Origin of the sequence: Campylobacter sp. P0085, from assembly GCF_002139495.1 — a bacterium.
Lineage (GTDB): Bacteria > Campylobacterota > Campylobacteria > Campylobacterales > Campylobacteraceae > Campylobacter > Campylobacter devanensis.
This window is the reverse complement of record NZ_MJKB01000004.1, coordinates 1-57,671: the sequence shown is the minus strand read 5'-3', so window position 1 is coordinate 57,671 and position 57,671 is coordinate 1. Positions and strand designations below refer to the sequence as shown.

Here is a 57,671-nt window from a genome sequence, read left to right as displayed (position 1 = left end):
TTCTAAATTTAGCTCATTTTGTGTAGCACTTGGGAATGCAGCATCACATGGAACGCTCCAAATTCCATTTGTACCAGCTTTATACTCGCTAACAGGAGTGAATTTCGCACTAGGTTTAGCCGCTGCGTATTCGCTAAGGCCTTTTCTCTCAACCTCTTTAATGCGTTTTAATAGCTCTACATCGATACCTTCGCTATCATAGATAAATCCTGTTGAATCACTAACTGTTATAGGAAGTGCGCCAAGTTGATATAGTTTTTGAGCTGTATATATAGCCACATTGCCAGCACCGCTTATTGAACATTTTTTGCCTTCTAGGCTGCTATTTTGTTTTTTAAGCATCTCTTGAGCGAAATATACTGAGCCATAACCAGTAGCTTCTACCCTTACTAAGCTACCACCCCAGTCTAGTCCTTTACCAGTCAAAGCACCATCAAAGCGATTTGTTAGTTTTTTATATTGACCAAACATATAGCCAATTTCACGACCACCAACGCCGATATCGCCAGCTGGGACATCTTTTACATCGCCGATTAATTTGTATAATTCATTCATGAAAGCTTGACAAAATCTCATAATCTCGCCATCGCTTTTGCCTTTTGGATCGAAATTTGCGCCGCCTTTACCGCCGCCCATATTAAGACCTGTGAGTGAGTTTTTAAAGATTTGCTCAAAGCCTAAAAATTTGATGATATCAAGGCATACTGATGGATGAAATCTCAAACCACCTTTATATGGTCCAAGAGCAGAGTTAAATTCTACACGATATCCGAAGTGTGAGCAAGGTTCGTTTTTGTCATTCATATAGGTTACTCTAAACATAGTAGTTCTTTCAGGCATTACAATACGATCTATGATTTTGTGATCTAGATACTTTTTCTCTTTTTCTAAAAGTGGTTCTAAAGTATGTAAAACCTCTGTAGCGGCTTGTAAAAATGTTGTTTGACCTGGACTTGACTTTTTGATATTTTCAAGTGTTTGGTTGATATACTCATGTACTGACATTGTAACTCCTATTGTGAAAATGTTTGTAGTTGGATTATATTTAATTTTTCTTAAATTTAATCTGAATATAGAAAAATTTGGGATAATTTTTGGTTATATTGTTACAAATTTACCCACTTTATGGGTAAAAATTATGCTTTTTTGCTAGAGAGATAAATTTTTTTAAAGCTCTTTTTTCTTTGGTATTTACATTATAACTAATGTGCTCTAAATACCATAAAATCAGGCTTGGTGATATATTTCTACTTTTTGAATATTCATTGAGTATGTATTTTGGTATCTTTATTTTTTGCTTTAAGAATTGATTAATAATTTTTTTATACAAATTTTGATTTTTATTACAGCAAAATAGTCCAAAAACAAAAGGTAACCCCGTTTTTTGATACCAAATTTCACCCATATCATAAAATTTATCCCCACCATCTTTTATATATTGTCTTAATGCTTCATCTCCTATTATTATCTCTCCATTAAGCGACAAAATTTTACCAAGCATATTTGAACTCTTAGATGCGGGGTCTAGTTTTTTGGGGCTATTTTTACGCACTAAGACTGATTTTACCGCACCTTTGGCACATATTCCTAAATTTAGTTTTGTGTATTTTGGATTTCTGCTCTCTATGCTTGAGATGATGGCGGCATCGATTCGCCTTTTGCTTAGATCCTCGCATAATTTTGCTGGGGTGCCTTTTTTGAATTCAATAGATTTTTTAGTTTGATTGCTTAGTGGGTAGCGCTTTAAAAATACATGAAATGGAAGCAAATTTAGATAATCAATCTTGCCAAATAGCATATTTAAACCCTTTATAGTGTGTTATCTTTAGCGTCTTTAAAGGCTGAGATTTGTAGCCTTTATGGCTTAAAATTTGGATTAAATATATGGATTATACCCCAAATTTGCTTAATTTTTGAGCCTTAGCGCAAGAGATTGTATCTAAAATAAATCAAAATATATTAAGCTATTTTTCTTATCGCCGATTTATGGATTATATTTCAAATAAAAAGAGATTTTATGAAAAAGTTTGCTTTAGCAACTATTTTTTAGTTTCTGCTCTTTTTTCAGCAGGTAATTTTATCTTTTATTTTAATAATGACAAACTTAGAGTTGCCGATATTAGGGCATATTGATTAACTTTGGGCGATTAATTCGCCTAAAGCTCAACGCAAGAAAGGTTTAAAATGAATATTAGCTTGCTATCATCACATACATTTCAAATTCAAATTAATCAAAAATTGCCAAAAATAGAGCTAAATTTCGCTCAAACAGAGCAAATAAAACAAGATGAAAACACTGATAGATTTGGTAGAAAAATAGAGTATTATGATTATTATGCAGGATCTTACGGAGACATAAATATAGTCCAAAAATATGGAACAACAACACAAACCAAAGAAGAAGCTTTGGATGAATTTATCGCTAGACAAACAAAGAGTATTTTAGGTGGTGCTTTTTATAATTCAACATTTGGTGCGTCAGATATAAAAGGTATATCAGAAAGTGGATATTTTTTTTAATAATGATTATTATCGATATGGCAAAATCCCGCAAGAGTACTACCTAAACTCCTACGCAAACTCAAATTTAATTGATACTAAATTTGGTAAAGCGGAGTTATTTTTAGATTTAGCTGGAGATAATGATAGATTAGGAGTTGGAAGCTTTAGCTCAAATTCGCAGCTTTTTAGATTTGATAGTGATGGAAATGGATTTGTAGATAAAAATGACACCTACTTTGATAAATTAAAAATAAGAGCTTATGATAAAGATGGAAATGAGATTATCAAAAAACTTAGCGAAGTAGTTGATAGTATAAATTTAAAAGATTTCATAGATAGCAAGAGCAATGCCTTGAAAAAACTTGAAGCTCAAAAAGATAATTATGGAACAATAGAAGCTTATGAAAACTCATTACAATCGCTAAAAGATTATAATCCATACTCTATTTTTAAGCCTGAAGTAAGATATGAAAGTATGAATGAGAATGATATAAAAGAGCTCTCAAAACTAGCCGATGAAGATGGCTGGATAGATATAAATTCAAATTTGGGAGCTTTTAATGGATTGCTTGGGATTGCTTATGCTAAGCAAGGAGTTGATGGGAGTTATAGATTAGAAGAGTTATCGAGTTATCCGCATACTACAAATTTTGGCTTTAATAATGTATTTGATACAACAACCAAAGAGTACTATTGGCGAGATAGCGATAAAAACTCTTATCAAAATCAACAATACACGAGATTTATGAATTTATATAATGATTATATGAGCGAGCTTAAAAATAGAGATGATTATATAAATGAATTTGATGATGAAACAAAGGCAAAGTATCAAAATGTAAAATCTAGCGTTATGCTGTCTATAGAGCGCGAATTCACCTCTGCGACCGGACTTAACTTCACCTTAGAAAATCTACAAAAAGTTAAAGATAGCTTTGAAAAAGATAGAGCAAATACCGCAAATATGCTTAAAGACACAGACACATTAACAGCTATAAGAATTAATAAAAATGGCACATTTACCCTTAAATTTAACAGCGGAAGGGAGATAATCGTAAATGAGCTTTATAAAGATAGCGGTAAGGCTTTTGATATAGAGCTAAATTTAAATGCTAAATTCGCCACTCAAATAGAGCTAAATCAAGATATAGATTTGGTGGTGAGCGCAGCTAAAATCCAAGATAAAATCACAGGGCAAATCGAGATAAAATCCCTAAAAGATCTAGGCGTGGAGATAATCAAAAAGTTATCAAATAACAAATTCGCACTCCAAACAAACGATGGTAAAACCATAATCATAGATCAAATTTACACTAGATTTATGCCAAATAATCAAAATGATATAAATTTAATAGATGATAAGGATAAATTTTACCCAAAACCGCTTAGAATTTGGGTTTAAAATAGCTTTAGTATCTGTTTATTATAAAAAAGTATTATTATAAAGATAAAAAATCTAAAAGGAAAAATAGTGAAAAAGTATATTTTTGCTCTTGCTTTGGCTCTACCTTTGTTTGCTCAAGAGAGATTAATCCATATTTATAAGTCGCCATCATGTGGTTGTTGTGGGCTTTGGGAAAGTTATATGGAGAAAAATGGTTATAAGATCAGCTCTCATGCTAGTGAGGATTTTATAAAAATTAAAGAAAAATTAAATATCAAAGATGAGTATCAAAGTTGTCACACAGGAGTTATCGACGGTTACGCTATTGAGGGGCATGTGCCTAGTAGCGTTGTGGATTGGTTATTAGAAAATAAGCCTAATGGCGTGATAGGAATTTCAGCCCCTGGTATGCCTATGGGAAGCCCTGGAATGGAGCAAGGAATAGAGGAGATATATCCTGTAATTTTGATGAAAAATGATGGCTCAAGCGAGATTTTTGGATATTATAAGGGGGATAAAAAGATTTAATTTGTTGTGAAATTTAAATTTAGTATTAAATAAATTTGAATTAAGAAAAAATTTATATAAAATATTGATGAAATTTGATTTTGATAGTGATAACTGCATGATTATAAGCAGTTATCACTAAATTTATAAGTTAAAATAAATTTTTTAGCCTTTGTATATAAGCACTCTCATCAAACTCTTTTACCAGTGCCACTCCATCTTCTACAGCGGCTTTTGCCACGGCTGGCGCAACTGTGAATAAAACCCTAGGGTCAAATGGTTTTGGGATTATATAATCTTTACCAAATTTAATCTCATCTACTCCATAAGCTTTGCAAACCTCGCTAGGAACGCTCTCTTTAGCTAATTTTGCTAGAGCTTGTGCGGCGGCAATTTTCATATTTTCGGTGATCTTTGTCGCTCTTACATCTAATGCACCACGGAATATAAAAGGGAATCCTAAGACATTATTTACCTGATTTGGATAGTCGCTTCTGCCTGTACCGATGATGATATCATCTCTAATCTCATGAGCGATCTCTGGTCTGATCTCTGGCTCTGGATTGGCTAGAGCGAAGATTATAGGATTATTTGCCATGCTTTTTACCATATCAGGCGTTAGAAGTTTGGCTTTAGAAAGGCCTAAAAACATATCAGCACCCCTTAAAGCATCGCCCAAAGTTCTATCATCTGTATCTATGGCAAATTCCATTTTTTGCTCGGTTAAATCATCTCTTTTGGAGTGGATAACACCCTTGCTATCACACATTATGATATTTTTAACACCAACGCTTTGATACATTTTCGCACATGCTATTCCGGCTGCTCCGCTACCGCTTACTACAACTTTAATTTTGCTAATATCCTTGCCATTTATCTCTAAAGCGTTTAATAATCCCGCCGTTGTGATGATGGCTGTGCCGTGCTGGTCATCGTGCATTACAGGGATATTTACACTTTCTTGAAGTTTTTTCTCTATGTAAAAGCATTTTGGTGCGGCGATATCTTCTAAGTTTATACCACCAAAAGTTGGGGCTAGAGCTTTACAAATTTCAACTATCTTATCTGGATCTTTCTCATCAAGTTCGATATCAAAGGCATCTACATTGGCAAATTTTTTAAATAAAACAGATTTGCCCTCCATAACAGGTTTTCCAGCGATAGCACCGATATCACCAAGGCCTAAAACCGCCGTGCTATCTGTGATTACGGCTACTAGATTGCCTTTGTTTGTGTATTTGTAGGCTAATTCGTTGTTTGTCTCTATCTCTATACAAGGTTCAGCAACTCCTGGACTATATGCTAGACTTAAATCTTCAGCACTCACACAAGGTTTTTTGACATTAATTTCTATCTTGCCATCTATGTGATAATCAAGAGCTTTTTGTTTTAAACTCATATTCTTTCCTTAAATTTAACTTTAAATTTTAAAATAATATAGAATTATAACTTAAATTTATTTCATTATAGGTAAATATTTAAATAATAGATAAAATTTATTATTTATGTGTTACTTTTTGTAAATTAAATGGTAAATTTAAGCTATACTTAATAAAATAAAAGCCAGAGCCTTAAGCTCTAGCTAAGTTTTATAAAGATTTTAGGAAGTTTTGGATTCTTGATTTTAACTCATCAAGACCGATAAATTCTATAACTTCAAAGATACTAGGACTTACCGCACTACCTGTGATTGCTATTCTAATTGGTTGGGCTAGATCTTTTAGCTTTTTGCCTTTTTGAGTTAGAAATTTATTTGTCATCTCCTCAACTGCCTTAGCATCCATATTGGCATTACCAAGAGAGTTGGCAAATTCGCTTAAAAGTAGCTTATTATCATCATTTATAAATTTTTTCACAGCATTTTGGTCATAATTTGTTGGTTGATTGATGATAGCAAGAGCCGAAGCTTTTAGTTCTAAGAGAGTTTTTGAACGCTCTCTTAATAGATCTAGTAGCATTTGACCTTTATTTATTGCCCTAAAATCTAATCCAAAATATAGCATATCATCAGCTAATCTTTCAAATGGTAAAGTTTTTATGTAGTGAGCATTTAGCCATTCTAGTTTTGATGGATTATATGTAGAGGCTGATTTGCTTAAATTATATGGATCAAATAGCTCTAACATTTGATGCATACTAAATATCTCATCATCTCCATGGCTCCAGCCAAGACGCACTAAGAAATTTAGCAATGCCTCAGGTAGATAGCCCATATTTTTATACTCCATTACATCTGTTGCGCCGTGTCTTTTGCTTAGTTTTGCTCCATCGCTTCCATTGATCATAGCTACATGAAAAAACTCTGGAATTTTAAATCCAAGTGCTTCATATAGTATAATCTGTTTTGGTGTGTTGCTTAGGTGATCATCGCCTCTAATGATATGTGTAACTCCCATCAATGCATCATCTATCACAACACAAAAATTATATGTAGGCGACCCATCACTTCTAGCGATGATAAAATCATCTAAGATATCCTCGCAGTTAAATTTAATATACCCTTTTACTCCATCGGTAAATTCAATTACTCCATCAAGTGGAGCTTTTATACGAATTACAGGCTCAATGCCTTGTGGTGGTGTGCCATTAAAATCTCTATATCTACCATCATATTTTGGCCTTAACTTCTTAGCTTCAGCCTCGGCTCTCATCTGCGCTAGCTCTTCTTGAGTAGTGTAGCATTTATAGGCTTTGCCATCTTTTAGTAGTTGATCAATATATTTTTTATAAATATCAAATCTTTTTGATTGATACTCTATTTCACCATCATAATCCAACCCACACCAATTAAAGGCTTCTCTAATAGCAATTGTAGCCTCTTGCGAGTTTCTTTTAAGATCGGTATCTTCTATTCGAAGTAGAAATTTACCGCCATTTTTGCGAGCATAAAGATAGCTATATAGTGCAGTTCTAAGCCCACCAATGTGTAAAAATCCAGTTGGAGATGGAGCAAATCTTGTAGTTAGCATTATAATTATCCTATTATTTATTTAAATTTGGATATAATTTTAGCTCAAATTTGCTTTAATAAAGGTTTTATATGATAAAAAATTTAATTTTTACAGCACTATTTTTGGCTATTTGTGCCGATGCTAGATTTGTAGGTGGTTTAGTTGCGACTGTAGATAATGAACCTATTACGACTTATGAGCTAAACACTACGATGACTAAGATGAATCTAAACAAAGAGGCTGCACTAAATCTACTAATAAAAGATAAACTTGAGCTTGCTCAAATAAAAAAGCTAAATATAACTGCAAGTCAATTAGAAATAGAACAAAAGATCGCCCAGTTAGCCAGTGCAAATAAAATGAGCGTTGAAACATTTAAATCAGTTATAAAATCTCGTGGTACAAGTGAAACACAAATGCGTGAAAATATGGAAATATCGATTAAAAAAGAGAAGCTTTATGCTGGAATTTTAAATACTCCAAACCAAAATATCACTCCACAAAATGCTAAAAGATTTTATGAAAATAATTCTGGAATGTTTTTGCAATTTGATAAGGTTAGCCTAATTCGTTATACTTCAAATGATCCACAGGCTTTAAATTTGCAAGCTAAAGATTATAAAGCAAAAATAAACGGAGTGCAAAAAGAGAATTTAAGTCTAAGTTCATCTGAGATTGCTCCTGGGTTAGTTTATATCTTTAATACTACCCCAAATAGTGAATTTACACCGATTTTAGAAGGACCAATGGGGTTAGAAAGATTTTATATAGTAGCTAAAAGTGGCTCAGTTTTACCGCCATTTGAAGTAGTAGAACAAGCTGTAGTAAATGCAATGGTAGAACAAGAAAGAGAGATTGCTATAATGGATTATTTTAATAAATTAAAGGTAAAAGCAAATATAAAATATATAAAATAATCTAAATTTGACTCTTTATTACATTTATTTTAGAGCTATTTTGAAGCTTTGCATCATCTTTGAAAATAGCTCTGACCTTATCCATGCCGATATAAAACTCCTTCATCAAGCTAAGCCATAAATATCTACCAAATTGAGTTGATTCTATATGGTTGTTTTGAATTTTTATCGCACCAACAAGCCTTAAGAGATTGAGTTCTAAATTTAGAGTTTTATATAGATTTATATTGTTTGTTTGATTAAATTTATCAATATCTATAAATCCACTAAAAATTTCGGTCAAAAATAGATATTTTACCCGCTCTTTTGAGCTAAATTTGCAATTTGCAATTACTGAACTTTGTTGGTTTTGAATTTTTTCATTATATTTATTTAGATTAAACGCATTGATAAAAAGCTCCCCACCAAGAAAACTAAATCCACCACTTCCAATTCCTAAATACTCATGTTTTGAGCTTACATATTCATCATTTAGGCTAGATTTTTCTTTAGCGTATGACCAGGCGTTATTTTTATGATAATCTTTGAAATTCTCCTCTATAATAGAGTAAAACTCATACTCGTTATCTTTGTAACTATTGCCTAAAGTAGAAGCAATTTTGTCTTTGGTTAAATTTGATTTCATCAACGGATAAAATGTAATTTGCTGCGCTTCAATACTTTTGGCTAGATTTATATCATTTAGTAGCATATCTTTGGTTTGATTTGGAAAGTTAAAGATTAGGTCTATACTTGTAACCGGTAAGATATTAATTGCATTTTTTAGTTTATTTACTAAATCAACACTTGAGCCAAATTTCTCATATCTGCCAACACGCTTTAAAATATCATCATTAAAGCTTTGCACACCAATACTTAACCGACTAATTAATCCTTTAAAGCGTTTAAGATTTGCAGGTTTTATATGGCTTGGGTCGCTCTCGCATGATATCTCATCTATATTAAAAAGCTTTTTGGCTAGCTCTAAGGTTTTTATCAGCTCATCTTCATTTATAAGAGTTGTGCCACCGCCAACATACATTGAGTTAAATTTATATCCTAATTCATGGATTTGCTCCATTTCTTGGCGAAGATTTTTAAAATACTCTTTAGCAAGGTTTTCATCATAGGCATATTTATGAAATGAACAATATGGACAAAATGTATGACAAAATGGTATATGCGCATATAGCATATAATTTATATTTGGATCTGGAAGTTTGGTTTTACTATTTTGTAATATATCTAAATTTAGTTGAGTTTTTAAAGATCTATTTAACGAATATTTTGCATATTTGAGCGCTAAATTTTGGACTATGGAGAGAGATTTCATCTGCTATAACTCTTTAAAATTGATTTAAATCGCAAATTATAGCAGATATTTTAAATTAAATATTAAATTTAACTTTATTTTAATTTTATAAGCTCAGATATTACCTCTACTAGCTCTTCTTGGCTATTTATGTGTTCAATATTGATAAGGTATTTACCATTTACTATAAATCCAGGAGTACCGCTAATTTTAGCTACCTCTAAAGCTTGGTTAGTTAATTTAGCATACTCTTTACCCTCATTTGAATCTGCGTAATCTAAGATAGATTGTATGCTAGCATTTTTCACCCCATTTGCTTTTAAAATGCTTACAGCTCTTTGGTAGAATTCTTCGCCATTTTTATATATTTTTTTATTTACAAAAGCATCTTCAAAAAAGCCTTTTAATACTTGATGAAAATTCGATTTTGCACTTAGGCTATTTATTCTATTTTTCTCATCTATGCTCTTAGCATAGCCTAAAACCTCGCTCATCACAAAACCAAATTCGCCCATTTGACGCACTTGCCACTCATCATATTTAAGATCCGGCAGGATTTCAGATATAAACTTTAGTGTCCCAGCCCTAAAGTGATTATAGCAGTGAATACATCCATAGCTAAAGATCTCTATAACGCTATTTTGAGTATCTTTAAACTGCGCATGAGAAGGTAGTTTGATATACTCTTTACCTTCAGTGATAGCATTTGCCCCTACTGCTAGTAAAAGTAAAAATGCTGTGATAAATTTTTTAAATTTCATTTTAACCTCTTTATTTTAGATTTTTAAAGCTTAGTGGTAGTTCTAAATTTAAACCTTTTACTAGCTTTATTGTATTTTGAAGCTCATCAATTGACTTGCTTACTACTCTTACTTCATCACCTCTAATTGATGCATTTACCTTGATTTTAGCCTCTTTTATCGCTTTTGTAATTTTTTTAGCATTATCGCTATCAAGGGTATCATTTAGTTTTAGTATGCATTTTGTATTACCGCCACTTGCGTTTTCTCTGCTTTTTTCGCTAAGTGCAACTGGTGGTATTTCTCGTTTGATTAATTTGCTTATTACTATATCTTTTAGCGCATCTATTTTAGAGTCGCTAGAGCTTAAAAGAGTAATGGTTTTATCTTTTTCATTTAGCTCAATTTCAGCCTTTAACCCTTTAAAATCAAACCTATTTGCAACCTCTTTTTTAGCTACTTCTAGAGCGTTTTTGACCTCCATCATATCGACACTTGCACTTATATCAAAGCTATGTTCATCAGCCATTTTTACCCCTTTATGAAATCTTCTATATTTTTAGCACTTAGCTCGATTAATTTTCTTCTAGCTTCTACACTTGCCCACGCAATATGTGGAGTAATCATTAATCTATCTTTATTTTTTACTTTTAATAAAGGATGATCGGCTCTAATTGGCTCTTTTTCAAGCACATCAGTAACAAAATAAATTTCACGCTCATCTATAATTTGGGCGATTTTTTCCTCATCTATTATACCGCCACGACCGCTATTTACAAGCATTGCGCCATCTTTTAGCTGGTTTAGGGCATTAGCATCAAATAGATTTTTTGTATTTTCATTTAATGGAGCGTGAATGCTTATTATATCGCACTGTAAAGCCTCTTTAAAGCTTACTCTTTTAAATTTGCTATTTGAGTTGTTTCCACTTGTTGAATAGTAGCAAACATCGCAACCAAAAGCTTGAGCGATTTTAGCTATTTCAAGACCGATTGTGCCAAGACCAACTACGCAAAATCTTTTACCGCTAAGTTCGAAAATTGGTCTATCTAAATTTACAAATATTGGACTTTTTGCCCAACCATCGCTATTTTTGCCATAGTTTTCATAGTAGCTTGTACTATTTCTAATGGCTAAGATATTGGCAAAAGTTTGTTGAGCTACGCTATTTGTAGAGTAGCCAGCTACATTTTTAACTGGAATATTAGCCTCTTTTGCAGCTTCTAAATCGATATTATTTACCCCTGTTGCGGTTACGCAGATTAATTTTAAATTTGTTTGAGCAATAACATCTTTTGTAATTAATACTTTATTTGTTAATACTATATCTGCATTTTGAAGTCTTTGAACTGTTTGATTAGCCTCAGTCATATTATAGCTAACAAACTCACCAAATTTGCCAAATACAGCATCTAAATCTACATCATTACCTAATGTATCAGCATCTAGACATACTATTTTCATATTTTTCCTTTTATAAGTAATGGCTTTAATATTAACATTTTTTTATTAATTTTGAGCGCTAAATTTGCAAATATTTACAAATTTTGCCGATCTATTTGGTAGAATATATAAAAATAAAAGGTAAAATCATGGCAATAGGTCCAGTAGCAAGTATGGTATATGTAAATCAAAATGCTCCAGTTGCAGCATCAGTACAAAGCGATTTTCAATCTAAGTTAGATATGCAAATAGCAATGAATGCTGCAGCGTCAGCTGAAAAGAAAAAAGAGATCGAAGAAACTCGCCCAACTGAGGAGAGCTACAGAATTGATCCAGAAAATGAGCATGAAAAACAGACGCAAAAAGAGGATTTAAATGGGCAAAATCACAAGCCAAAGCACAATGATAAAGAAAGCGATGAATTTGAGCTTGATGAGAGTAATGATGGCGAATTTGATGAAATGGATGGGATTGAGTTTAAAAGATTAGATATAGTGGTGTAATATGAGATATATATTTTTAGCGCTTTTTTGTATAGCATTACAAGCTGGAGATATTAGCAAAATAGATATTGTAGTAGCTAAGCGTGGAATGCTTGGGGCATATATTTATGGAGCTGGCACAAGTAATGTTATAGTAAGTTTTGATGGAGAGAGGATAGAGAGCTGTCGCATTGATGGAGTTAGCAGTTTACTAGATAGAGTAGTAAGGCAGTGGGCTTTGCAATGTAAGCTACCAAATAGGGCTGGAAAGGTTGAGATAAAATATTTTGATACATATAATAAGCGTCAAACAGTAGCCAAATTCATCAACTAAATTTGGTTAAATTTTAGCTAAATTTGGGTAAAATCACAGCTTTTAAGGATTGTTTATGAAAAAGAGAATTTTTGTTGGGGTCGCTTTGTTTGCGGCGTTTTTGGCAGTTGTGGTGCTAGATATTTTTTGGCTAAATTTTGCTATTTTTGGCGTACTTTTGGCTATTGCTGTGCTAGAGAGTCTAAAGCTTTATGGACTTAAGGAAAAGTCGCTTGCAGTGATTGCAGTGGCATTTTTTACACTACTACCTTTTATTGGTGGAATTCAAGATATTTTTAAGATAATACTTCTAAATTTGATTGTAGTAGCTAGTGTTTTAGCATATACTAAAAATGAGAATTTAAAGATAATTTTGCCATTTATATATCCAACTGCACCAATGTTTATACTCTTTGCAATTTATCAAAGTTATGGAATTGCGGCACTATTTTGGCTTATTTTTAGCGTGGTGGCTAGTGATAGTGGGGCCTATTTTATAGGAAAATTTTTTGGCAAAAGAAATTTTAGTGCTTCAAGCCCAAATAAGACTCTTGAAGGTGTTGTAGGCGGATTTGTGATTGGGTCTGTATTTGGTGTGGCTGCTGGGTTATTTTTGATGGATATAGACTTTTTAATTGTTATTTTATGTTCAGTTAGTGTGGTAATTTTTGGGATATTTGGAGATCTATTTGAGAGTTATTTAAAGCGTTTAGCAGGCGTTAAAGATAGTGGTGTAATACTAGGTGAACAGGGTGGATTATTAGATAGAATGGATGGATATCTATTTGGCGTCTTGGCGATGTATATGGTGCTTGTATGATAATTCTTGGTAGCAGTGGAAGTATCGGTCTAAATGCATTAAATTTAGCCAAAGAGTATAACTTAAAAGTCGATGCTTTAGCATGTAAAAGTAGCCTTAAAGTATTAAATGCACAAATAGAGGAATTTTCTCCAAAATTAGTATATATAGATGATGATAGCTTAAAACCTTTGGTAAATCACAAATTTGTTTTTAGCAAAAAAGATGGAATAGAGAAATTTTTAATAGCATGTGATGAGCAAAGTCATGGCTTAAAACTTATAAATGCTTTTGTAGGATTTGATGGATTAGTGCCTAGTGTGATGGCTTTAAAGTTGGGATTTGATCTAGCGTTGGCAAATAAAGAGAGTCTTGTAGCTGGTGGGCAATTCTTAGATTGTTCAAAGATTGCGCCAATTGATAGTGAGCATTTTGGACTGAAATTTTTGCTAAAAGATCGCCCAAAGCTACATAGATTGATTATTACAGCAAGTGGTGGTGCCTTTTATGGGCGTGATATTTCTAGTTTAAAAGATGCTAGTGTAGAAGATGCATTAAAACATCCTAATTGGAATATGGGGGCAAAGATTACTATTGATAGCGCTACAATGGTAAATAAGCTATTTGAGATTATTGAAGCGTTTTGGCTATATGGATGCCAAAATATAGAAGCATATATAGAAAGAAAGTCTTTAATTCACGCACTTATCGAATTTAAAGATGGCTCTACAACTGCGCATATATCAAAGCCAGATATGAGATTAGCTATTGCTCATGCCATAGGTCTTAATAATCAAAGAATTATTGAAAATTTAGATATTGCAAAATTACAAAATATAACTCTTGAGCCAATTGATTTAGAGCGATATAGGGCTTTTAGTTTAAAAGATAATCTCTTGCAAAATCCACAAATTGGTGCAATTATAAATGCTGCAAATGATGAAATAGTAGCAGGATTTTTAAGTAAGAAGGTTAAATTTAACTCCATTAGTAGTGCGATTTTTGATGCTTTGGATAGATTTTCTTGTTTTAAACTAGATAGCTTAGAGTCTGTAATCGAGATAAATCAAAAAGTAAGAGAGTATATAAAACATAGATATATTAGTTAAATTTTATCAATTTTTAACAAAAAATTATTAAAATATGAGAAATTAAAGGAATTATATTGCGTAAAATTATTGCATTTTTAACTATTTTTATATTTGCTAGTTATGCTTATGGCGAGTTTTCTTTAATAAAACTTGGTATTGATAATAACAATACTGTACTTGTAACTGGCGGAATTCAAGGCGATGAACCAGGTGGATTTATGTCTGCTAATTTATTAGCTCGTGGATATGAGATTACATCAGGATCGCTATATGTAGTGCCAAATTTAAATATGCCAAGCATTATTAAAAAATCTCGTGGCATAAATGGAGATATGAATCGCAAATTTGATACACTTTCAGATAAAGACCCTGAAAAAGATATAGTAGAACAGATTAAATCTTTGGTTTTACAACCTAATATTACTATGCTTATAAATTTGCACGATGGAAGTGGTTTTTATCGTCCAAAATATATAAATAAAATGATGAATCCAAATCGCTGGGGAAATATTGCTATTATTGACCAAGCAACTCTGCCAAATGTTATATATGGCGATTTAGAAGTTACTGCAAATAAGGTAGTAAAAGAGTTAAATAAGCACCTTTTAGATCCAAAGCATACATACCATTTACGCAACACGCATACAGCCAAAGGTGATAAAGAGATGTTAAAGAGCCTTTCATATTTTGCGATAAAAAATGGTAAGGCAGCATATGCAAATGAAGCGAGTAAAACCTTGCCGGTGCATGAGAGAGTTTATTATCACTTAATTGCAGTAGAAGAGTATTTAAAGCTAGCTGGGATCGAATTTAAGCGTAAATTTGAGCTAACACCGCAAGGCGTTAAAAAGGCGCTTGATGAGGATTTATCTGTTTTAGTGTGCGGAAAGTTTATGTTTTATTCGCCAAAATCTCGCTTAGGTTATATTCCGCTTTCAAATGATGGTGAGCTAGAGTTTGATTGTGATAATGCTTTAGTTGCTCTTACTAAAAATAAAGATGAATATAATATCCATTATGGCAATAAGATTGTAACAAGATTTACGCCGCAGTTTTTTGAGTATTCAAATTTGATTAATGAAATTGAAATTCGCATAGATGAAGGAGAGCCTAAATTTGTAATTTTAGGACAAAAAATTAGTGCTAAAAATAGCTTTGAGATAATCAAAAGAGATGGGGTGAGAACCAATATAATAGGCTATGGCACAACCCCAGTAGATGAAAGCGGTATAAAAATTAGTAAAGATATGATAAAATCACGCTTTTCTATGGATAAAGATGAGTCAATTTATAGGGTTGAATTTTATGAAGAGACAGACTCAAAAGATAAATTTATTGGTATGATTTTGGTGGAGTTTGTAAAGTGATTTTAGGGATTGAGAGTAGTTGTGATGATAGTTCAGTAGCACTTTTGGGTTTAGATTTAGAGCTAAAATATCATAAAAAAATTAGCCAAGAATTAGAACATAGCAAATATGGCGGTGTTGTGCCTGAGCTAGCTGCAAGACTTCATACTGCAGCATTACCAAATTTGATTAAAGAGATTCAGCCATATTTTAAGGATATTAAAGCAATTGCAGTAACAAATCAACCCGGTCTTAGTGTAAGTCTTGTTGGTGGAGTAAGTGTAGCAAAAGCACTTGCTATTGGATTGAATTTGCCATTAATTGAGGTAAACCACCTAGTAGGACATATTTTTTCGCTATTTTTAGAAGAATCTGAACAGCTGCCTCTTGGTGTTTTATTAGTTAGTGGTGGCCATACTATGATTTTATATGTTGATGAAAATGGAGATATTACCACACTAGCTTCGACTGGCGATGATAGCTTTGGCGAGAGTTTTGATAAGGTTGCTAAAATGATGGGGCTAGGTTATCCTGGTGGAGTGGCAATTGAGAATTTAGCTAAACAATCAAATAGTCATAGATATAAATTTACTATTCCATTAAAGGGTGATAAAAGATTAGAATATAGCTTTTCAGGGCTTAAAAATCAAGTTAGATTAGAAATAGAAAAGAGTGTAGCAAATAACAGCCAAGATATTGATTTTGCCGATATCGCAGCTGGATTTGAAAGGGCTGCATGTGAACATATTATAGATAAGCTTAATAGGATTTGTATAGAATATAAATTTAAAAATCTAGGCGTAGTAGGCGGAGCAAGCGCAAATATATATCTACGCAGTATGCTTCTTAAGTTGTGTGATAAATTTGATATAAATTTACTAGTAGCACCAATGGAATTTTGTAGTGATAATGCTGCTATGATAGCAAGAGCTGGATTGGCAAAATTTAAAAAAAATAAATTTACCCAATCAAAAGAGCTAAAAATTAGCCCTCGTTCAAGCTTAAGCTCAATTTACTTGTGATATAATAAGCATATGAGATGTGTAATTTTTTTCCTGTTTTTTTGTGTTAGTTTGCATGCTTTTACATTAAGTATAAATGCTGGTAAGTATCATGGCGATTCATACTATATAATCCATCTTCAAGATGATAAGGAGATAATTTGCGAAGAACGCAATAATGAAGAGAATAAAGTATATAGTTGTAAGGTTTTTGCTAAATTTGAAAAGAATTTAAAAAATCAAGATTTACCATTTGCTAGAATTAGTTTCCATCCTGTAAGCGATGGATTTACAGTGGTTATTCAGCCCAAAATGTCCTCTAGAATCTTTAATGCAAGTAATAAACTATTTGATTCGCATAATGCTAAAGCTGATAAAGATAGCCATTCAAAACATTTTACTATTAATATAAATAAACACCTTAATGAATTAGATACTAGCTATATTAATGGGATAAATTTTCCTATAAAATATCCAAATTTAATACATCCAAGTGTAGGTGCTTTAGATTTAAATAAAGAACCAATTACATATAACGAAAATGGCGATATGGGTATATATCTCTCGATTAAAAAGAGCTATGAGCGTAAAGGTTATAGAGAGGTTATTTTTGAGAGTCAAAAAGCGATGAATATGCACCCAGATAGTATATTCTTAGGAGAGTTTTTGCTATATCAAATTCGTGCTATGGATAAGCTAGTAATCCAAGAAGCAGAGTACCAATCTACTCAAAAAATTAATCAAACTATTATAGATTCAGCCAAATTATGGATGAGATTTAATGGTTCTGATAGAAATTATCCTGAGGTTTTATACATCAATATGATGGCACATTTAAATAGCGATTTGCGTGAAGATGCAGAGTATATACTAGATATGTTAATGACTGAATATAGTGAAGATCAATGGACCAAGCGAGCAATTATGGGTTATGCTGATTATTTAGTAGCCCAAGGCAAACTAGGCGATGGAATGAGATTTTATGAAGATGTTTTATATAGCTCAAATGATCCAGATATTGCTAGTGAAGCCTCGCTAAAGCTAGTTAAAATTTATCTTTCGCAGCAAAGATTTACTGAAGCAGCGCATTATATCGATAGAGTTGTTACGGCAAATTCAAAATATATTTTAGATAATAAAGATTATAGTATAGAGGTTGCTGATGAATTACGTGCTAATGGCCTATTTGATACAGCCTCCAAGCTTTATAGAGTGATATTTGAAGATTCAACCTTACATGATGGACATTATGAAATTAGCCTTCGTCGCTTAGGTACTACACTAGTTCGTGGAAGCGACCCTGTGAGCGCTCATGAATATTTAAAAAGATATAAAAAAGAGTATCCTGATAATGAATTTACTAGCGAAATAGATAAGGCTATAGATGCTCTATTTTTTGATTTGCCAAATACAAGCAGCGAAGAAAAACACGCTCACTATGCTGATTTGCTAGAGCGTTATCCTGGACAAGAGTTAGCTAAAATGGCTCTTAAGGCTGAAGTTGATTTAAGCTTTAAAGAGAAAAAATATGGCGATATTTTAAAATTGCGTGGTCTTATAGCTGATTTAAATGAGAGTAAGGTTGCTGATGTAATGAATGCTGCAGCATTAAATTTAGCCAATAACCGCAATCAAAACTCAGATTGTATAGATCTTATAGCTTTAATAGATGAATATGGGTTAGAAGATAAAATTTCTGATAAACTAAAATTATTTAACTGCTATGATAGAATGAGGCGCTATACTCAAGCATATAATTTAGCCGAACAACATCTTAATGAGCCAAATTTAAATAATCGTGTTGTTTGGTTAAATAATTTTACTAAAATAAATTATAAAATTACTCGTTATACTAATGCTATCGATACTAGCTTTAAGGCTGTTGAGCTAGCTAGCAAAGTGCCATATAGTGATCCAAGTGAGGCGATTATATATAGATTTTATTCACTTTTAAAGCTTAATAGATTTGATGAGGCTACATCTGCGCTTAAAACCTTAGATGGGAAAAGAGGTATTGATTTGATGTTGATTGAGGCTTATGATACTGCTATGCATTATGCTAATCAACAAGGAAATCAAATCGCAGTAGATTATGCTATAAAAGTGTTAAATTTACAAAAAAAGCTAAATATTAATACATTTAGCCCAGAAGCAAATTTTATATATATAGATAGTTTAGTTGCAAGGTCAAAACTTCAAGAGGCAAAAAATGAGCTTGAGGAGATTTTTGCGCTAAATTTAAAACCGCATAACCGTGCTAGGGCCTTGCATAAAATAGCTCAAATTGAAATCTCGCAAAATAATTTAAAAGAAGCAGCTAAATATATAAATGAATGCTTAGAGATTGCAGGTGATAGCCAGTGGCGTGGGCTTTGCACTGAGCAAAAGTTATTAGTTGATGGAATTTAGCGATTTGATTTGAGTTAAAACCACACTTAAATCTAGATTTTTTCCATCAAGTTTTATACTATCAAAGCCTTTATTAAATGTTCTTTGACGTTTAGCTAGCTGAGTGGTATGAATAATTATTAGATTTTCTAGTTCATTTAGATTAATCTTGCCATTTAAATACTCTTTACACTCTTTTAGACCAATGGAATTAAGCGGTTTTAAAGAGTTATTATAGTGTTTAAATAGATACTCAGCCTCATCTATTAGGCCATTTTGTAGCATATTTTTGGTGCGGATTTTTATGCGTTCTATTAGTTCTATTTTATCCCAAACTAATTCAAAAATTGGTAAGTTTTTAATCACCGGTTGGCTTGTGTTATCTCGTAGCCATTGCGATGGAATGGCGCTAGTTTGGGTGTAAATTTGATACCATTTGTGTAGGCGAAATTTATCATTTTTGCTAAATTTAGAGCAAAATTCGCTATCAATTTTTACTGCTAAATTCCAAATTTCATCATCACTTATATCTATTTTGATTGACTTTGTTTTAGGCGCTAGGCCACTTAGCATAGCTTTTAGATAAAACCCACTTCCACCAGTAATTATTAATGGAATATCTAGATTTTTTGCATATGCTAAAGCTTGCTTATATTCAGCGATAAAATCCCCTACGCAAAACTCATCATTAGGACTAGCTATATCAATTCCAAAATGCTTAACAAGAGCTAACTCATCGCTACTTGGCTTAGCACTAGCGATATTAATTTCTTTATATAGGCATAATGAATCAAGACTTAAAATCACTCCATCAAGCTCTCTTGCAACCTTAATAGCTAAGTCGCTTTTTCCACTTGCAGTAGTGCCAATAATTGCAAATTCATAAAACATTTTACACTCTTTATTTTTGTATATTTTATCTAAACCATCACCTTAAATTGCTTAAAATAGCTATTTATCAATCAAAATTTAGATAAATTTTGCTAAAATAATAACTTAAAGGAAAAATATGGCGAAATTTATACAAATTTTAAAAGATATTAATGAATTAATTGTATTTAAACATTCTGTTTTTGCCTTGCCATTTATCTTTGTAGCAATGATTGTAGCTTCAAAAAGTGCAAATGGTTCGGTTTGGTTTGGTTTTGAATTGTTGATTTTGGGGTTATTTTGTGCAGTTAGTGCCAGAAATTTTGCTATGGGAGCAAATCGTTATCTAGATAGAGATATTGACAAAGATAATCCACGTTGCGCTTCTCGTCCAAGTGTAGATGGTAGAATTGGCAGTAAAAATTTATTAATCTTTATTTGGTTAAACGCATTAATTTTTGTAGTTGTAGCATATTTTATAAATTCACTTGCATTTTGGTTAAGCTTTCCGATTTTAGCAATTCTAGGAGCATATTCGTACTTTAAAAGATTTTCTAGCCTTGCACATGTAGTTCTTGGGATATGTCTTGGGCTCTCACCAATTGCTGGGGCTATTGCAGTGCTTGCTGATATACCTTTGTGGGTAATTTTGTTATCTTGTGGGGTTGTCTTTTGGGTGGCCGGATTTGATATTTTATACTCTTTGCAAGATATGGATTATGATAAAAAAATGGGATTATTTAGTATTCCTAGTATTTATGGGGCGCAGGCTTCGATGTTTATTTGTGCTCTTTTTCATTTTCTTACAATACTTTTTTGGCTACTTTTTGCTATTAGTGCAAAGCTTGGAATAATAGGATTTATAGGTGTAGCAGTTAGTGGAATTATTTTATATCTTGAACATAGAATTGTTAGACGAGATTTTAGTAAGATTGATAGAGCATTTTTTACTTTAAATGGCTATTTAGGGATTATATTTTTTATCTTTGTATTGGTGAGTTTATGGTAGATTTTAGATTGATTAGTAGTAGGGTTGAGATTGAGTTTGAACCCGATATGGATGGGGCGCACGAGAGTGAGTTTAATCAAAGTAGGAGCAATATCGATGAGTGGCTAAGCATCGAGATGGCTAGGGGTGAAGGTGAGAATAGCGATCCGCTAACTATAAAGCTTTTAGTTGAACTATATAAAAAAGTAGAAGAGTTATCAAATATCATTAAAAATCAGCACACTCCACCAAAGCCACTTAAATTTTGCCTTGATACTAGTAAAATCGGATATGAGGGATTTGAATTTGATAAAGATTGTTTAGAAATTGGGACTAGTTATTTTGCTAGAGTAAATTTGCCATTATTTATCAAGCGTGAAGTTATGGTATATTTTAAAGCAATTACGCCAAAGTGTGCTAAGATTTTAAAAATTTCAAGAGGTAATGAGCGTGAGTGGAACGCTTTTGTAGCTGAGAGCGAGAGATTAGAGATAAGGAAGGTTAAAAATAGTGAGCAATGAGTTATTACTTTATGTAGCATTTGCGCTATTATTGGGTGTGTTTGGAGCGATATTTTGGCTAAGAGATAAGCAAGTAAATCTAAAATTTGCTAAATTTGAATTAGCAATAGAGGGTCTAATAAAAGAGAATTATCAGCTCAAAAAACAACTAACAGAATTAGCACAAACTCCGCCACCAGTGCTACAAAATCCAGTTGATATGAGTCAGATAGAGCATCAAATTGATATTAAAATTAGCGAAGGATTAAGTCATAAAATCGCTCCAATAATAGAAAATGTTCGCATAATAGAACAATCTGTAAATGAGATAAAAGATGATCAATTAGATAGATTATACAACCTTGAAGAACGAACTAAAAGTATAAGCAAAATTACACCGCCAAGTTTTGAAGTAAGCAATGAGAGCAAGGTAGTTGAGATGTATAGGGCTGGAAAAAGTCCTGAGATGATTGCTAAAGATCTTCAACTAGGCGTAGGACAAGTTACGATGATTTTGAAATTTAAAAAAGAGATGTAATGCTAGTTGATAAATTTGGTCGAGTGATTGATTATTTAAGAATTTCTGTAACTGAGCTATGTAATTTTAAATGCAGATATTGTATGCCAGAAGATAATCAATTTAATAACATTGGTAGGGATAATATCTTAAGCTACGAAGAGATGTTTGAATTTGTTAAAATTTGCCTTGATAATGGAGTAAAAAAGGTTAGACTCACAGGTGGTGAGCCGCTAGTAAGAAAAGATATTCAAAAATTTGTTAAAATGATAAATGATTATAAGCCAGGTCTTGATTTAGCGATGACGACAAATGGATATTATTTAAAGCAAAAAGCTAAAGAGTTAAGGGAGGCTGGATTAAAAAGATTAAATATATCGCTTGATACTTTAGATGCTAAAAAGGCCAATTTTCTAGCTAGAAAGGAAGTTTTAAGCTATGTTTTAGCCGGAATTGATGAGGCAGTAAATGAAGGATTTGCAATAAAGCTAAATACTGTTGCTTTGCGTGGAGTAAATGATGGAGAGTTAATAGAACTTTTAGAGTTTGCAAAAAGCAAAAATGCTCAAATTCGTTATATCGAATTTATGGAAAATACCCACGCTGCTAGTGATTTAAAGGGACTTAAAAAGGATGATATTTTAGAAATATTATCTAAAAAGTATAGCATAAAAGAGATTACAAAAAGCCCAAATAGCCCTTCAAGCCTATTTGAAACCAGCGATGGGTATAAATTTGGAATAATTGATCCACATAAGCATGATTTTTGTGCTAGTTGCAACCGCTTACGCCTAAGTGCTGATGGGCTTTTAATTCCATGTTTATACTATGAAGATGGTCAAAGCATAAAAGAAGCTATGAGAGCTAGAGATTATACAAAAGCTAGAGAGATTTTAAAAGCTGTCTTAGATGCAAAACCTGAGAAGAACAAATGGGAAAATGACGGTAAAGGCGAGATCTCAAGTAGGGCATTTTATCAAACTGGTGGATAATATGGTTGAGATTGTTGAGTATTTTAGTTCGATTCAGGGCGAGGGAAAATTTCAAGGTAAAAATGCATTTTTTATCCGTCTTGGTGGATGTAATCTTAAATGTGTTGGGTTTGGTTGTTCTCTTCGCTCACCAAAAACTGGAGAGATGTTATTAGGGTGCGATACTATTAGAGCCGCACAATCATCGCATTTTGAGTATGAAAAATTTGACTCTCAGCGTTTAATTAGCTTACTTCTTGGGTTAAAACATAAACCTTTAATCATTATCACTGGTGGCGAGCCGCTTATCTATTATAGCGACCGTGATTTGCTTAAGTTTCTTGAATATGCTATTAGTGTGGGATTTAGCGTACAGTTTGAGACAAATGGAACAATTGATGTTGATTTTGCTAAATTTCCAATATATAAAAAATGCACTTTTGCTGTAAGTGTAAAATTAGCCCTAAGTGGTGAACCAGCCCATAAAAGAATTAATAAAAAAGCGTTAAAATCACTATTTAGCAATGCTAGTTGTTTTTATAAATTTGTAACTACTGGTGAGCAGATTGATGAAATTAAAGAAATTTTAGCTTTACAAAATGGCGAGGTTTGGTGTATGCCTTTAGCAAGAGACCAAAATGAGCTAGAATACAACGCTAAAAATGTAGTAAATTTATGTATAGAAAATGGATTTAATTATAGCGATAGATTGCATATTCGAATTTGGAATGATTTAAATGGAGTTTAATGTATGATAATTAGAAAAATTTATGATTTTGAAAATGCACATATCGTAAGATTTTGTAGTTCTAAGCGCTGCAAGGAGAGTATTCATGGTCATAGCTATAGATGTGAGGTGTTATTAAAGTCTGATTATCTTGATGCTGCTGGAATGGTGTATGATTTTGGGCTTATGAAACAGCACATTAGAATGATTATTGATAGTTTTGATCACACGACCACATTATATGCAAAAGATAGCGATAAGTATAAAAATGATATGAAAAAGCATTCTAAACGCTGGATAGAGCTTCCATATAACCCAAGTGCTGAACATTTTAGCCGTATATTTTTTGTATTAATTGATAAGCTACTTAGTCAGTGTGTTATGCAAAATGGTGAAAAAGGTGTAGAGCTTTATAGTATTATTGTGCATGAAACAGCTACTGGTTATGCGCAGTGTTTTAGAGAGGATGCATATAGCACAAAAATGGGGCTTATAAATTTAGATGAGATAATCTTTAGCGATGAGATTAAAAATGAGTGGAATGATTTTGATTTTTACGAACAGCTTAAAAATGGCAATAAATTTATAAATCCAAAGGAGTGTTAATGAGAAAATTATCCTTGATAATTTTATTAATTGTTAGCTTTTGTGGTTGTGAGGATAAAGCATCACAAACTAATAAAAATGACGCTATAGAAATTCCACCACCAGATGTGCCAATTGCTAAAAGCGATGGTAATGCAACAATTGATAGCGACTTTCCACCAATGCCGGTAGCAGAATGATTGAGACATATGCGCTTAGTGCTAGCTTACACCTTGTATTTATAAAGATACTTTTAGCTTTGCTTGTAGTTCATCTAGGGCTTGTGTTTATCGGTGATACAGCTAAATTTGGTTATATTAAAAGACTTATGCTTTTCTTACCGACTTATTATGTTTTTATGGCATTTATATTTTTTACTGGAATGCTAAATTTGGCTATTTTACACTTTAGTATGAGTTTATCGATTTGGGTAATGATTGTATGCTGGATAGGATTAATTCCGCTTGGTGTGATTGGGTTTAAGCGGTTAAAAGCAGTAAGGGTTAATAAGGAATTTGGTAAATTTAAGAAATTTATGGCTATAAAAATATTTTGTGAAATAGCTATTGTTGGATTTGGGACATTTATTGGAATTGTATTATGAAATTTATATATCATGCTGGTGCTGGAAGCGAGAATATAGATATTGATGGCGATAGCTTTAGCCATTTAAAAGCTCTTAGATTGACTCAAGGTAAAAGAGTAGATATAAGAAATTTAAAAGATGGATATAGCTATATTTATGAGATTATTAGTATGGATAGAAGGCGAGCTAGCTTGGAATTAGTGTTTAAATCATTAATCCCTTTTGTAGAGCATAAATTTGAGCTAGCGTGGGCAGTAGTTGATCCTAGCGTAATAGAAAAGAGCTTGCCAAGTCTAAACGAGCTTGGTGTAGGGCGTTTAAATTTAGTATATTGTGAGTTTTCCCAGCGAAATATTAAGATAAATTTAGAGCGATTAGAGCGGATTTTAATTAGTAGTTCTCAGCAGTGTGGTAGAAATTCTATCATGGAGATTGTGGTTTTCAATAGTATTGATGAGCTTTTAGCTTATAAAAGCGATATAGCGCTTATTGATTTTGGTGGGGCGAGTTTATCTGGATATGAGGGCAAAGAGATGCTTTTTATCGGGCCAGAAGGTGGATTTAGTCAAAATGAAAGAGATAAAATAAGAATTAAATTTGCTCTAAATTCTCCATATATACTTCGTTCAAATAGTGCCATTATCGGCGTTGCTAGTAAGATTTTGATATAGATTATGGAAGTTATAGTAATTTTAATGATATGTTTAGCGCGTGCAATTATATGTGCGTTACCTGGATTTATTCTTGGATTTTTTTATGATTTGCAAGAGCGTAAAAAGTATATATTTTTAGCTTGTGCTTTTATGTTTAGTTTATATTTAGCATTTACAAGGCCTGAAGGGATAGGTTTTTGGGGAATTTTAATTGGATTTATAGAGGATTTTGGCGGAATTTATATAGGGGCTTTTATCTTTATAGGACTTAGAAATATGGCTAAAAAATTCGGCCTTTGTAAGATTTGTGATAAATTTAGGAGAAAGCGTGAAAACTCTAACAATAATTGATACTTTTGGATTCTTTTTTCGTCTATATTATGCTATGAGTGGTTTGAAAAATAAAGATGGCAAACCAAGCGGAATGATTCATGGATTTGCTAATTTTATAGCAAATTTAAAGCAAGAATTTCATAGTGATTATATTGTTTTTGCCCTTGATAGCGGAGGTAAAACTTTTAGAAATGATATAGATCCAAATTATAAAGCTAACCGCTCAGAAGCTCCAAAGGAGCTAAAAGAGCAGCTTCCAATATGTATTGATATGATTGAGAGAATGGGCTTATGTAGCCTAAGAGTTGAAGGATATGAGGCTGATGATATTATTGCAAGTTTTATCAAAAATAATCCACAAGATGATTTATTAATTAAAGTAGTTACTCATGATAAGGATCTATATCAGTTAATCAATGATAGAGTAAGCATTTATAGTCCAGCTAAAAAGGAGTTATATGATAGGGATGGTTGTTATGAAAAATATGGCATATATCCTGAGCAGGTTAGAGATTTTTTAGCATTAACTGGTGATAGTGCCGATAATATCCCAGGTGTTAAGGGTATTGGAGATAAGGGCGCAAAGAAGCTTTTAGATGAGTTTGGAACTATTGAGAATTTGTATGAGAATTTAAATCAAGTCAGAAATGAGCGAACTAAAAATTTGCTTTTTGATGGTAAAGAGAGTGCTTTTATATCTAAGAGACTCGCAAGTTTATATGATGGGCTTAAAACACCTGATTTACAAAATGCCAAATTCCCTCAACACAATCCACTTATAAATATACAAGATATTCTAAAAGAGTATTCATTAAATCGCCTTTTAGCTAATCTTAGAAGTGATGAGTCAGTAAAGGAGCTAAGTTTTGAGCCGGTTTTGATTACTGATGAGTGTGAGCTAGAAAGGATTTTAGGGGGTATTAGTAGTGATACGCTAATTGCTTTTGATACTGAAACAACTAGCATAGAGGCTAGAGAAGCTAAAATTGTAGGATTTAGCTTTTGTTTTAATGAACAAAAGAGTTACTATGTTCCTATAAATCATAGCTATCTTGGTGTACCTAATATGGTTAGCTATAAAGTGGCAGCTTGGGCAATTGAGCAGATTTTTTCAGCTTTTGTAATTGGGCAGAATTTAAAATATGATTTTAAAATTATACTAAATAATTTTGGCATAAAACCACCGAAAAATTATGCTGATACGATGATAATGGCATGGCTAGATAATCCAAGTACAAGTGTAGGAATGGATGCGCTAGCTAAAAAACTTTATGATTATGATACGATTAAATTTGAAAGCATTGTAAAAAAGGGTGAAACCTTTGCTAGTGTAGAACTAGAGAGCGCAGCAAAATATGCAGCTGAAGATGCGTTGATAACGCTTAGATTTTATAACAGTTTTTGTAAGAAACTTGAGCCTAATATGCTAAAAATTGCCAAAGAGATTGAATTTGATTTTATATTAACTTTACTTGATATGGAAGATAATGGAATTAAAGTAAATCAATCTAAGCTTAGGGAATTAATTGATAAAAATAATATCCAGTTAGAGAGCTTAAAGGTTCAAATTTATGAGCTATGTGGAATAAAATTTAATATAAACTCTACTAAACAGTTAGGTGAAGTGCTGTTTGATGAACTAAAGCTTCCTAGCAAAAAAAAGACAAAAACTGGTTATAGCACCGATGAGAGTGTGCTTAGTGAGTTAGTAGAGCTTCATCCATGTGTCGCTAAAATCTTAGAGTATAGAGAGCTTTATAAGCTACAAAGTACATATTGTGAGCCGATTTTAAATTTAGCCCAAAAGGATGTTGATAGCAGGGTTTATACCAGTTTTATTCATACTGGTACAGCAACTGGTAGGTTAGCTAGCAAAAATCCAAATTTGCAAAATATCCCAGCTCGTGGAAGTTATGCTAAGCCGTTTAGAGCAGTATTTGAAGCAAAAGATGGTTATAGTCTTTTAAGTCTTGATTACTCCCAAATTGAGCTTAGATTGCTAGCGCATTTTAGTAAGGATGTAGCACTTGTAGAGGCATTTAAAAGTGGTAAAGATATTCATGCTCAATCAGCTATAAATATCTTTGGTGAGTCAAATGAGCAAAATAGAGCAATTGCAAAATCTATAAATTTTGGATTAATATATGGTATGGGAGTGAATAAACTTAGTGCTAATTTAGATATTGACAAAAAGGCAGCTAAAGAGTATATTACTAGATATTTTAATGCATTTAGTAGCGTTCAAGATTATCTTCAAAGTATAAAAGATAGTGCCAAAAGAGATGGATTTGTAGAGACTTTACTTAGTAGGCGTAGGTATTTTGATTTTTCTAATGCCTCAGCTATGCAGGTTGCAATGTATGAAAGAGAAGCAGTAAATAGCAAATTTCAAGGCAGTGCTGCAGATATTATTAAGCTTGCAATGCTTAAAATTCGCCCAATGTTAGGCGATGCAAAGATGTTGCTTCAAATTCATGATGAGTTGATTTTTGAAGTTAGTGATGATATGGCACAGGAGTTTGGAGCACAAGTGGCTAATGTTATGAGCAGTGTTGTAAATTTAAATGTTCCATTGGTTGTGAACTATAATATAGCAAAAAATTGGGCTAATCTAAAGTAATTTGGTAAAATTCAGTTAAATTTTTGTTAAATTATGTAATAATTAAGTAATTTTTAAAATGGGGTCTTTATGGATATTTCTACTATTTTAGGGATGGTTTTTTCCATCGCAAGTATCTCGGTTGGAGATATTTTAGAAGGTGGTAATCCTTTGCATGTTTTGCATCTTAGTTCTGTACTCATTGTTATACCTACAGCGATGTTCTCATCTATGACTGCTACAAACAAAAAATATATCAAGGCTACTTTTCAAGAGCTAAAGATTGTATTTAAAGGCTCTGGTGTAGATATGAGTGCCAGGATTGCAGAGCTAGTAGAGTATAGTACGCTAGCTAGAAAAAATGGAATTTTGTCTTTAGAACAAAAGGCTATGGCGGTTGAAGATGAATTTTTGCAAACCGGGCTTAATATGTTAGTTGATGGTCAACCTATAAATGAAGTCAAAGAGCATCTAGAGTTATCTATTCAGACAACTGAAGAATATTATCACGAGTGTGCGCATTATTGGATTAGAACTGGTGAGAGCTGTCCGACGTTTGGACTAGTTGGGGCGGTTATGGGTCTTATGCTTGCATTACAACTACTTGATAATCCTGCTGCGATGGCTGCTGGTATTGCTTCGGCATTTACAGCGACTGTTACTGGTATTATGGGTTCGTATGCTATTTTTGCTCCGTGGGGTAATAAAATGCTAAACAATGCAAAAGACATCATAAAAGAAAAAGAGATGATCCTAGAAGCGTTAATCGGTATTGCTGAAGGAGCAAATCCAAGAAGCTTGGAAGCAAAATTATTTAACTTCCTAGATAAAAATGAACCAAGAAATTCACAATTTAACTAAGGTAGAATATGGCAAAGAAGAAAAAAGCACAAGAGTGTCCAGCAGGTGAGAAATGGGCTGTTCCATATGCGGATTTTCTCTCTTTGCTTTTGGCACTTTTTATTGCACTTTATGCGATTTCAGCAATCAATAAAGCCAAAATAGAGGCATTAAAGACTGAATTTATAAAGATTTTTGATTTTCCTGATACTCACTCATTAAAAGATACTAAAAAACCATCAAGAAGTGATAAGGAATTTGATAGTCCTAGTATTACAATGCAAGTACAAAATGATGCGCCAACAAATGTAAATGTAAATAATGAAAGATATAAAGTTACACTAGATCAAGCAGAAAATCAAGTGGCGATTGATTTACCAGCAAACATTAAATTTGATCATCAAAGTTCAAAAATTTATAATCCAGATGTAATAAACTTTATCAATATTCTATCTATGATTATAAATAAAATTCCAGCTTCTGTAGCTGTGGATATTAGAGGTTATGCTGATGATTTTGGCGATTATGCTGCTGATTATAGGCTAGGAATCGAGCGTGCTTATAGTGTGTTTGCAATGCTGGCAAACAACGGTGTAGATACTAAAAGAATGCGTATAACATCATTTGGTGATAGTGTAAATATTATAAATAGTGATTTAAAAATTGCTAAAATATATTTTAAGATTGATGTTAAAGATAAAGCGCTTCAAAAATCAGTTTTAGATATACTTAGTGAGCTTAAATAAAAATCATTATCATTTTATATTAAGTTATATATAAGTTTAAATTTGATAACCTACGGGTTAAATTTAATTTAAGGAGTATAAAATGGCAGTAAAAATTACTGATATATGCATTAGTTGCGGTTCTTGTATTGATGAGTGTCCAGTTGGCGCAATTGTGGATGACGTAGATAATCCAACTGGTGAAGATACTTATTATGTTTATGCTGATAAATGTGTTGAATGCGTAGGTCATAATGATGAACCAGCCTGTGCTAACGCCTGTCCAACTGATGGATGTATTGTATGGAGTGATATAGTAGAAGGTCAGCCAAGCAGAGACGATATTGGTGCCAATTTAAGAGATGGTAGAAACCCTGTAGTAGCTTAATCTAACTATAATTAAAAAAGATTACTATTTTTTTAAGCTTAGTTTTGATATAATCACGATTTTTAAAACCTGATTAATAGGAGATCGATATGGAACAAACTCTATCAATAATTAAACCAGATGCGACAAAAAAGGGCGTAATCGGTAAAATTATCGATAGATTCGAAAGCAATGGGCTTAGAATCGCAGCAGCTAAAAAAGTACAATTAAGCGTTGAAGATGCTAAAAAATTTTATGAGGTACATGCTAGTAGGCCATTTTACAATGATTTAGTCGAATTTATGACTAGTGGCCCAGTGGTAGTAATGGTGCTTGAGGGCGAAAATGCTGTTTTAAAAAATAGAGAATTAATGGGCGCTACAAATCCTAAAGAGGCGGCACCTGGTACTATTAGAGCTGATTTCGCTGAGAGCATTGACGCAAACGCAGTCCATGGTAGCGATAGTTTAGAAAATGCTAAAATTGAGATTGCATTTTTCTTTGCTAGTAGAGAGATCTGCTAAGGTTATTTAATTGAAAATTCGCTTTGATAAGCTAACTACTACGCCAGTTAATTTTGAAAGTAGCATTGATGGAGTTAAATTTAGCGGTAGTATTAAAAAAACTACTCTAAATTTAGCCAAGTGCAGCGGTAGATTAATCGGTGAATTAGAGCATATTTGTGATAGTTGTGGCACTGATATAGTTTTAAGCCTAGATGAAGAACTAAATCTAATTTTAAGCGATGGTATCTATAAAGATAGTGATAATGAGCTAAGCAATACCATAGAATTTTTTGGTGGTATAATAGATACAGATGAGATCTTAATTGGTGAGTTAGAAGCCTTTAAAAGCGATTATTTTTATTGTGATAAGTGTAAAATTTTAGAAGGAGAGTAAAATGGCAGTACCTAAGCGTAGAGTGAGTCATACAAGAGCTGCAAAGCGTAGAACCCACTATAAAGTTACATTACCAATGCCCGTAAAAGATAAAGACGGCAGCTGGAAAATGCCTCACCGTGTAAATAGAACAACTGGCGAGTACTAATATAAACAATGATTAAAATAGCAATTGACGCTATGGGCGGGGATTTTGGTGCTGAGCCAATTATAGCTGGAGTTATTGAAGCTTTAAAACAAAGAGAGTTTCAAGCTTATTTAGTAGGTGATGAGAGTAAGCTAAAATCCCTTATTCCACATAAATACTCTAAATTTATTACTTTTGTTCAATCTAGCGAAGTGTTTGCTATGGATGAGAGTGCTACTGATGCGCTAAAACGTAAAGAAAGTACGATATTTAAAGCTGTCGAGCTAGTTCGTAGTGGAGACTGTAAAGCAGTAGTATCAGCCGGTCATAGTGGTGCTAGTATGAGTTTGGCAACTTTACGTCTTGGACGAGTAAAGGGTATTAGTAGGCCAGCAATTGCTACTTTAATGCCTACAACACAGGCTAATCAAAAAACATTGGTCTTAGATGTTGGTGCAAATGTTGATTGTAAGGCAGAAAATTTATTTGAATTTGCTATTATGGGCTATGCTTATGCTAAAGAGATTATGAGGATTGATAATCCTAGAATTGGTCTACTTAGCAACGGTGAAGAGGATTGCAAAGGTAATGAAATTACAAAAGATGCATTTGAAATGCTTAAAAAACTCGATAGTTTCATCGGAAATGTAGAGGGTAATCAAATTTTTGATGGAAGTGTTGATGTTATCATCTGCGATGGATTTGTTGGTAATATTTTATTAAAAACCAGCGAAGGTGTTGCTAGTGCAATTACTAAAATTATCAAACAAAGTGTTAAAAAATCACCACTTGCAATTTTAGGTGCGATTTTGATGAAGAGTGTATTTAGAGGACTTAAGAACCAGATTGATTATGATGAATATGGTGGCGCACCACTTCTTGGTGTAAAAGATTGTGTAATCATCAGCCATGGTAAGTCAAGTTCAAAAGCTATCAAAAATGCAATATTCCAAGCTCTTAAATTCTCAGAATCTAGCATAAATGAGGTTATTTCAAATGAGCTTACAAAGTTTGCAAAATGACTAAAGCTTCGTTAATTTCAATTGGTGCTTATGCTCCTAAAGATATTCTTACAAATTATGATTTAGAAAAGATAGTTGATACTAGCGATGAATGGATAACTAAGCGTACTGGAATTAAAGAGCGTCGTATCGCTAAGGATGAATTTACAAGCGACTTAGGTTATAGGGCGGCTTTGCAAGCTTTGGAGCGCTCAGGATTAGATAAGAGTGATATCGATGCTGTAATATGTGCTACTATTACACCAGACTATTTTTGCATGCCTTCAACTGCTTGTGTGATCGCAAATAAACTAGGCTTAAAAGATGTAACGGCCTTTGATATTAGTGCGGCTTGTACAGGATTTATCTATCTTTTAGAGTTAGCTAAATCTATGATTGAAAGCGGCGCTAAGAGAAATATTTTAATTATTGGAGCTGAGAAAACTAGTGCGATTATGGACTGGAGCGATCGTAGTATTTGTGTGCTTTTTGGTGATGGAGCAGGTGCAGCCGTAGTTAGCGCAAGAGATAACAATCCAATTTTAGATGTACATACTTCAAGCGATGGAAGCAAAGGTGAGCTATTAATAACTCCGGGTTGCGCTATTGTAAATCCTGCAAATAAGGATACTATAGAAAATCGACTAAATTTTATGAAAATGTCTGGTAACGATGTTTTTAAAATCGCCGTAAATACTCTAACAAAAGATGTGGTTAATATTTTAGAGAAAAACCAAATTCCATCAGATAATATAGATCTTTTTATCCCGCATCAAGCAAATTTAAGAATTATAGAGGCCGTAAAACAAAGATTAAATTTTAGTGATTCTCAATGTGTTGTAACTGTGCAAAAGTATGGTAATACTAGCTCAGCATCTATTCCTATGGCGATGAATGATGCCTATGAAAGCGGCAGACTTAAAAATGGCTCATTGGTATTACTTGATGCTTTTGGCGGTGGATTTACTTGGGGTTCAGCGCTTCTTTATTTTGGTGGAAAGTAGTTGATATGAATGAGAATTTAATAGCCTATTTAGTTGCTTATTTAATTGGCGCAGTGCCTTTTGGTTTACTTTTTGGCTTACTTTTTGGTGGAATAAATATTAAAAAAAGTGGCAGTAAGAGTATTGGTGCTACAAATGTGTTAAGAGTAATTAAACAAAGCAATCCTTCGCTTGCTAAAAAACTTGCTATTTTAACTGTTGTGTTTGATGCGCTTAAGGGTGTAATACCTATTTTGGTTGGTAAATTTATATTTGAACTTGACATAGCTACTCTTTGGGCGATGGGAGTTTTAGCTGTTGTAGGGCATTGTTTTTCACCATATTTGATGTTTGAAGGTGGCAAGGGAATTGCTACTGGAGCTGGTGTTTTGGCGTGTTTTTTACCATTTGAGTTGATTATTGCTGTTATTGTATGGTTTATTGCTGGTAAAGTGCTTAAGATTTCTAGTTTAGCTTCACTTATAGCGCTTCTTGCAATGGTTGTATCATCATTTATATTTCACTATGATATACCTGAAATTAACACGCATGCGCCAATTTTAATTATTGCATTCATTGTAGTTTATAAGCATATGCCAAATATTAAACGCCTATTAAGTGGTTCTGAGGGCAAGGTTATTTGATTAGTGTTTTTGTTGATAGCCTTGAGTTTGATACAATAATTGGTCTTTTAGATTTTGAACGAGTCGAAGCTCAAAGAATTTGTATTGATATGGAATTTAGCGCTGATGAATTTATAGATTATGCTAAGGTCTGTGAAGTTACACAAAGTGAATTTAAAGAGCAAAAATTTTATAAAATAGAGGATGCACTAGAGTATTTTTCTATTAAATTCAAAGAAAACTACCCAAGTCTAAATAGTTTTTATATGAAAATTTCCAAAACTCAAATTATTAAAAATGCTACTGTAGGTGCAAAAATAATAAAGAATTATTAAAAATTGTTTAAATTTTCTTGAATTTTGGCTTAAATTTTGCTATAATCTCGCATTAAATTTTTTACTTTTAAGGAAAAGCTAATGAGAATTTTGATAGTAGAGGATGAGACTACGCTAGGCAAAACTATAGCCGAAGGTTTGCAAGAGTTTGGCTACCAAACAGATAATTCTGAAAATTTTAATGATGCAGAATATTTTATTGGTATTCGTAATTATGATCTTGTGCTTAGTGATCTTATGCTTCCAGATGGTGATGGAATTGATTTAATTAATGTTATCAAACAAAAATCTCCGCGCACATCTGTAGTGATTATTTCAGCAAAAGATGATAAAGAAAGTGAAATAAAAGCTTTTAGAGCTGGTGCTGATGATTATATTAAAAAGCCATTTGATTTTGATATTTTAGTTGCTAGACTTGAGGCGAGACTTCGCTTTGGCGGTACAAATGTGATTAAAATTGATGATTTAACAATTGATCCAGATGAAGAAAAGATTACATATCAAGGCACAGAAATTGAATTAAAAGGTAAGCCATTTGAGGTTTTAACTCATCTAGCACGCCATAGCGACCAGATTGTAAGCAAAGAACAACTTTTAGATGCTATCTGGGAGGAGCCTGAGTTAGTTACGCCAAATGTAATTGAAGTTGCTATTAATCAAATTCGCCAAAAAATGGATAAACCACTTAATATTTCCACAATTGAAACAGTAAGACGCCGCGGATATAGATTTTGCTTCCCCAAAAAAGCTTAAGGGCTAAATTTGCCTTACAATTAGCATCGGCTTCTACGATGCTAATTGTTATATTTTCGGTGATGTTATACCACTATATTAAGATTACAATCTTTGAAAATATAGTCCAAAGTCTAACTTTGGAGGCTAAGAATATCTCTGCAATGAATGAGAATGAGAGTCTTGAGTATAAAAATAGTAATTTTGATCTAATTAAAATAGTCTTAAATGATGATAATCTCACTCGGCCTGAATTTGTCTCAACTAAAGATATTAATGCTACATATTTAACGCTATATTATCCATATCAAAACCGTCTTTTAGTATTAACTAAAAATACTAGCGAATATAGTTTAATAGTAGATCAAATTTTAGTTGATATTTTAATCATTAATTCCACAGCAATATTTTTAATTTTATTTTATGCGCTATTTCTATCTAGAATGTTGCTAGCGCCTCTTCGTTCGTTTTGTCTAAAGCTTGGGCAGTTAAATGAGAGATTTCTTCAAGAAGTTGAGACAGATGAATTGCCGGTAGAATTTAAGCCTTTGGGTGATGGAGTAAATAGATTAATTGGTAGGATTTTGACCTTTGTACAGTATCAAAAGGAGCTTTTTATTGGAGCTGCGCATGAGCTAAAAACACCACTGGCAGTAATGAAAACTAAAAACGAAGTTACCCTTATTAAAGAGCGTGATACTCAAAAATATATTGATACATTAAAAAACAATAATGAAGCTATAAATCAGATGAATAAAATGATTAGCTCAATTTTGGAGATTGGTAGACAAGAAGGCGCACAGTTTGAACAGCCAGTGATGACTGATATGATTGCTTATATAAATGAGATTGGTAATAATTTCTTAATTCTTGCAAAAGGTGATGATAAAAATATTAGAATGAATTTGCGCCCTCATAGTCTTAAGATTATGATCCAGCCAACTCTATTTTTACATGTATTGCAAAATTTTGTCCAAAATGCAATTAAATTCTCTCCAAAAGGTGCCACGATTGAGATAAATTCTACACTCGCAAACGGTGAATTTATCGTTCGTGTGATTGATGAAGGGATTGGAATTGATGAGAGCAAGGATCTTTTTGCTCCATTTAAGCGCTATGGAAATAGCAGCGGGGCTGGACTTGGATTGTTTTTAGCTAAGGGAGCAGCACAAGCACTTGGCGGAAGGATTGAACTGCGTAATCGCATAGATAGAAGTGGAACGATAGCGACGCTAACGCTACCTATAAGAAATAGTAAATATAAAAAATAAATTTAAAAGAGATTTAATGTCAAAAAGAGTTGCAGTTATTGATCTTGGATCAAATTCGGCTAGAATGGCGATATTTGAACGAACTAGTAGGCTTGGGTTTTTTATTCTTCGTGAGTATAAGGTAAATGTACGTCTTGGAGAGGGCGCTTATGAGCGTGGTGGAGTATTGCAGCCTCAAGCAATGGATAATGTTTTACATGCATTTAGTGAATTTAAGCATTTTTTGAGAATTTATAAGGTTAGTAAGGTTTTATGTACCGGTACTTCAGCTTTGCGTGATGCACCAAATTCGAATATCTTTATTAATATGGTAAAAAGAGAGCTAGGATTAAATTTGCGAGTGATAAGTGGAGATATGGAGGCTTTTTATGGAGGGCTCGCAGCACTAAATCTACTTAGCCCTCTAAATGAGGCTACTACGATTGACATTGGAGGAGGCTCGACTGAGCTGGCTAAAATCAAAGATGGAAAAATCGTAGATATCATTTCGCTTGATATTGGTACAGTTAGATTAAAAGAGCTATTTTTTGATAAGGGAGATATAGATGGAGCAATTAAATTTACTCAAGAGATAATTGCTCAAATTCCATCGCACTTTATAAATGAAAATATAATAGCAATAGGTGGGAGTTTAAGGGCGATATCGGGTGCGATTATGCAGTTGCAAAATCATCCAATTAGATTAGTGCATAATTTTACTTATGAGTATAAAAATTATCTGAATTTAATTAGTAAAATTGCTACAGATAAGGAATTTGATTTAAAAAATATAGCCATTAAAAAAGATCGCTTTGATACTATTAGACAGGGTGCGATGATATTTAGTGCTGCGGCTAAAAATTTAAAAGCTAGGATGGTTTATACTAGCGGTGTTGGGATTAGAGAGGGGGTATTTTTGGCTAATCTTCTAAGGCCAAATTTAAAATCCAAAGAGCTAATCCAAATGCCACAAAAGTATAAAATAGCCTTTCCAAAAGGCTTTAATCCAAGTCTTAGGAGCCTTCAAGATAGATTTGCTAAGCGTGATAATAGTATTACTACAAAGCATGTAAAGACTCTATTTGAGATTTTAGCACCACTTCACAAGCTTAACCCAAGCTATATAAATGAGCTTATAATCGCTTCTAAACTCTATAATATCGGTAGAAGTGTTGGTTTTTATTTGGAGAATTCTCATAGTGGATATCTTGTGAAAAATGCTCTAAATTACGGCTACACGCATCAGCAAAAGGCGTTAATCGCTGCTATGATTGAGTATCAGGGTAAGGCTATAAATAGTCTTGGTGAATTTGAAAAATTGCTTCCTAGTATTGATGTAGTTAGATGGCTTAGCTTTATTCTTGGACTTGCTGGAGCATTGAGTCTTAGTCCAAATATTAGTTTTGAATTTAGTTCAAATACTTTATATATTAAAGGTGCAAAGAATTTTTTTATGTTAAAAAATGAGATAAGAAAACTAATAAAGCCTGAGATTTTTGTGATTTCGTTTGAGTAGGTTGAATTTGATAGGTGTCAAATTCAACCAAATACCTTAAAATCTTCTACCAATTGTAAATTCAAAGCTGCTTGTGTCATCGCCTTTTTTATCATCGATAGCTTGAGCGTAGAATAGTTGAAGTGGTCCAATAGGAGTAATCCACTCAATACCAGCTCCAGCACTAGAACGCTTAATCTCATTAATATCACTATGACCAATCATACCATAATCATAGAAAATCACTCCACGCATTTTAAGGCGATTAATGATTGGAAAGCTTAGTTCAAATGAGTTATTGAAGCTGATTTTACCGCCAGTTTCAATAATTTCACAGCCATTTATTACAGTGCCATTGCTATTTTTAGGATTGCAGATTTTTTTCTTTGGTGTAACTGATCTGCTATCATAACCTCTAATTGAGTTAATTCCACCTAAAAATAGCTTTTCATTAATAGGCAATTTTGAGCTATCATCATTATAAATATATCCAAATCCAGATTTATATCGTAAAATTAAATCCATATCTATATAGTCTTGTAAACCTTGATAAATATTAAATGTAGTTCGGTTTTTGATAAACTCCATATCGCCTCCAAGGCCAGCATACTCTAGGCTAGTTGATGCAATGATACCACTTCGTGGAACATAGTAATCATCGGTATTGTTAAATGATATACTAGGAGTTAATGCGCTTTTGATATTTACGCCATTTTGATATCCAGCATCTCTATAAAATGCATCTAGCCCCTCTATCTCGCTACGCTCAATTTGGTAGCTTAAATATGCGTTTATATATCTGCCTAACTGTCTTCCGCCTATAATATTAGCTCCATAGTTTTGCTCATCATACTCATCCCAGCTATAATCATTAGCAAACAGCCCCCCACCAAGACTATAAGCTGAGTCATTTATACGTGGATTGGTTAAATTTATATTTCCACTTAATGTATCATCGCTTTTATCAACCATAATGCTGCCTTTATATCCAGAGCCAAATACATTTGAGTCGCTTACTCCGGCATTTAATAGCAATCCATCGCTACTTCCATAGCCTATACCGCCTACAATACTACCAGTTGAGGTTTCTTTTACGGCTATTTCTAAGTCGATTTGGTCTTTATCTACACGTTTTTCGATTATCTGGACATCTTCAAAATATCCGCTTCTTTTTAATGCATTTTTAGAGTCTATAAGATCGGTTTTATTATATAAATTCCCTTCTGTTAAATATAGCTCACGCCTAATAATCCGGTCAGCCGTACGATCATTTCCGCTTATTATCACATCTCTTATATATACCTTTTCTTTAGGAATTACCTCATAGACTATATCAGCAGTATAATCGCTATTTTTTGTAATATTTGGATGAACTTTTACATAAGCAAAGCCCTTATTTGCTACTATATTTTCTAGAGTGCTAATGTCTAATTTCATCCATGATGAGTTTAATATATCACCCTTTTGCAGCTTAAAATCATCAATTATTTCAGCTGTATCAAGTTCTAAAAACTCAGGCGCTTTAATACTAATTTGATTAGCTTTATAAATTTCACCCTCACTGATATAATAGGTCAAATCAGCTTTGTAATTATCAAAATGAGCGTTTAAATTTGGTGCTGAGACGCTAGCGTCTAAGTAGCCTTTTTTTAGATATTCATCTTGAATTTTGGCACTATCACCTGGGAGTTCATAAATTTTAGCTTTGCCATCATTTAATCCCCACATCCATCCCATAAATTCTCTACTTTTATTTGCTACGGCTGGTTCGATATCTGAATAATCTAATGCTTTAGCTCCTACCAAATTTACATTTTCGATTATGATATTTTCACCTCTATTTACTGTTAGAGTTATATGAAGTGAGTTTTTATTCTCATTTATTGGTACAATATCGGTAGTTACAACAGTATCAAAATAACCTCTAGCTTCATAGAATTGACGAATTCTAATTTTGGTATTATTTAGTGCAAACTCATCATACATTTGACCTTTTTTGATATCTATTATTTGTTCAATGGATTTTTGATCATTTGTAACAACACCATTAATATCAATTTTAGCAATTACTGGCTTTTCGACCAAATTTACTATTATATTGCCTGCATTTTCTTCGATAGTAATATTTTCAAAATACCCTTGTTTGTATAAATTTATAATAGCACGATTAGCGATCTCATCACTAAAATTACTACCAACTTTTAGCCCGCTAATATCAGTTGCACTCTCATTAGAGAGATGTAAAAGACCGTTAAATGTAATACTCTGAATCTGAGTAGCCTCCAAAGCGGCTGCTACAATAAAGCTTGAAAGTACTGCTTTTTTCATAAAATTACCTAAAAATAAAATGGGTAAAATGGTATCATAAATATTTTTAACTTTTGATTAAGTAGCCTTTTGGACTAAATTTGATATAATCGCACGCTAAAAATTTCTAAGGAAACACTATGCATGTAGGGATTATTGGACTTGGGCTTATTGGCGGGTCTTTAGGTTTGGCACTAAAAGATATGAAGCTTATTGACAAGGTTAGTGGATATGATTTAGATAAAAATAATGAAAATGATGCGCTAAATTTAGGGCTTGTTGATGATATTATAAGCTTTGAAGAGATGAAAAAAAGCTGTGATATGATATTTTTAGCAATTCCAGTTGAAGCCATTATTAAGGTTATGCAAAACTTAAAAGATATCCCAAGCAATACTACAATTGTTGATCTTGGTTCAACAAAGGAGCAGATTTTACGCTCATGCCCAACTGAAATTAGGAGCAATTTTGTTGCAGCTCATCCTATGGCTGGAACAGAAAATTCAGGACCAAAGGCTGCTTTTAAAACTTTGTTAAATGGCGCTGTAGTAGTAATTTGTGATGATAAAAACGCTGGAGAATTTCATATTAAAAGAGTTGTTGAGATTTTAAGTCATGTTGGGATGAAGATTGTATTTATGGATTCAAAAAGTCACGACCATCATGTAGGAATTATCTCACATTTGCCACATGTAATTAGCTATAGTTTGGTAAATTCGACCTTAAAAGAGGAAGATAAACGAAATATTTTACTTTTAGCAGCTGGTAGCTTTAGTGGAATGGCAAGAATAGCAAAGTCTAATCCGCAAATGTGGAGTGATATTTTTAAACAAAATAAAGATAATCTTTTAGAAGCAATTACATCATTTAAAAATGAACTTGAAATTTGCGAAAATATGATAAAAAACGAGAAGTGGGATGAGTTAAAAGAGTGGATGGAGACTGCACGCGCTTTAAGAGAGATACTTTAATACTATTTATTGAATTTATTTAGATAGAATTTTGCGATTTAAATTTAGTAAAGGATAGTTGTGAGAGGTTCAAAGGTTAAAACTTTTATATTTGCATTGATTTTTATCGGACTTATTTTTGGTGTTGTTGGAGTATTAAACTCAAATTCAATGGATTCAGAACCACCAAAAATATCTATAAATAGTGAAATTTACTGGAATCAAAAGACTCCAATTGATCTAAATATTAGTGATAATGGTACACTACAATCATTTAAAGTTACATTAGTAGATGGACAAAGCGCTCATATTATAATGGATGAAAAATTTAATGAACCACAAAATCAAGCACAGATAAATTTAAAATTTCCAAAAAGTCTAATTTTAGATAAAAATCGTGCATATGAGCTATTAATAGAAGCAAAGGATTCTAGTTTTTTAGGTGGAAATGTAGCTAGTAAAAAGGTAAATTTGATAATTGATAGTAAAAATCCTCAAATTCAACTCATAAACCAATCATATAAAATTACTAAAGGTGGCTCAGCTGTTGTAGTTTTTAAAGCAGTTGATGAGAATTTACAAAGTGTTTATATCCAAAACGGAGATCGAATTTTTAAACCAACTAAATTTGTAAAAGATGGTTACTGGGCTTCTTTGCTCGCATGGGATTTACAAAGCCCAAATTTTAAAGCTAGAATTGTGGCTGTAGATAAAGCCGGTAATAAGAGTTTCTCAAGTATTGGCTACTATTTGCAAGATCGTAAATATAAAGAGTCTAGAATTGCTTTGAGTGATAGATTTTTAGATGGTAAAATTGATGAGCTAGCCAACCAATATGCTCAAAATTATCCAGAGCTTGATAGACTTGCAAAGTTTAAATTTGTAAATGAAACTCTAAGGGATTCAAACGAAGATATGATTCATAAGATAACTTCAGCAGTGCCAGAGGAGATTATAGATAGCTTTTATATTGAACCATTCTATCCGCTTAGAAATGGTGCAGCAGTAGCAAGTTTTGGAGATCATAGATTTTATACCTATAATGGAGAAGATGTAAGTCAAAGCTGGCATATGGGGCTAGATCTTGCTAGTACAGCTATGGCATCAATTGATACGCAAAATGCAGCTTTTGTGGCATATAATGATTTAAATGGAATTTATGGTGAGAATATTATTTTATATCATGGATTTGGACTTTATACACTTTATGGGCATTGTAATGGTACTTTGGTTAAACCTGGTGAGCATATTGGAGTTAAGCATATAATTGGTAAAACTGGCACTAGTGGATTAGCGCTTGGCGATCATTTGCACTTTGGGGTGTTAATTCAAGGCGTTGAGGTTAGGCCTGAGGAGTGGATGGATAGAAAATGGATGAAAGATAATATCTATGATATTTTAAATTCAGCCAAAAAAGCTATAAAAGGCTGAAATTTTAAGATTTTTTAATCCTTTTAGGATTATAATTTGCAAAATTTTAAGGAATATTGTGAAACAAAGAACTATAGGAAAACGAGTAGAAGGAGTCGGAATTGGTCTTCACAAAGGTGAGCCAATTAAGCTGATTTTAGAGCCTTTAGAAGCTGATAGCGGAGTAGTATTTTATAGAAGTGATATGGCTACAAGTTTTAAAGCTGAGTCAAGTAGTGTATTAAATACTCAGATGGCTACAGTAATTGGCAATGAAAAGGCTACAGTATCAACTATCGAACACCTAATGAGTGCGATAAATAGCTATGGAATTGATAATATCAGAGTTATTTTAGATGCAAATGAAGTACCAGTGATGGATGGAAGTGCTATTAGTTTTTGTATGATGCTTGATGAGGCTGGTATAGTCGAGCTAGAAGCTGATAAAAAAGTAATAGTAGTTAAACGAGAAGTAGAGGTAAGAGAGGGCGATAAATATGTCAAATTAACTCCATCAACTAATCCAAAATTTAACTATACAATTAAATTTGAAAATCCAGTAATTGGCTTACAAAGTTATACTTTTGAATTTAGTAAAGAAAATTTTATAAACCAAATAGCAAGGGCTAGGACTTTTGGATTTTTAAAAGATGTACAAAAACTAAATTCAATGGGCTTAGCACTGGGCGGAAGCTTAGATAATGCTGTAGTAATAGATGGTGGTAAAATATTAAATCCTGAGGGGTTAAGATTTGAAAATGAATTTGTCCGTCATAAAATTTTAGACGCAATTGGCGATATAAGCTTACTTGGAGCACCTATGATTGGAGATTATGAAGCTTTTGCTGGAAGTCATGATTTAAATCATAAATTAACTGTAGCACTATTAAGCGATGAGAAAAATTATGATATTATAACTCTAAGTGAAGCAACACAAAAAGAGTATGAAAAGGCATTTGCATAAAAAAGGTTGATATATTAGTAATTTGCCTTAGTTCACCTTTGCTTGTGGGTGTATATTTAGGTGGAAATTTAATTGAGCAGATTAAGAGCGATGAAAAAGCAAGCGAATCCTTAGGAGAGATTTTGGGTTTGCTAAGTGCTAAATTTGAGATTAGTAAAATTATTTATGCTAATGGGCCAGGAAGCTTTATGGGGCTAAAGGTTGCTTATTTGACACTTTGTACTTTTTGCGTGGCTCGTGGGTTGGAGTTTTATGGAGTTGATGGATTTGCTTTAAATGGGGCTAAGCCAATTAGAGCCAATAAAAATATGAGTTTTGTGCTAAAAAATGGGGCTATTAGTCTACAAAGAGTTGAACCGTATGAATTTGAGTTGCCAATAAGTTTAGATGGTTTGGAGTTGATAGCTGATGCATTGCCAAATTATGTTATAGATGCAGTTTAGGAGATTATAATGACAATATTTACACCAGCAACAAGTGCGAATTTGGGACCTGGATTTGACTCTTTGGGTCTAGCTTTAAAGCTTTATAATGAGGTTAGCATCACTGAACAAAAGATTAGCTCTATTAATATTATAGGTGAAGGAAGCGATAAAATTGCTTTGAAAAAAAATAATACATTTGTAAATATTTTTAATGAAACTATTGCCAGCTTAAATGGTAAGAGTTTAAATTATAAATTTAACTTTGTAAACAATATTCCCTTTTCAAGAGGATTAGGAAGCTCTAGTTCGGTTATAGTTGGGGCTATTGCGGCTGCTTATTATATTGCAGGATTTAAGGTTGAGCGTAGCGTAATTTTGAATAAAGCTTTACAGTATGAAAATCATCCTGATAATATTTCGCCAGCCGTTTGGGGTGGATTTACAGTAAATATTGTTAGTGGCGATTCAGTTTTTACTCAAAGAACAGATATTGATTCAAATTTAAAAGCTGTGGTTGTTATTCCAGATGAGCCGATGAATACCAAGCAAAGCCGTGGCAAACTTCCGGCAAACTATACAATGAGCGAGTGCGTAAGCAATCTTAGTCATGCTGCTTACTTAAGTAGCTGTTTTATTAAAAAAGATTATGATAATTTACGTCTTGCAAGTATTGATAAAATGCATGAAGAGTGCAGAATGAGTGCTTTACCAGAGCTTTTTAGGGTTAAAGAAGTAGCATATGCTAATGGTTCTTTAATGAGTACACTCTCAGGAAGCGGATCAAGCTTTTTGAATTTAACCTATGATGATAGAGCACAAGCTTTAGCGCAGGCTTTGCAGAGTGAGTTTAGTAAATTTAGAGTTGTAATTTTAGATATTGACAACGATGGATTTAATATAAAAAGCTAAAAATAAAGAAAACTAAGATATAATAGTGCGAAAATTTTATAAACCTATTAGAATGTGCGTGGTTTGCAAGAGTAGATTTTACCAAGATGAGCTTTATAAATTCCGATCAGTAAATGGTGAAATAGTATTAAATTTATGCAATGCTAGATCGTTTTATGTTTGTAAAATTTGCATAGAAAAAGATGCAAAAGAGCTAAGAAAACCACTTACAAAATTTGGAAAAAATAGTATAAATTTAAAGGAGATAATAGTCAATGGCAAAGATTAGAATTCACGAAATAGCAAAGGAGCTAGGCTCATCGTCTAAAAAAATTTTAGAGAAGGCAAAAGAGCTAGGCTTTGCGGTGACTACTGTCTCAAGCGCTGTAAGTCCAGAAGATGCTGCAAAGCTTTATGATTATGTCCAATCTGGTATAATCCCAGAGGCTAAATCGGCTAAAAAGCCAGCAGTTAAACAGCCGCTAAAAGATGAGTCAAAACCAACTATAAAAGATGAGTCACTCAAAACTCAGCTAGCACCTGAATCAGTAAAAGTAGTAGCTGTAGAGTCAAAACAGCAGCCAGAATCCAACCAAAAAGATGAATCAAAACCTGAGAGTCTAGCAAATTCAAGTATAAATAAAAGGCGTGGCTTAGTAATTGTTAAAAAGAAAAAAGACGAACAGCCAAAAGTAGAAAAATCTAGTAGTCCAACAATGATAAATAATAAAGCACTTGAATCTATGTTTGGTAGTGGTGAGGAGAGTTTTAAAAAGAAGAAAAAAGATAAAAAACAATTTCAAGCCACTAAAAAAGAGAGTTCATCAAAGCTTGATTTAATGGGTCTTAGTGAATTTGGTGACGATATTGTAATCGATGATGAAGATGTTGTAGTGCTACCAGACCTCACAGTAAAACCGATTGAAACTGAAAGGGTTCAAACTACTAAAAAACCTCTAAATATCTATAAACCTGCGCAAAATAATGGATTTAACTTTGAAGGCGGAATTCAAAGAAGTAGCCGCAAAAAGCATAAAAAAGTGATCAAAGATAATCAAAATGAGAGCGTTGTAAGTGTAGATATACCAAAAGAGATTAGAGTATATGAATTTGCTGACAAAATCAAAAAATCCCCAAGTGAGATTATTGGTAAGCTTTTTATGCTTGGCAAGATGACTACCAAAAATGACTTCTTAGAAGAAGATGAGATTGAAATTTTAGGTGCTGAGTTTGGTATTGAGATTAATATTGTAGATACTCAAGAGGAATTTGACTATGTCAAAGCTTATGAGGGCGAAGATGACCAACACTCCGAGCCTAGAGCGCCTGTAGTTACGATAATGGGGCATGTCGATCATGGTAAGACAAGCTTATTAGATTATATTCAAAACTCTAGAGTAGCAAGCGGTGAAGCCGGTGGTATCACTCAACATGTTGGCGCATATATGGTAGAAAAAAATGGTAAAAATATCACATTTATCGATACGCCAGGGCATGAGGCCTTCACTGCTATGAGAGCTAGGGGAGCTAGTGTTACTGATATTGTTATTATCGTAGTGGCTGCTGATGATGGTGTCAAACCTCAAACCAAGGAGGCGATAGCACACGCTAAGGCAGCGGGCGTGCCAATTATTATAGCGATAAACAAAATGGATAAAGAGAGTGCTAATCCTGATTTGGTCAAAAGTGGTTTAGCTGAATTAGATATCATGCCTACAGAGTGGGGTGGGTCTTATGAGTTTGTCCCAGTATCAGCAAAAACGGGGATGGGGATAGAAGATTTATTAGAAATAGTGCTTTTACAAGCTGAAATTTTAGAGCTAAAAGCCAATCCAAATAGAGAGGCCAAAGCTACAATTATAGAGAGTTCATTACAAAAAGGCCGTGGCCCAGTAGCTACTATAATAGTAGAAAACGGCACATTAAAAGTAGGCGATACCATAGTTGCGGGTGTGGCGTATGGTAAAGTAAGGGCTTTAAGCGATGATAAGGGTCGAAGCTTAAAGGCTATTAAACCAGGAGAGTGTGGGGTATTAATAGGTCTAAGCGAAGTGCCTGAAGCTGGTGAGACTTTAATTAGCGTAAAAAGCGATAAAGAAGCCCGTGAATACGCACAGAAAAAATATGAGTATCTACGCCAAAAAGAGTTAAGCAAATCTACAAAAGTTACAATAGATGAGTTAAGTGCCAAAATAGCAGAAGGCGAGTTGAAAAACCTACCTGTAATAATCAAAGCCGATGTCCAAGGCTCATTAGAGGCTATTAAAGCTAGTCTTGAGAAGCTTAGAAATGATGAGATTAAAGTTAGCATTATCCACTCTGGTGTAGGCGGTATCACTCAAAGTGATATATCATTAGCTAGTGCTAGTCAAAATTGCGTGATATTAGGATTTAATATCAGACCAACTGGTGATATCAAAGAAAAAGCCAAAGAAAAAGCTGTCGAGATCAAAACCTATAATGTAATTTACAATCTTTTAGATGATGTTAAGGCTCTATTAAGTGGCCTTATGAGCCCAGTTATCACTGAAGAGGATCTTGGTCAAGCAGTAATTAGACAAGTTATAAATGTGCCAAAAGTCGGTCAAATCGCTGGTTGTATGGTGACTGAAGGTATCATTAGCAGGGGTGCGAAAATTCGTGTTATCCGTGATGGTGTGGTGGTATTTGAAGGCAATATCAGCTCACTTAAACGCTTTAAAGATGATGCCAAAGAGGTAGCAAAAGGCTATGAGTGTGGCGTAGGGATTGAAGGCTATAATGATATGAGAGAGGGCGATTATATTGAGAGTTATAAAGAAGTAGAGAATAAGGCCGAGATATGAACCCTGCTGAGTTAAAAAGACTTCGCACCCAAAGTGTATTAAAAGAGCTAATCCCAGAAGCCCTAAGCACTCTTGAAGATGAGTATTTAAAGGGACTTTGTGTTACTGATGTTGAGTGTAAAAAGGGCAGATATGATGCCTTTGTATATCTAGATAAGATGAATTTTGATGAGAAAGAACAAGCCTATATATTATCTCATCTTAAAAAGATTAGTCGCCATATCCAAAATCATTGTATGGCAGCCGAAGGGTGGTATAGGGCTCCAAATTTTCATTTTATCTTTGATGATAGGTTAAAGTATCAAAATCATATAGATGCTCTATTTGCTAAAGTTGCTGATGAGTTACAAAAGGGTAAAAAGTGAATTTAGAAGAGTTAGAAAAGTTATTAAATGATTGTGGCGTGGCTCTGTATGATACAGAGATAGCTAACGAAAATGGCCGCCAAATTTATAGAGTTTATATAACCAAAAGTGGCGGTGTGAGCTTGGATGATTGCGAGATTGTTAGTAAGCTTTTATCGCCTATTTATGATGTTATGCCGCCAGTTAGTGGGGATTGGGTTTTAGAAGTTTCTAGTCCAGGACTTGAGAGAAAACTAAGCAAGATAGATCACTTTGCCAAAAGCATTGGCGAAATGGCGAAGGTAGCTCTAAATGATAAGAGTCAAATAGTTGGCAAGATAACAAGTGTAAATGGCGATGATATATTGATTAATAGCGATGAAGGTAATGTAAGCGTAAATTTCAATGATATCAAAAAAGCCAAAACTTTCATCCAGTGGTAACTATGAGTGATGAGTTTTATCTATCTTTAGCTATTGATAAAGCGTGGGATTATCAGCTTTTGACCTATCCTAATCCTACAGTTGGGGCTGTGATTTTAGATGAAAATGGCAAGATTTTATCTATTTGTGCTCACCAAAAAGCCGGAGAAGCTCACGCTGAATTAAATGCGACAAAAGAGGCTTTAGAGAGCAAAGATAGTAGTTTAAAAAGCATATTTGCCGCCGCTAAAAATCCAAATGAGCTATATAATCTCATAATCCAAAATCACCGAAATTTGCTTAAAAACTCCACCTATTATGTGACGCTAGAGCCATGCGCTCATCAAGGCAAGACGCCACCTTGTGCGAGTTTGATTCTTGCTATGGATGCAAAGCGTGTAGTAATTGGCTCAAGAGATTTAGGTGAGCATGCCAAAGGCGGGGCTGAGTTTTTAGCTAAAAATGGTGTTGAGGTAAAGCTTGATGTGTGTAAGGCTAGGTGCGATGAACTACTAGAGCCATTTTTAAGGTGGCAAAGTGGGAATTTTATATTTTTTAAGATTGCTCTTAGCCAAAATGGGGTTGCAACTGGTGGAGTAATATCAAATTTAGCCAGTCGTACTCATACTCATCGTCTTAGAGCGCTTGCTGAACTGATGATAGTTGGCGGAGCTACAGTTTGCACAGATAGACCAACGCTAGATGCTAGGCTAATTAGTGGGCGTGCGCCAGATATTTTAATCTACTCATCTAAAACTGAATTTGATTTACAAATACCGCTTTTTAATATACCAAATCGTAAAGTTGAAATCTCAAATTCGATAGAACCGGCTTTTAAAAAGAGATTTGTTATGATTGAAGGTGGTGAAAATTTCTTAAGAAATTTAGATTCTAGAGTAGATTGGATTCTAATTTATCGCTCAAATGAATTCAAAAGTGCTAATAATATAAATTTAGATATGAAGGTTAAAATCTTACATAGAAGTATTTTTGGCGATGGAGAGCTTTTGTGGTGCAAGAGACTAGATTTAGGAATTAATGCATGAAATATGTAACTATTTTTGGCTCAGCCAGATTAGATGCTAGCAGTGAACATTACCAAAAAGCATATAAAATCGCAAAAGCTTTGGCGGCTACTGGATATGGGGTTATCACTGGCGGAGGTGGCGGCATTATGGAAGCAGCAAACCGTGGAGCATTTGAGGCTAGAGGGGATAGTATAGGGATAAATGTTATATTGCCAAATGAACAACAGCTCAATTCTTATTGCACCAAATCGCAGACATTAAATAGTTTAAGCGAGCGAAAAAACGCTTTAATAAAAGATAGTTTTGCTTTTATTATTTTTCCTGGTGGTTTTGGAACGCTTGATGAGGCTTTTGAGGTTATTACATTGGCGCAGGCAAGGCTTAGAGATCATAAGGTGATTTTTGTTCAAAGAGATTTTTGGGCGCCACTTTTTAACTTTTTAGATAATCTTGTGAATTTGGGTTTGGTTAATAAAAATAGCTATTATAGTGCTGATAATATAGATGAGATTATGGATATTTTACTTTTATAGCATAAATATCAAGCAGTGCTAGCTTATTGCTATATTATGTATGCTAAATGTCAATTTACTTAGATTATACAAGACAAATTTGGCTAAATGAGTTTTAAAAACTTGTATTTTTAAGATAAAATTATTAAGGTTTTGTATAAGATTAGATTTACTCAAACTAATTCTAAATTTATATAATATACTATTTAAATATATTATATAAATTTTTACTATCTCGTTTTATTATATTTAGAAATATTTTGTATAATCATCAAAAAATAGCAATAAAAGGATTATTTTGAAAGTATTAATAGCATTAAGCGGTGGTGTAGATAGCTCAATGAGTGCCAAATATTTACAAGATCAGGGTTATAGTGTAGTAGGTTGCTATATGAAGCTACACGGCAGAGAGGATTACCATAGACATAATATTGATAATGTCAAAAAAGTATGTGAGTTTTTAGGGATAGAGACTCATGTTTTAGATCTGCAAGAGACTTTTAAAAAAGAGGTTTATGATCTATTTGTTAATTCATACAAGGATGGAATTACTCCAAATCCATGCGCTCACTGTAATCGTTTGATTAAATTTGGTACACTTTGGGAATTTGCTAAGAGTCTAGGCTGTGATAAAATCGCAACTGGTCATTATGCTAGAATAGAAAATGGTTTAATAAAATCTGCTATTGATGAGACTAAAGATCAAAGTTATTTCTTGGCCAATCTTGACCCGCAAATTTTACCTTACATCATCTTTCCACTCGGAGATAAGCTCAAAGTCGATATAAAAGCCCAGGCTTCGCAAATACCACAGATTGCATCGTTGGCCTCACAAAAGGAAAGTAGTGAGATTTGTTTTGTTGAGACTACATATATTGATGTTTTAAAGCAGCACTATAATACCAATCTTCCAGGTATTGTTCGTAATTCAAATGGCGATGCTATCGGTACTCATGATGGCTATATGCATTATACAATTGGCAAGCGCAAAGGCTTTAAAATCAATGGTGCGCATGATCCTCATTATGTAACTAATATCAATGCTAGAGCTAATGAGATTACTGTAGGTAAAAAAGATGAATTAGAGTGCTATAAATTTAAAACACGTAATTTTAATAATTTTACTCAGTTGAGCGAATTTGAATCTTATGTAAAAATTAGATATCGTTCAAAGCCTATTTTATGTGTTGTTCGTGTAAGCAATGGAGTAGCAACTGTAGAACTAAAGAGCAATGCTGGAGCTGTTGCTAGTGGTCAGTTAGCTGTATTTTATGATGAAAATCAAAGGGTTTTAGCTAGCGGATTTATAGAATAAATTTGCTAGTCAATTTATTCTTTTGAGTTTAGATATTATTATATGTCTTGTGCTATAGTAATTGTTTAAATTTATACTATGCTAAATTTGCAAAAGCAAGGCTAAATTTATCATTTTTATCGCTTTTATATTAATTTTTATCGGTTTATTAATTAAATTTAGATAAAATATTGCCTAAAATTTTTTTATAAAGAGGTTACAATGGCACTACCAGAAGCAGAACATATATGGTATGATGGCAAATTAGTCAAATGGCACGAGGCTACAACTCATGTTTTAACTCACTCATTACATTACGGCAATGCTGTATTTGAAGGCGTTAGAGCTTATATGACACCAAAGGGTTTAGCTATTCTTTGCCTTGAAGCACATACAAAAAGGCTATTTGAATCTGCTAAGGCTTGTGGGATTAAAATTCCATTTACCGCTGAACAGATCAATCAAGCACACATTGACCTATTAAAAAGCAACACCTACACAGATAATGTCTATATTCGTCCACTTGTATTTTTAGGCTATGGTAAAATGGGTGTTAGTCATGTTGGATGCCCAGTAAATGTCGCTATTGCAGCGTGGCAGTGGGGTGCATATATGGGCGAAGAAGCTCTTCAAAATGGTATAAAAGTCAAAATCGCCTCTTGGATGAAGCCAGCACCATTTTCTATGATGGCAAAGGCCAAAGCAAGTGCTAATTACTTTAACTCTCAAATGGCAAATTTCGAAGCACACGAAGCAGGCTGCGATGAGGCTTTGCTGCTTGATCCGCAAGGATTTATAGCAGAGGGTAGCGGCGAGTGTTTCTTTATCGTAAAAGATGGAGTAATAATAACTCCACCAAATGACACTAGCTTAGAGAGTATTACTCAAAAAAATGTGATTCAAATAGCAAAAGATTTAGGCTATACAGTACTTCGCCAAAGAATTACTAGAGATGAAGCTTATAACGCTGATGAAGCATTTTTTACTGGAACAGCAGCAGAGGTTACGCCAATTAGTAGTATAGATAGTAGAATAATTGGTAGCGGCAAAAGAGGTCCAGTATCGCATGAGCTTCAAGGTGCGTATTTTGATATAGTAATGGGTAAAAATCCAAAATACGAACATCTACTTACTTATATTAATTAAAGGATAAGAATTGCCTGCAGATTTAAATGACTATTTTAATAAAAAAAATGGTAACTCAAATAACGATGAGAGGAAGCCAAATTTTAATTTTAAAAAGCCAAATGTACCAAATTTTAGCGGAGGTTTAGGTAAATTTAGTGGTATTATATATGCTTTAATTGCTATAATTGTTATCTTGGTGGTAGCTAAGCCATTTGTGGTTATTAACTCAGGTGAGGTAGGTATCAAATCTACTGCTGGTAAATTTGACCCAAATCCACTTCAACCAGGATTTCATTTTTTTATACCTTTTATTCAAGAGGTACGCATAGTTGATACTAAAGTTCGTCAGATTAATTACACCTCTACAGAGGGTAGAAATGAAGCAAATTTCCGTGGTAGCGGAATTGAAACTAAAGATACTATATCGGTTTTAGACTCTCGTGGACTTCCTGTTAGTATGGATATTACTGTTCAGTATCGCCTAAATCCACAAAATGCACCACAAACCATTGCTGCGTGGGGTTTTAGCTGGGAGAATAAAATTATAGACCCAGTAGTGAGAAATGTAGTGAGAAATGTAACAGGTAAATACACAGCCGAAGAGCTACCAGAGCGTAGAAATGATATTGCAGCAGCTATCGATATGGGTATTCGCTCTGATATTGATAAGCAACCAAATCAGCCAGTAGAATTAGCTAGTGTTCAGCTAAGAGAGATAATATTGCCACCAAAGGTAAAAGAGCAGATTGAAAGAGTTCAAATAGCAAAACAAGAGGCCGAAAGAACCAAATACGAAGTTGAGCGTGCAAATCAAGAAGCTCTTAAAAAAGCTGCTCTTGCTAAAGGTACAGCCGAAGCTGTAAAAATCGAAGCCCAAGGTAGAGCCGATGCTGTAAAAATAGAAGCTGATGCACAAGCCTACTCAAATTCACAAATCGCAAGAAGCTTGACAAATAATCTTTTAGAACTCAAACAGATCGAGACTCAAAAAGGGTTTAACGAAGCTTTAAAAACCAATCAAGATGCGAAAATTTTCTTAACTCCTGGTGGAGCTGTTCCAAATATCTGGGTAGATACCAAAGATAAACAAAAACAAACTTCAACACAAAATTAAGGATATTAGATGAGCGTGAGTGTAAATTGGGATAAGATTAATGGCATGCTCCCAGTAGTAGTCCAAGAGGCTACTACTAGTGAGGTCTTAATGCTTGCATATATGAATCAAGAAGCCTTTGAGCTTACTAAAAGTACTGGTCTAGCTCACTACTACTCACGCACTAAATCTAGAATTTGGAAAAAGGGCGAAGAGAGCGGTAACTTTCAAATTGTTAAATCCATTAGCCTTGATTGCGATAGTGATGCTTTGCTTTTAAAAATAGAACAAATAGGTGGTGTAGCGTGTCATACTGGAGAGAAATCTTGCTTTTTTAATCATTTAAATTTAGAACAAAACAGCAGGCCAAATTTAAATAAAGAGATAAAATATGATATCTTAGATCATCTTTATCATATTGCACTTAATAGAAAGCTAAATTCAAGTTCAAATTCATATATCGCTAAACTTTATACAAAATCTCCAGATAGTTATCTTAAAAAAATATCTGAAGAAGCGTGTGAATTTGCTCTTGCGATTAAAGATTTAGAGCGCTTTAAATTATATGCAAATATGAACAAAGAGAGTTTTGGTGAGCATAAACCAGGTCAGCCAAAATATGACGCTATTTACGAGGCAGCTGATGTGTTATTTCATATGATTGTTGCGTTAGCTGATTATGATATTCATCCAAATGCAGTACTAGAAGAGCTAAAACGCCGTGAAGGTATAAGCGGAATAGAAGAGAAGAAAGCCCGTGACAAATAGTATATTTTCTACCATTAAATTTTATGTAAGCAACTTTGGATTTTATGATTATGTCGCAGTTTCGTGGGTAATTTTGCTATTTTTGGCGCTATTTATTTTAGCCATTTATATGATGTTTAAGCGTCCATTTTTTGCTATAATTTTATTTTTGCTTAGCTTTGTAGGGCTAGGTGCTGGTATAAATTATTCACTTAAATTTATTGATGATGTAACACGCCCAAAAGATGTAAATATTGCCCCACTTCGTCAGTTATTTTACTCTGATGTTATGATAGCTGATGTAAATATAACCAATAAATCCAAACAACCATTTAAAAAGTGCCGAATAAAGCTAAGTTTTCACAATATCGGAAAAAGTAAATTTGAAAATTTAAAATTTAAATTTAACCCATTTCATACAGAGGTAATTATAACTGAGCAGATTGAACCTGGCAAAACTGGGGAAATCAAATTCGTTATGAAAGAATTTCGCCCACAAAACTATACCACCACACTAAGAACGGAGTGTTTTTAATGAGCTATTTTAATATATTTCATATAATAGTATTGATACTGATTTTATCGATGTTTGGCTTATTTACCTATTTAATAATCCTAAAAGAACACCGCACTAAACAAGCTATTAGTCTACTTATTGTTAATGTTGCTATTATGAGTTGTTTGGCTATGATTTCAATGATGCTAATTGATAAATATACCAAAGTTGCAGAGATTATCAATTTAGAGGGTAGGCGCACCTTAATCAATGAGACTATTAGTTATAGTGGTATTATTAAAAATGTTGGTTATGGTTATATTAATTCATGTACAATCAATATTGAATTAATCAATACTCCAGAAAAAGGATTAGAGGCTAGCAATTTTGAAAATCGTGGATTTTTTGATACTTATATTGGTAGTAATCATAGCCAAAAAGGTTCGCAAAAAGGTGAATTTTTAATACTCAAAGACCTTCCAAGCGGTGATCAAAGAGGCTTTAGCTTTACAATGCCATATCCTGCTCACTTTAAAAACCATACTACAAATTATACGCTAGATTGTAAATAATTTAAGTCAAATTTAAATTTGGCTTAAATATTTATATATAATTTTCTTATAATAATTAATCTGTCTATTTTAAGTTATTATAAATCTAATATGAGCTAAAATATATAATAAAAAATTTCAAAGGATAAATATGTTCAAAAATATGAAGCTATCAGTTAAACTTGCTTTTGCGGGTTTTGTATTTACTGCCTTGATAGTAGCTACCGTTGCTGGTATCGCCACATATCAAGCCATAAATAGAGTCGAGTCGAATTCTGCTGCCTTCATGGAAGCTGGTTCTTTATCACAAGCAAATTACATCGCTGCTGAATTTAACAAAATTTCCGATGCTTTAAATGCTTATAAAATAGCTATGGAATCATCATTAAATTCCGGTATAGCTATGCCTGTTGATATCATAACAAATATGTTAAGCGAAGCCATAAAAGATCAAAAAATAGCCGATGGGATATTTTTCTACACTACAGATGACAGCATATACGCCAAAAACCCAAATTCAAACGACCCACGATATACCCAAGCTGGCGATCTAGCCATATATGTCAATTATCACAACAGACTTGAGCGTATCGAAGATAACTTCAAAAGCAAAGATTACTACGCAAACGGCCTTAGCAAACCAAGATTAACCGAGCCTTTTAGCGATCATATAGAGGGTGAAAACATAACAATGGCTTCTATGACTTTCCCTGTGAAATACAAAGGCAAAACAATAGGTATAATCGGTGCTGATTTGGATTTAGAAACATATTTTATAGATAGATTAAAAGAGATTAAACTATACAAAAGCGATACAAGCTTCTTAGTCTCAAACAAAGGTATAATGGTAGCCAGTCCTAACCCACAAAATAGGGGATTATCTATCCAACAAGTAAATCCAAATCTAGCTCAACTACTACCAGTTTTAAATAACAAAGAAATTGATTACGCTACAGTAGCAGCTATGAGCAAAAGTATACAAGAACACGCTCACTTCAACCTATCCAGAGTAAATATGCATAATATGGATGAGAATTGGGGTCTTGCTACACTAGTTCCTACTAGAGAGATTTTCGCTGAAATCTCATCAGCTAGAAATAGCTTAATAATTGTAGGCATAATAGTCGCTATAATCGGTGGATTTTTCCTATTCTTCGCTACAAAAATGCTAATTACTAGAATAGAAAATATCAGAGCTTTACTATCAGATTTCTTCGATTTCTTAAACCACAAAAGAGCCGACGCTCGCCTAGCAGTAATTACCAATAACGATGAAATCAGCCAAATGGCTAAGGCTATCAACGATAATATCGTAATCGTAAAATCAAATTTAGACAAAGACTCAAAAGCCGTTGAAGAGTCTCTAAAAAGAGCTAGCGAAGTAGAAAACGGAAATCTAACTGCTAGAATCACTCTAAACCCAGCTTCACCAGAGCTATTAAAACTTAAAAATGTCCTAAACAAAATGCTAGATGTCTTAGAACAAAAAGTAGGTAGCGATATTAACGCTATCCAAAGTGTATTTGATAAATTCAAACAACTAGATTTCACGGTAAGAATAGACAATCCAAAAGGCGAAGTTGAGATAGTCACTAATCTACTAGGCGATGAAGTTACTAAAATGCTAAAAGCAAATCTAGAACAAGCAAACAACCTACAAAATAAAGCCGATGAGCTAAAAGGCTTTGTCGCATCATTAAACGAAGGCGCCAAATCCCAAAGCGAATCCCTACAAGAGAGCGCCGCTGCGGTTGAAGAGATGAGTAGCTCAATGAACTCTATAAATGATAGAGCTAGTGAAGTTATCAAACAAAGCGAAGATATCAAAAACATAATCACAATAATTAGAGATATCGCAGACCAAACAAATTTATTAGCCCTAAACGCAGCCATCGAAGCAGCTCGTGCAGGAGAGCATGGTAGGGGATTTGCCGTGGTGGCTGATGAGGTCAGAAAACTAGCTGAAAGAACTCAAAAATCCCTAGGCGAAATCGAAGCAAATGTAAATATCCTAAGCCAAAGCATAAATGAGATGAGCCAAAGTATCAGCGAGCAAACAACAGCTATAAACCAAATCAACGAAGCTATAGTAAATGTCGATGGTCTAACTAGACAAAACACACAAATCGCACAAAATAGCAATGTAGTAGCAAATGAAGTTGATATGATTGCAAATGCAATTGTGCAAGAGGTTAAGAAAAAGAAATTTTAAATTTAGCTTTTTATATTGTAACAACTCTTACTATTAAAAGTTATACTATTAAAGCTCCCACTCTATTGTGGGGCGCTCTCATTAAATCAACCACAATATATATTTTTATTCTAATCTCCCCACAACCCACAAATTTAATCACACCCCCATAATATTTTAATATCTCATCCAATCCAATCTAAATCCACTCTAAAAATTATAAAATCACTTAGC

62 protein-coding genes and 2 pseudogenes (1 of these 64 running past the window's edge) are annotated in these 57,671 nt (G+C 33.3%); 54 read left to right on the top strand and 10 right to left on the bottom strand.

Annotation, left to right across the window (positions count from 1 at the left end; all coding sequences use genetic code 11):
• Window positions 1-1,005 carry the 5' portion of an NADP-specific glutamate dehydrogenase gene (gene gdhA / locus CIGNP85_RS05355; protein ID WP_086225327.1) on the bottom strand. The gene continues 360 nt to the left of window position 1, outside the view, so the window shows 1,005 of its 1,365 coding nt (coding positions 1-1,005); the start codon lies at window positions 1,003-1,005; the stop codon falls past the left edge of the window.
• A gap of 118 nt (window positions 1,006-1,123) precedes the next feature.
• Window positions 1,124-1,798, bottom strand: a complete 675-nt coding sequence (locus CIGNP85_RS05350) for an MqnA/MqnD/SBP family protein (protein WP_086233421.1) — start codon at window positions 1,796-1,798, stop codon at window positions 1,124-1,126.
• Window positions 1,799-2,184: 386 nt separating this feature from the next.
• On the opposite strand from CIGNP85_RS05350, the gene CIGNP85_RS05345 reads away from it, so the two are divergent.
• The 3 genes from CIGNP85_RS05345 to CIGNP85_RS05335 all read left to right on the top strand — a co-directional run bounded on the left by CIGNP85_RS05345 (window position 2,185) and on the right by CIGNP85_RS05335 (window position 4,414).
• A complete protein-coding gene (locus tag CIGNP85_RS05345; protein ID WP_086287284.1) occupies window positions 2,185-2,520 on the top strand; it encodes a hypothetical protein in 336 nt (111 codons plus the stop codon).
• Entirely contained in the window at window positions 2,504-3,904 is a 1,401-nt protein-coding gene (locus CIGNP85_RS05340; protein ID WP_086287282.1) for a hypothetical protein, read from the top strand. The genes CIGNP85_RS05345 and CIGNP85_RS05340 overlap by 17 nt, the downstream gene beginning before the upstream one ends.
• Window positions 3,905-3,973: 69 nt before the next feature.
• A complete protein-coding gene (locus CIGNP85_RS05335; protein WP_442861931.1) occupies window positions 3,974-4,414 on the top strand; it encodes a DUF411 domain-containing protein in 441 nt (146 codons plus the stop codon).
• Window positions 4,415-4,544: 130 nt separating this feature from the next.
• Here the strand turns inward: CIGNP85_RS05335 and CIGNP85_RS05330 are convergent, their stop codons facing one another.
• Window positions 4,545-5,792, bottom strand: a complete 1,248-nt coding sequence (locus CIGNP85_RS05330; protein WP_086287280.1) for a malic enzyme-like NAD(P)-binding protein — start codon at window positions 5,790-5,792, stop codon at window positions 4,545-4,547.
• A 190-nt stretch (window positions 5,793-5,982) separates the two neighbouring features.
• Window positions 5,983-7,362: a glutamate--tRNA ligase gene (gltX, locus tag CIGNP85_RS05325; RefSeq protein ID WP_086287277.1), complete on the bottom strand. Its 1,380-nt coding sequence runs from the start codon at window positions 7,360-7,362 to the stop codon at window positions 5,983-5,985.
• 71 nt (window positions 7,363-7,433) lie between these two features.
• Between gltX and CIGNP85_RS05320 the strand changes: the two genes are divergently transcribed.
• A complete protein-coding gene (locus tag CIGNP85_RS05320; RefSeq protein ID WP_179187373.1) occupies window positions 7,434-8,261 on the top strand; it encodes a SurA N-terminal domain-containing protein in 828 nt (275 codons plus the stop codon).
• 1 nt (window position 8,262) lies between these two features.
• Here CIGNP85_RS05320 and CIGNP85_RS05315 read toward each other — a convergent pair whose 3' ends face one another.
• From CIGNP85_RS05315 to CIGNP85_RS05300, 4 genes are all read right to left on the bottom strand, one after another.
• Window positions 8,263-9,573: a coproporphyrinogen III oxidase family protein gene (locus CIGNP85_RS05315; RefSeq protein ID WP_086253135.1), complete on the bottom strand. Its 1,311-nt coding sequence runs from the start codon at window positions 9,571-9,573 to the stop codon at window positions 8,263-8,265.
• A 74-nt stretch (window positions 9,574-9,647) separates the two neighbouring features.
• Window positions 9,648-10,313 carry a disulfide isomerase gene (locus tag CIGNP85_RS05310; RefSeq protein ID WP_086287275.1) on the bottom strand — a complete coding sequence of 222 codons (666 nt, stop codon included), beginning with the start codon at window positions 10,311-10,313 and terminating at the stop codon, window positions 9,648-9,650.
• Between the two features lie 10 nt (window positions 10,314-10,323).
• Window positions 10,324-10,821, bottom strand: coding sequence for a YajQ family cyclic di-GMP-binding protein (locus CIGNP85_RS05305; RefSeq protein WP_086229409.1), 498 nt, complete (start codon window positions 10,819-10,821; stop codon window positions 10,324-10,326).
• A gap of 2 nt (window positions 10,822-10,823) precedes the next feature.
• Complete coding sequence (locus tag CIGNP85_RS05300; RefSeq protein WP_086287273.1) at window positions 10,824-11,756, bottom strand: D-2-hydroxyacid dehydrogenase; 933 nt, start codon at window positions 11,754-11,756, stop codon at window positions 10,824-10,826.
• Between the two features lie 128 nt (window positions 11,757-11,884).
• Here CIGNP85_RS05300 and CIGNP85_RS05295 point away from each other — a divergent pair, with 128 nt between their 5' ends.
• The 7 genes from CIGNP85_RS05295 to CIGNP85_RS05265 are packed head-to-tail and all read left to right on the top strand — an operon-like array spanning window position 11,885 to window position 19,176.
• A complete protein-coding gene (locus CIGNP85_RS05295) occupies window positions 11,885-12,238 on the top strand; it encodes a hypothetical protein (protein ID WP_086287270.1) in 354 nt (117 codons plus the stop codon).
• 1 nt (window position 12,239) lies between these two features.
• Window positions 12,240-12,551: a hypothetical protein gene (locus tag CIGNP85_RS05290; RefSeq protein WP_086225337.1), complete on the top strand. Its 312-nt coding sequence runs from the start codon at window positions 12,240-12,242 to the stop codon at window positions 12,549-12,551.
• A gap of 55 nt (window positions 12,552-12,606) precedes the next feature.
• On the top strand, window positions 12,607-13,350 hold the full coding sequence (locus CIGNP85_RS05285) for a phosphatidate cytidylyltransferase (RefSeq protein WP_086241488.1): 744 nt from the start codon (window positions 12,607-12,609) through the stop codon (window positions 13,348-13,350).
• Window positions 13,347-14,438, top strand: a complete 1,092-nt coding sequence (locus CIGNP85_RS05280) for a 1-deoxy-D-xylulose-5-phosphate reductoisomerase (RefSeq protein WP_086268070.1) — start codon at window positions 13,347-13,349, stop codon at window positions 14,436-14,438. The genes CIGNP85_RS05285 and CIGNP85_RS05280 overlap by 4 nt, the downstream gene beginning before the upstream one ends.
• Before the next feature lie 56 nt (window positions 14,439-14,494).
• Complete coding sequence (locus CIGNP85_RS05275) at window positions 14,495-15,787, top strand: M99 family carboxypeptidase catalytic domain-containing protein (protein WP_236845596.1); 1,293 nt, start codon at window positions 14,495-14,497, stop codon at window positions 15,785-15,787.
• Complete coding sequence (tsaD, locus tag CIGNP85_RS05270; protein WP_086234909.1) at window positions 15,784-16,788, top strand: tRNA (adenosine(37)-N6)-threonylcarbamoyltransferase complex transferase subunit TsaD; 1,005 nt, start codon at window positions 15,784-15,786, stop codon at window positions 16,786-16,788. Before CIGNP85_RS05275 ends, tsaD begins: the two co-directional genes overlap by 4 nt.
• Window positions 16,789-16,839: 51 nt before the next feature.
• Window positions 16,840-19,176 (top strand): tetratricopeptide repeat protein, encoded by a 2,337-nt coding sequence (locus tag CIGNP85_RS05265; RefSeq protein WP_086287267.1) that lies wholly within the window; start codon window positions 16,840-16,842, stop codon window positions 19,174-19,176.
• On the opposite strand, the gene miaA is transcribed toward CIGNP85_RS05265, so the two are convergent.
• Window positions 19,159-20,046: a tRNA (adenosine(37)-N6)-dimethylallyltransferase MiaA gene (gene miaA, locus CIGNP85_RS05260; protein ID WP_086287265.1), complete on the bottom strand. Its 888-nt coding sequence runs from the start codon at window positions 20,044-20,046 to the stop codon at window positions 19,159-19,161. The genes CIGNP85_RS05265 and miaA overlap by 18 nt on opposite strands.
• A gap of 118 nt (window positions 20,047-20,164) precedes the next feature.
• On the opposite strand from miaA, the gene mqnP reads away from it, so the two are divergent.
• From mqnP to CIGNP85_RS05140, 24 genes are all read left to right on the top strand, one after another.
• A complete protein-coding gene (gene mqnP / locus CIGNP85_RS05255) occupies window positions 20,165-21,034 on the top strand; it encodes a menaquinone biosynthesis prenyltransferase MqnP (protein ID WP_086228297.1) in 870 nt (289 codons plus the stop codon).
• Entirely contained in the window at window positions 21,028-21,534 is a 507-nt protein-coding gene (locus CIGNP85_RS05250) for a hypothetical protein (RefSeq protein ID WP_086233406.1), read from the top strand. The genes mqnP and CIGNP85_RS05250 overlap by 7 nt, the downstream gene beginning before the upstream one ends.
• Window positions 21,524-22,051 (top strand): DUF6115 domain-containing protein, encoded by a 528-nt coding sequence (locus CIGNP85_RS05245; protein WP_086228295.1) that lies wholly within the window; start codon window positions 21,524-21,526, stop codon window positions 22,049-22,051. The genes CIGNP85_RS05250 and CIGNP85_RS05245 overlap by 11 nt, the downstream gene beginning before the upstream one ends.
• Complete coding sequence (gene moaA / locus CIGNP85_RS05240) at window positions 22,051-23,022, top strand: GTP 3',8-cyclase MoaA (protein WP_086228294.1); 972 nt, start codon at window positions 22,051-22,053, stop codon at window positions 23,020-23,022. The genes CIGNP85_RS05245 and moaA overlap by 1 nt, the downstream gene beginning before the upstream one ends.
• Window position 23,023: 1 nt before the next feature.
• On the top strand, window positions 23,024-23,749 hold the full coding sequence (locus CIGNP85_RS05235; protein WP_086225434.1) for a 7-carboxy-7-deazaguanine synthase QueE: 726 nt from the start codon (window positions 23,024-23,026) through the stop codon (window positions 23,747-23,749).
• Window positions 23,750-23,752: 3 nt separating this feature from the next.
• Window positions 23,753-24,334 (top strand): 6-pyruvoyl trahydropterin synthase family protein, encoded by a 582-nt coding sequence (locus CIGNP85_RS05230; RefSeq protein ID WP_086287263.1) that lies wholly within the window; start codon window positions 23,753-23,755, stop codon window positions 24,332-24,334.
• Window positions 24,334-24,513: a hypothetical protein gene (locus tag CIGNP85_RS05225; RefSeq protein WP_086225348.1), complete on the top strand. Its 180-nt coding sequence runs from the start codon at window positions 24,334-24,336 to the stop codon at window positions 24,511-24,513. Before CIGNP85_RS05230 ends, CIGNP85_RS05225 begins: the two co-directional genes overlap by 1 nt.
• Window positions 24,510-24,917 carry a hypothetical protein gene (locus CIGNP85_RS05220; RefSeq protein WP_086287261.1) on the top strand — a complete coding sequence of 136 codons (408 nt, stop codon included), beginning with the start codon at window positions 24,510-24,512 and terminating at the stop codon, window positions 24,915-24,917. Before CIGNP85_RS05225 ends, CIGNP85_RS05220 begins: the two co-directional genes overlap by 4 nt.
• Window positions 24,914-25,570, top strand: coding sequence for a 16S rRNA (uracil(1498)-N(3))-methyltransferase (locus CIGNP85_RS05215; RefSeq protein WP_086270161.1), 657 nt, complete (start codon window positions 24,914-24,916; stop codon window positions 25,568-25,570). Before CIGNP85_RS05220 ends, CIGNP85_RS05215 begins: the two co-directional genes overlap by 4 nt.
• Before the next feature lie 24 nt (window positions 25,571-25,594).
• Window positions 25,595-25,903, top strand: a complete 309-nt coding sequence (locus tag CIGNP85_RS05210; RefSeq protein WP_086228291.1) for a hypothetical protein — start codon at window positions 25,595-25,597, stop codon at window positions 25,901-25,903.
• Window positions 25,881-28,505, top strand: a complete 2,625-nt coding sequence (gene polA, locus CIGNP85_RS05205; protein ID WP_086287259.1) for a DNA polymerase I — start codon at window positions 25,881-25,883, stop codon at window positions 28,503-28,505. Before CIGNP85_RS05210 ends, polA begins: the two co-directional genes overlap by 23 nt.
• A 69-nt stretch (window positions 28,506-28,574) precedes the next feature.
• Window positions 28,575-29,345: a flagellar motor stator protein MotA gene (gene motA, locus CIGNP85_RS05200; RefSeq protein ID WP_086225353.1), complete on the top strand. Its 771-nt coding sequence runs from the start codon at window positions 28,575-28,577 to the stop codon at window positions 29,343-29,345.
• Between the two features lie 8 nt (window positions 29,346-29,353).
• The gene (gene motB, locus CIGNP85_RS05195; RefSeq protein WP_086228289.1) at window positions 29,354-30,070 is read left to right on the top strand and encodes a flagellar motor protein MotB; all 717 of its coding nucleotides are present in this window, start codon (window positions 29,354-29,356) and stop codon (window positions 30,068-30,070) included.
• Window positions 30,071-30,152: 82 nt separating this feature from the next.
• The gene (locus CIGNP85_RS05190; RefSeq protein ID WP_086241499.1) at window positions 30,153-30,437 is read left to right on the top strand and encodes a 4Fe-4S dicluster domain-containing protein; all 285 of its coding nucleotides are present in this window, start codon (window positions 30,153-30,155) and stop codon (window positions 30,435-30,437) included.
• A gap of 89 nt (window positions 30,438-30,526) precedes the next feature.
• Entirely contained in the window at window positions 30,527-30,940 is a 414-nt protein-coding gene (gene ndk, locus CIGNP85_RS05185) for a nucleoside-diphosphate kinase (protein ID WP_086228287.1), read from the top strand.
• Window positions 30,941-30,950: 10 nt separating this feature from the next.
• Window positions 30,951-31,316, top strand: a complete 366-nt coding sequence (locus CIGNP85_RS05180; protein WP_086225357.1) for a hypothetical protein — start codon at window positions 30,951-30,953, stop codon at window positions 31,314-31,316.
• Between the two features lies 1 nt (window position 31,317).
• Window positions 31,318-31,464 (top strand): 50S ribosomal protein L32, encoded by a 147-nt coding sequence (gene rpmF, locus CIGNP85_RS05175; RefSeq protein ID WP_086225358.1) that lies wholly within the window; start codon window positions 31,318-31,320, stop codon window positions 31,462-31,464.
• Between the two features lie 8 nt (window positions 31,465-31,472).
• The gene (gene plsX, locus CIGNP85_RS05170; protein WP_086225359.1) at window positions 31,473-32,465 is read left to right on the top strand and encodes a phosphate acyltransferase PlsX; all 993 of its coding nucleotides are present in this window, start codon (window positions 31,473-31,475) and stop codon (window positions 32,463-32,465) included.
• Complete coding sequence (locus tag CIGNP85_RS05165; RefSeq protein ID WP_086235722.1) at window positions 32,462-33,448, top strand: beta-ketoacyl-ACP synthase III; 987 nt, start codon at window positions 32,462-32,464, stop codon at window positions 33,446-33,448. Before plsX ends, CIGNP85_RS05165 begins: the two co-directional genes overlap by 4 nt.
• A gap of 5 nt (window positions 33,449-33,453) precedes the next feature.
• A complete protein-coding gene (gene plsY, locus CIGNP85_RS05160; protein ID WP_086229424.1) occupies window positions 33,454-34,071 on the top strand; it encodes a glycerol-3-phosphate 1-O-acyltransferase PlsY in 618 nt (205 codons plus the stop codon).
• On the top strand, window positions 34,068-34,385 hold the full coding sequence (locus CIGNP85_RS05155; RefSeq protein WP_086287256.1) for a dihydroneopterin aldolase: 318 nt from the start codon (window positions 34,068-34,070) through the stop codon (window positions 34,383-34,385). Before plsY ends, CIGNP85_RS05155 begins: the two co-directional genes overlap by 4 nt.
• A gap of 81 nt (window positions 34,386-34,466) precedes the next feature.
• On the top strand, window positions 34,467-35,138 hold the full coding sequence (gene hsrA, locus CIGNP85_RS05150) for a homeostatic response regulator transcription factor HsrA (RefSeq protein ID WP_086225363.1): 672 nt from the start codon (window positions 34,467-34,469) through the stop codon (window positions 35,136-35,138).
• A 38-nt stretch (window positions 35,139-35,176) separates the two neighbouring features.
• Entirely contained in the window at window positions 35,177-36,388 is a 1,212-nt protein-coding gene (locus tag CIGNP85_RS05145; protein WP_179187372.1) for a sensor histidine kinase, read from the top strand.
• A 16-nt stretch (window positions 36,389-36,404) separates the two neighbouring features.
• Complete coding sequence (locus tag CIGNP85_RS05140; protein ID WP_086287254.1) at window positions 36,405-37,883, top strand: Ppx/GppA phosphatase family protein; 1,479 nt, start codon at window positions 36,405-36,407, stop codon at window positions 37,881-37,883.
• Between the two features lie 36 nt (window positions 37,884-37,919).
• Here CIGNP85_RS05140 and bamA read toward each other — a convergent pair whose 3' ends face one another.
• On the bottom strand, window positions 37,920-40,190 hold the full coding sequence (gene bamA / locus CIGNP85_RS05135; protein WP_086287252.1) for an outer membrane protein assembly factor BamA: 2,271 nt from the start codon (window positions 40,188-40,190) through the stop codon (window positions 37,920-37,922).
• A 119-nt stretch (window positions 40,191-40,309) separates the two neighbouring features.
• Between bamA and CIGNP85_RS05130 the strand changes: the two genes are divergently transcribed.
• From CIGNP85_RS05130 to CIGNP85_RS08675, 19 genes and pseudogenes are all read left to right on the top strand, one after another.
• Complete coding sequence (locus CIGNP85_RS05130; RefSeq protein ID WP_086287249.1) at window positions 40,310-41,140, top strand: prephenate dehydrogenase; 831 nt, start codon at window positions 40,310-40,312, stop codon at window positions 41,138-41,140.
• A 60-nt stretch (window positions 41,141-41,200) separates the two neighbouring features.
• Complete coding sequence (locus CIGNP85_RS05125) at window positions 41,201-42,550, top strand: M23 family metallopeptidase (protein WP_236845443.1); 1,350 nt, start codon at window positions 41,201-41,203, stop codon at window positions 42,548-42,550.
• A 58-nt stretch (window positions 42,551-42,608) separates the two neighbouring features.
• Window positions 42,609-43,493, top strand: coding sequence for a UDP-3-O-acyl-N-acetylglucosamine deacetylase (gene lpxC, locus CIGNP85_RS05120; RefSeq protein ID WP_086287247.1), 885 nt, complete (start codon window positions 42,609-42,611; stop codon window positions 43,491-43,493).
• Window positions 43,494-43,537: 44 nt separating this feature from the next.
• Entirely contained in the window at window positions 43,538-43,936 is a 399-nt protein-coding gene (locus tag CIGNP85_RS05115) for a glycoprotease (RefSeq protein ID WP_236844772.1), read from the top strand.
• Between the two features lie 9 nt (window positions 43,937-43,945).
• Window positions 43,946-44,827, top strand: coding sequence for a homoserine kinase (gene thrB, locus CIGNP85_RS05110; RefSeq protein ID WP_086240926.1), 882 nt, complete (start codon window positions 43,946-43,948; stop codon window positions 44,825-44,827).
• A gap of 25 nt (window positions 44,828-44,852) precedes the next feature.
• Window positions 44,853-45,095 (top strand): DUF448 domain-containing protein, encoded by a 243-nt coding sequence (locus CIGNP85_RS05105; protein WP_086241504.1) that lies wholly within the window; start codon window positions 44,853-44,855, stop codon window positions 45,093-45,095.
• Window positions 45,082-47,631, top strand: coding sequence for a translation initiation factor IF-2 (gene infB / locus CIGNP85_RS05100; RefSeq protein WP_086287244.1), 2,550 nt, complete (start codon window positions 45,082-45,084; stop codon window positions 47,629-47,631). Before CIGNP85_RS05105 ends, infB begins: the two co-directional genes overlap by 14 nt.
• Window positions 47,628-47,996, top strand: coding sequence for a 30S ribosome-binding factor RbfA (gene rbfA, locus CIGNP85_RS05095; protein ID WP_086287242.1), 369 nt, complete (start codon window positions 47,628-47,630; stop codon window positions 47,994-47,996). The genes infB and rbfA overlap by 4 nt, the downstream gene beginning before the upstream one ends.
• Window positions 47,993-48,418 carry a ribosome maturation factor RimP gene (rimP, locus tag CIGNP85_RS05090; protein ID WP_086287240.1) on the top strand — a complete coding sequence of 142 codons (426 nt, stop codon included), beginning with the start codon at window positions 47,993-47,995 and terminating at the stop codon, window positions 48,416-48,418. The genes rbfA and rimP overlap by 4 nt, the downstream gene beginning before the upstream one ends.
• A gap of 2 nt (window positions 48,419-48,420) precedes the next feature.
• Complete coding sequence (gene ribD / locus CIGNP85_RS05085) at window positions 48,421-49,443, top strand: bifunctional diaminohydroxyphosphoribosylaminopyrimidine deaminase/5-amino-6-(5-phosphoribosylamino)uracil reductase RibD (protein WP_086287238.1); 1,023 nt, start codon at window positions 48,421-48,423, stop codon at window positions 49,441-49,443.
• Window positions 49,440-49,958, top strand: a complete 519-nt coding sequence (locus tag CIGNP85_RS05080) for a TIGR00730 family Rossman fold protein (protein WP_086225373.1) — start codon at window positions 49,440-49,442, stop codon at window positions 49,956-49,958. Before ribD ends, CIGNP85_RS05080 begins: the two co-directional genes overlap by 4 nt.
• A 277-nt stretch (window positions 49,959-50,235) precedes the next feature.
• Window positions 50,236-51,252 (top strand): tRNA 2-thiouridine(34) synthase MnmA, encoded by a 1,017-nt coding sequence (gene mnmA, locus CIGNP85_RS05075; RefSeq protein ID WP_086287236.1) that lies wholly within the window; start codon window positions 50,236-50,238, stop codon window positions 51,250-51,252.
• A gap of 201 nt (window positions 51,253-51,453) precedes the next feature.
• Window positions 51,454-52,377 (top strand): branched-chain amino acid transaminase, encoded by a 924-nt coding sequence (locus CIGNP85_RS05070; RefSeq protein ID WP_086287234.1) that lies wholly within the window; start codon window positions 51,454-51,456, stop codon window positions 52,375-52,377.
• A gap of 10 nt (window positions 52,378-52,387) precedes the next feature.
• The gene (locus CIGNP85_RS05065) at window positions 52,388-53,473 is read left to right on the top strand and encodes an SPFH domain-containing protein (RefSeq protein ID WP_086287232.1); all 1,086 of its coding nucleotides are present in this window, start codon (window positions 52,388-52,390) and stop codon (window positions 53,471-53,473) included.
• 9 nt (window positions 53,474-53,482) lie between these two features.
• The gene (gene hisIE, locus CIGNP85_RS05060) at window positions 53,483-54,220 is read left to right on the top strand and encodes a bifunctional phosphoribosyl-AMP cyclohydrolase/phosphoribosyl-ATP diphosphatase HisIE (RefSeq protein WP_086233388.1); all 738 of its coding nucleotides are present in this window, start codon (window positions 53,483-53,485) and stop codon (window positions 54,218-54,220) included.
• Window positions 54,210-54,734, top strand: coding sequence for a DUF2393 family protein (locus CIGNP85_RS05055; RefSeq protein ID WP_086241511.1), 525 nt, complete (start codon window positions 54,210-54,212; stop codon window positions 54,732-54,734). The genes hisIE and CIGNP85_RS05055 overlap by 11 nt, the downstream gene beginning before the upstream one ends.
• Window positions 54,734-55,267, top strand: a complete 534-nt coding sequence (locus CIGNP85_RS05050; protein ID WP_086228270.1) for a DUF2393 family protein — start codon at window positions 54,734-54,736, stop codon at window positions 55,265-55,267. Before CIGNP85_RS05055 ends, CIGNP85_RS05050 begins: the two co-directional genes overlap by 1 nt.
• Window positions 55,268-55,397: 130 nt before the next feature.
• Window positions 55,398-56,003 (top strand): annotated as a pseudogene (locus CIGNP85_RS08680) (PDC sensor domain-containing protein); the annotation flags it as partial.
• 441 nt (window positions 56,004-56,444) lie between these two features.
• A pseudogene (locus tag CIGNP85_RS08675) lies at window positions 56,445-57,458 on the top strand (methyl-accepting chemotaxis protein); the annotation flags it as partial.
• Window positions 57,459-57,671: the final 213 nt, after the last annotated feature.

What these genes read in the sequence shown, in the direction of transcription:
- rbfA (WP_086287242.1), top strand. Translation starts at nt 47,628, where the DNA reads ATGAACCCTGCTGAGTTAAAAAGACTTCGCACCCAAAGTGTATTAAAA.
- CIGNP85_RS05220 (WP_086287261.1), top strand. Translation starts at nt 24,510, where the DNA reads ATGATTGAGACATATGCGCTTAGTGCTAGCTTACACCTTGTATTTATA.
- CIGNP85_RS05290 (WP_086225337.1), top strand. Translation starts at nt 12,240, where the DNA reads ATGAGATATATATTTTTAGCGCTTTTTTGTATAGCATTACAAGCTGGA.
- plsY (WP_086229424.1), top strand. Translation starts at nt 33,454, where the DNA reads ATGAATGAGAATTTAATAGCCTATTTAGTTGCTTATTTAATTGGCGCA.
- CIGNP85_RS05345 (WP_086287284.1), top strand. Translation starts at nt 2,185, where the DNA reads ATGAATATTAGCTTGCTATCATCACATACATTTCAAATTCAAATTAAT.
- gltX (WP_086287277.1), bottom strand. Translation starts at nt 7,362, where the DNA reads ATGCTAACTACAAGATTTGCTCCATCTCCAACTGGATTTTTACACATT.
- CIGNP85_RS05350 (WP_086233421.1), bottom strand. Translation starts at nt 1,798, where the DNA reads ATGCTATTTGGCAAGATTGATTATCTAAATTTGCTTCCATTTCATGTA.
- CIGNP85_RS05140 (WP_086287254.1), top strand. Translation starts at nt 36,405, where the DNA reads ATGTCAAAAAGAGTTGCAGTTATTGATCTTGGATCAAATTCGGCTAGA.
- motA (WP_086225353.1), top strand. Translation starts at nt 28,575, where the DNA reads ATGGATATTTCTACTATTTTAGGGATGGTTTTTTCCATCGCAAGTATC.
- ndk (WP_086228287.1), top strand. Translation starts at nt 30,527, where the DNA reads ATGGAACAAACTCTATCAATAATTAAACCAGATGCGACAAAAAAGGGC.
- CIGNP85_RS05310 (WP_086287275.1), bottom strand. Translation starts at nt 10,313, where the DNA reads ATGAAATTTAAAAAATTTATCACAGCATTTTTACTTTTACTAGCAGTA.
- CIGNP85_RS05315 (WP_086253135.1), bottom strand. Translation starts at nt 9,573, where the DNA reads ATGAAATCTCTCTCCATAGTCCAAAATTTAGCGCTCAAATATGCAAAA.
- CIGNP85_RS05250 (WP_086233406.1), top strand. Translation starts at nt 21,028, where the DNA reads ATGGTAGATTTTAGATTGATTAGTAGTAGGGTTGAGATTGAGTTTGAA.
- CIGNP85_RS05305 (WP_086229409.1), bottom strand. Translation starts at nt 10,821, where the DNA reads ATGGCTGATGAACATAGCTTTGATATAAGTGCAAGTGTCGATATGATG.
- mqnP (WP_086228297.1), top strand. Translation starts at nt 20,165, where the DNA reads ATGGCGAAATTTATACAAATTTTAAAAGATATTAATGAATTAATTGTA.
- CIGNP85_RS05050 (WP_086228270.1), top strand. Translation starts at nt 54,734, where the DNA reads ATGAGCTATTTTAATATATTTCATATAATAGTATTGATACTGATTTTA.
- rpmF (WP_086225358.1), top strand. Translation starts at nt 31,318, where the DNA reads ATGGCAGTACCTAAGCGTAGAGTGAGTCATACAAGAGCTGCAAAGCGT.
- moaA (WP_086228294.1), top strand. Translation starts at nt 22,051, where the DNA reads ATGCTAGTTGATAAATTTGGTCGAGTGATTGATTATTTAAGAATTTCT.
- motB (WP_086228289.1), top strand. Translation starts at nt 29,354, where the DNA reads ATGGCAAAGAAGAAAAAAGCACAAGAGTGTCCAGCAGGTGAGAAATGG.
- CIGNP85_RS05320 (WP_179187373.1), top strand. Translation starts at nt 7,434, where the DNA reads ATGATAAAAAATTTAATTTTTACAGCACTATTTTTGGCTATTTGTGCC.
- CIGNP85_RS05235 (WP_086225434.1), top strand. Translation starts at nt 23,024, where the DNA reads ATGGTTGAGATTGTTGAGTATTTTAGTTCGATTCAGGGCGAGGGAAAA.
- CIGNP85_RS05130 (WP_086287249.1), top strand. Translation starts at nt 40,310, where the DNA reads ATGCATGTAGGGATTATTGGACTTGGGCTTATTGGCGGGTCTTTAGGT.
- CIGNP85_RS05230 (WP_086287263.1), top strand. Translation starts at nt 23,753, where the DNA reads ATGATAATTAGAAAAATTTATGATTTTGAAAATGCACATATCGTAAGA.
- hisIE (WP_086233388.1), top strand. Translation starts at nt 53,483, where the DNA reads ATGAGCGTGAGTGTAAATTGGGATAAGATTAATGGCATGCTCCCAGTA.
- infB (WP_086287244.1), top strand. Translation starts at nt 45,082, where the DNA reads ATGGCAAAGATTAGAATTCACGAAATAGCAAAGGAGCTAGGCTCATCG.
- thrB (WP_086240926.1), top strand. Translation starts at nt 43,946, where the DNA reads ATGACAATATTTACACCAGCAACAAGTGCGAATTTGGGACCTGGATTT.
- CIGNP85_RS05225 (WP_086225348.1), top strand. Translation starts at nt 24,334, where the DNA reads ATGAGAAAATTATCCTTGATAATTTTATTAATTGTTAGCTTTTGTGGT.
- CIGNP85_RS05070 (WP_086287234.1), top strand. Translation starts at nt 51,454, where the DNA reads ATGGCACTACCAGAAGCAGAACATATATGGTATGATGGCAAATTAGTC.
- CIGNP85_RS05210 (WP_086228291.1), top strand. Translation starts at nt 25,595, where the DNA reads ATGATATGTTTAGCGCGTGCAATTATATGTGCGTTACCTGGATTTATT.
- CIGNP85_RS05280 (WP_086268070.1), top strand. Translation starts at nt 13,347, where the DNA reads ATGATAATTCTTGGTAGCAGTGGAAGTATCGGTCTAAATGCATTAAAT.
- CIGNP85_RS05300 (WP_086287273.1), bottom strand. Translation starts at nt 11,756, where the DNA reads ATGAAAATAGTATGTCTAGATGCTGATACATTAGGTAATGATGTAGAT.
- hsrA (WP_086225363.1), top strand. Translation starts at nt 34,467, where the DNA reads ATGAGAATTTTGATAGTAGAGGATGAGACTACGCTAGGCAAAACTATA.
- plsX (WP_086225359.1), top strand. Translation starts at nt 31,473, where the DNA reads ATGATTAAAATAGCAATTGACGCTATGGGCGGGGATTTTGGTGCTGAG.
- CIGNP85_RS05295 (WP_086287270.1), top strand. Translation starts at nt 11,885, where the DNA reads ATGGCAATAGGTCCAGTAGCAAGTATGGTATATGTAAATCAAAATGCT.
- CIGNP85_RS05215 (WP_086270161.1), top strand. Translation starts at nt 24,914, where the DNA reads ATGAAATTTATATATCATGCTGGTGCTGGAAGCGAGAATATAGATATT.
- miaA (WP_086287265.1), bottom strand. Translation starts at nt 20,046, where the DNA reads ATGTTTTATGAATTTGCAATTATTGGCACTACTGCAAGTGGAAAAAGC.
- bamA (WP_086287252.1), bottom strand. Translation starts at nt 40,190, where the DNA reads ATGAAAAAAGCAGTACTTTCAAGCTTTATTGTAGCAGCCGCTTTGGAG.
- CIGNP85_RS05145 (WP_179187372.1), top strand. Translation starts at nt 35,177, where the DNA reads ATGCTAATTGTTATATTTTCGGTGATGTTATACCACTATATTAAGATT.
- CIGNP85_RS05285 (WP_086241488.1), top strand. Translation starts at nt 12,607, where the DNA reads ATGAAAAAGAGAATTTTTGTTGGGGTCGCTTTGTTTGCGGCGTTTTTG.
- CIGNP85_RS05165 (WP_086235722.1), top strand. Translation starts at nt 32,462, where the DNA reads ATGACTAAAGCTTCGTTAATTTCAATTGGTGCTTATGCTCCTAAAGAT.
- ribD (WP_086287238.1), top strand. Translation starts at nt 48,421, where the DNA reads ATGAGTGATGAGTTTTATCTATCTTTAGCTATTGATAAAGCGTGGGAT.
- CIGNP85_RS05330 (WP_086287280.1), bottom strand. Translation starts at nt 5,792, where the DNA reads ATGAGTTTAAAACAAAAAGCTCTTGATTATCACATAGATGGCAAGATA.
- CIGNP85_RS05190 (WP_086241499.1), top strand. Translation starts at nt 30,153, where the DNA reads ATGGCAGTAAAAATTACTGATATATGCATTAGTTGCGGTTCTTGTATT.
- CIGNP85_RS05080 (WP_086225373.1), top strand. Translation starts at nt 49,440, where the DNA reads ATGAAATATGTAACTATTTTTGGCTCAGCCAGATTAGATGCTAGCAGT.